We start from the raw sequence: 57,079 nt of genomic DNA, 5'->3' as shown, positions 1-57,079 counted from the left end.
TGGGTTGGTTGGCGGTGGCGGAAGGTCAGGTCCCATATTCATCAAGGTGCGTTCTATAGCATCCGCATCGGCCGGTTTTGGCAAATAATCAGTGGCGCCATGCTTAATGGCTGTGACGGCGGTGGCGATGTTCCCATAACCGGTTAAGACAATGACGCGGGCTTTATCGTTGGCGGCATGGATTTCATCAACCACTTCAAGACCGGATCCGTCCCCTAATTTCAAATCAACGATGGCGTAGTTGGGGACATTCCATTTTATGGAAGCGCGGGCCTGAGCGATGCTGTCTGCCGTGGACACAGTGAAGCCGCGTTTGGCCATTGTTTTGGCGAGGCGTTCGCGTAACGGCGCATCATCATCGATGATAAGAAGTGATTTTTCGAGGGTACAGTCGGTTTGAGACATGGTTTCATTCCTCTCTTGGATCTTTCAGGCCCCTTTCCAAAACAGGCCTTAAGTGGTTAAAAAAATCTAATTCTCTTAAACTGTTGCTATCCTAATCCTTCTTTTCAAAATTCACAACCCGGATACTTCCAGGCCACTTTATCAAACAGCGAGCACCGTCGTCATTTGAAAAATGTACTTCACCTTGTCGCTGCGACAATAAAGTCTTTGCAATATAGACGCCAAGACCCATATGGCCACCTTTTCGGCCTCCTTCGACCTTCGATTCTTTGTTGCCATGAGGCTTTGGTTCTCCAAGGCGGTGTAAAATCTCCTCCGGATATCCCCGACCATCGTCATGAACGGCGGCTTCAATGTGGTCCTTATCCCATTGTAAGGTAACACGCACCTTAGAGGTTGCAAATTGGAAAGCATTTTGAAGAACGTTGCCCAAACCATGGAGGATATCCGGTGTGACCGTGAAAAGTGGCTCTGGATCTGGTGTCTCTTTAGTAATGATCAGCTCAATGTGAGGCAGTTTATGAGGGCCAGCTGCAAGTTCAATAAGGGCGGATAGGGGCAGCACTTGTTGAGGCTCTTCAGGATCAGGATTCATGCTGCGGGAGAGGTCTTGCAGGATTGTACCACATCTCTCGCTTTGACTGACGATGAGTTGTGCATCTTCCCGCAGAGGGCTATCCGGAGAAAGGGTCGATAAAACGTCTTTAGCCGCTAAAGAAATTGTACTCAAAGGGGAGCCAAGTTCATGGGCAGCAGCAGCAGCAAGAGCGCCAAAAGTGGCCATCCTTTGTTCTTTTGCAAGGGCAAGTTGTGTGACGTTCAAAGCGAGGTTTAGCTGATTTACTTTTTGAGACATCTTCAAGGCGTAAGCTGCAAATGCGAGGAGGAAGATGATAAAGGCAGCAGCGACCATCACGAGGGGAGACAAAGGAACAACAACCGCAGTTTCTTGAGTGCCCATCCAGGGGAGGGGCAAATAAGCTGCAAAGGTTGTTGAAAATAATGAGATCAAATCGCCCCACTGCATGGATTGTTTAAGACGACTAGGGAAGGAATTGAAGATGCGACAAAATCACACATGTTCAGGTTCCTAAAGGGCTTGTTATCAAGAGTTAATTGCATTTTCTTTTTCTTTTCTTATTTGTTGCAAAAATGAGGAGTAGGTTTAAAAATTAAATGCGAGCACTAAAAAGTGAAACGCTAAGTCTTAAACTTGTTTGTATTTGCAATAAAAATTTAAAATACAACTTTCTTTTTATTTTCAGTATTTTAGGCCCTATAAGAACGCTTGTATTTGTTCGTCGTCTTTGGCGTTTTATAGGGGCGGGAAATTAAGCAACCTGCTTTTTTTGTTTTAATTTGTCAGGTTCTTAATTTAAGTGCGACACTAAGACGCATCCCGCTGCCTGTTATATAAACACTATCGAAATTAAAAATCAACACCTTCAGACAATAAAATTGTGGATAAAATTGATTTTTAAAAAATAAATATTTAATTTAAATTATTCAATTATTTATGATGGCAAAATGATCTGCAAATCCGGTATAACAAATATGCTAAAAAGTGTACTTTTTAACTTATTGCCGCATGGGAAATATGCCAAAATTATATAGGGGCATTGGTTGATTGGGTGTGCTAATACTGAATTAGGGAGGTTTGACATGAAAAAACAAAGACTTATCAGCTTGGCAGTGCTTTCTCTAAGTGTGGGCTTGGGGTGTTTTTGGTTGATATATCACCAGCTCAAAGACCAAGCGGTTGTCACCGTTCATGATCAGCCCGGTCAGGGGTTGCCGCAGATCGGGGGAGACTTTACCCTGACCGATCAGCACGGCGCAAGGCGATCCACCTCCGAATTCAGGGGAAAATACCTTCTCATTTATTTTGGGTATAGTTTTTGTCCCGACATTTGCCCGCTTGGACTTGAAAATATGTCGGGTGCTCTAAAAGCTTTGGGGCGGGATCTGGATGACGTGGTGCCAATATTTGTGACGATTGACCCGCAGCGCGACACGGTCGAGAGCCTTAAAATATATGCAACGAACTTTCACACTAAATTTATGATGCTCACAGGAACGTCTCCCGAAATAGATCAGGTCTTAAAAAGTTATAAGGTGTATGCCGCCAAAGCCAAGCCGGATGGAACGATGGCGGATTATTTGATGGATCATAGCACGTTGATTTACCTCATGGATCGTCAAGGACATTTTATGAAATCCTTTCCCCATACGACACCGCCGGACGAATTGGCAAAAGCTGTTTCCGTGATCTTGGCAGGGGAAAAGAAGATCAGATAGTCCTGGTTAGGGCGTTTTCACAGGTTGTGTAACCAAATTTATTCTGTATTGTCTTTCCAAAAATTGACAAATCTGCTGAGTTGTCCTACAATGAAAACAACTGAAACATATAAAAAGGCGTTCGAATGGTGCATCAAAAATCTGCGCAACTTAATGTATCAGAATCATCCATCTTAAGTCGGCGTAATTTTTTGAAAATGGCAAGCGGGGCTGGGATTTCCTTTGCTGTAGCACCAACTCTTTTGATCCCAAAATTATCAGGTGAGACACTGATTGCTCCTCACTCTTTGCTCCCAGTAAAAAAAGGACAAGACTTGTTTTTAAGCTTTTATAATCGTCACACGGGTGAGTCTATCAAGAAGTGTACCTTCTGGGTGGATGGGGATTATGACCTGGCAGCCTTAAAGGATATTAACAAGCTGTTTCGCGATCATCGCACCAACACAATCCATGAGATTGATCGCAACTTGCTGCACATCTTACACAAGGTTCAAAAGAAACTGGAAACGTCTGAAACGTTCCACTTGATTTCAGGATATCGGGATCCAAAAACGAATAAGATGTTGAATTCAAGGAGCCGTGGCGTTGCCAAAGTCAGTCAGCATATTTATGGAAAAGCGGCTGATGTTTATGTCCCCGGACGGACCTTAAAGCAGGTTCAAGGGGCGGCCAAATCTTTGCGCGCTGGCGGGGTTGGGCGTTATACCGAGTTCGTACATGTTGATACGGGACGTGTTCGATATTGGGGCGCTGCATAACAGTATTTTGTAAATCATCATAAATATAAATACAAAAAATCAATAAAACATGGTATAGTTCGCTTGTATAAATAAAGAAAAGGGAAAAAATTATGACTGGTGAAATGATAGCAGGTATTTTTGGATTATTGGCGATTTTGATTGTGGCACGCTCCGTGCGTACCGTCTCCCAAGGATACGAATATACGGTTGAGAGATTCGGCCGCTATACGCGCACACTGTCACCTGGTCTTCACTTGATTGTGCCCATCGTTGACCAAATTGGGGCAAAAATCAATATGATGGAAGCTGTCTTTGATGTGCCTTCCCAAGACGTCATCACGAAAGATAACGCCGCCGTCACGGTAGATGGCATCGTCTTTTATCAGGTGTTGGATGCTGCAAAAGCTGCTTATGAAGTGGCCAATCTCAGTAATGCGATTCTTAACTTAACCATGACAAATATTCGTACCGTGATGGGGTCGATGGATTTGGACGAGCTGCTTTCTCACCGTGAAAAGATAAATGCACGCCTCTTGACCGTTGTTGATGAAGCGACCTCACCTTGGGGAACGAAGGTGACGCGTATTGAGATTAAAGACATTAAGCCGCCTCGAGATTTGATTGATTCCATGGGCCGACAGATGAAGGCGGAGCGTGATAAGCGCGCGTTGATTCTGGAAGCCGAAGGTGAACGTCAAGCCTCAATTTTGGCCGCCGAAGGTGATCGTCAAGCCCGTATTCTAAAAGGGGAAGGGATGAAGCAATCTATGATTTTGGAAGCGGAAGGACGCCGTGAATCCGCCCAACGAGATGCGGAAGCGCGTGAGCGTTTGGCTCAAGCAGAAGCGAAAGCGACAACAGATGTTTCTGTTGCGATTAACAAAGGGTCCGTTCAAGCCATTAATTACTTCGTAGCGCAAAAATACGTCGAGGCATTGCATGCTTTTGCCAATTCACCCAACCAAAAGATGTTGTTGATGCCCATGGAAGTATCTTCCGTGATTGGCTCTATCGCTGGCATTGCGGAAGTTGCAAAGGAAGCATTTTCTTCGCAAAAGCAAGAAGCGACACCTTCAAGCAAAAAACCGAGAAGTAGCGTTCCTTCCTTAGGAGAATCCGCATGATGTTAGCGTATTGGCACTGGGTCGTTTTGGGTTTTGGCTTAATAGCCTTAGAAGTCATGGCTCCCGGCGCCTTCTTCCTTTGGGTGGGGATAACAGCTCTCATTCTTGGCGGGCTTACATTTTTATTCCCCCTCATTCCTGTCGCTGCGCAATTGGCGATGTTTGGCGCGTTGGCTCTTTTGGTTACAATATTGGGACGTAAGTTTGTTCGCTTTCAAGGAAGTTCTGAGACACCATCGACCCTTAATCGTCGAGGACAACAGTATGTGGGACAGACCATCGTGTTGGATGTTCCAATCGAAAATGGACAAGCGCATGTAAACGTTGCCGACTCAAAATGGCGCATTAAAGGACCAGATCTTCCCGCTGGATCCATCGTCAAAGTTGTGGGTGTTGAGGGCATTATGTTGGTTGTGGAAAAGAAGACAAAATCTTAGACCTATGATCTTGGCGGTTCCTTGATCAAGATTACTCGGCTGAGGCAGCCATATCAAAAATCAAGATCTCTGCCGTCTCATCTGCTACAAATTCAAGGGATGGTTCATTGACAATCTGAGCCCCATCTCCTTGAGTCAATTCATGTTCCCCTATGAAAACGGACCCTCGAGCCACTTGAATCCATAGCATTCTTCCATGGTTGGTCGGAAAAAAGAAGGATTTTCCCTGCCATAAATCAAGAACATAGAGTGTGACGTCTTGATGAATGATGAGGCTCTCCTCTTGTCCTGTCGGGGAGGCAAGCATGGTGAGATGATTGGGTGTACGTATGTTTGAAAAATTCTTTTGTTGATACGAGGGGGTCAGTCCTTCTTGGTCAGGTCGAACCCATATTTGTAAGAGATGTGTGGGGTGCTCTTGTGAGGGGTTGAATTCACTATGGGTAATGCCAGACCCTGCCCGCATCAATTGTACTTCTCCCGGCTTAATGACAGAACCTGTGCCTAAAGAATCTTTATGTTCTACGGCGCCTTCCAAAACGTAAGTAATGATCTCCATATCCTTGTGGGAATGCGCTCCAAAACCCTCTCCGGGGACAATCTTATCATCATTGATGACCCGCAAAGTTCCGAACCCCATATGTTCTGAATCATAATAGGCTCCAAAGCTAAAAGTATGTTTGCTGTCGAGCCACGGCGCTTTCGTGGAACCGCGCTCAGAACCTCTTCGAATCGTAATCATCGTGCCCCTCAATCCTCTTTTTTAGGATTCTACAAGATGATGTCTAAACTTCTGGTTAACGCAAAACCCCACGAATCATCTGGTTTAACGTCTCGGGCGTGTTTGCAACATCATCTGCCCCATGCGCGCGTAAAATCGCTTCATCATGGTAGCCCCAGGAAACGCCGATGGCTTTGACGCCCGCACTCTTTGCCATGGCCATATCCATCAACGTATCTCCGATCATAACAGCCTTTTCGGGCTGAGATTCCATCTCCTTCAAAACACAATTGAGCTTGTCAGGATGCGGTTTTCCTCGATAGCCTCGGTCAATGAGATCTTGATCAGATCGAATGGTTTGAAAGTAAGAATCTATCTTGTGGTGACGGATCAAAGACAAAATCGGCCTTAAGGACCGAGACGTCACTATCGACAAGACAAAATCCTTGTTCAAGTCCTTCAAAAGATCTTGAATTCCTTCATATAGCGGCATGCCTGAGGGGTCATCACAAATCAGGTCGTCGGTCATTCCATATATGGTGAGGAGATGTTTCTTGAAGCTTTCCCTATCTCCCCAACCGTCAAAAATTATTTGGGGGGACGGATTGCCAAAAACCGTGTCCATATCTTCGTGTGACGGAATCTTTAAGCCCTCTTGGGCGCTATGTAATTTTAGAGCTTTGTAATAGATATTCCGACTATCGGCAAGTGTTCCATCAAAATCGAAGGCGCAAAGCATTGTTAATCTCCCTTTTGTGTCTTTTGACGATTCTTATGGAGGAAGAGCCCGAAAATCAATAGGAAAATGGCCCACGGACCAAACCACAAAACGGAAGTGGACCAATCTTTGCGTGGGGTGATGATCACTTGAGGGCCATATTGAGCGCTTAAAGATTTCATGATTTGATCGTCCGATTGGCCTTGTTTTAAGGCGTCTCGAATATCCCGTCGCACCTGAATGGCTGCTTCAACGGGGGAGCCATCAACGAGTTGACCTTGACAAGTTGGGCATAAAATCACTTGACTCAAAGCCCGTGCGCGCTCTTCTAGATCGGGATTCGCGAGTTGCTCATGGGCGTCTATGCATATGGTTGGCTGCAAGAGAATCATCATCATAGGGAATACCCTTTTCAAGGTTCGGAATCTTTTGCGAGAAGCCAAGATCCCGCCAAATACCATAAGAAGAATCCCAATCCACAACAAATTGATGAAGGGTTTGTAATAGGCGTGGATGCTCCATTTTTTGCCTTCATATGCTTCACCAAGCGTTACATAAATATGGTGCAATCTCCCGAATCCAACGGAGCGAATCGCGGACTCTCCATGAATCACCCCTTGCGTCCAGTACAAGCGTTTCTCAGGCGTGAGAAGAGGACCATCTGGATTGATTTTAAGGATAGCGCGTTGCGCCTTGTAATTTGGACCATCCTTGTCGATGACGTTAAGAAGAGTGAGAGAGACTGGACCAACGGCAACTTTATCACCAACTTTAACAACGGTAATGAGCTCTTTTTCGCCTAAGCTCGATCCCACCATTCCCAGAATCGCTACCCCCATGCCAAGGTGGGCAAAAATAGTGCCTGAGAGTATTTTCTTTTTCTTAATGGCGTATGCCACTGTTGCCAAAATCGACCAGACGGCGCCCATGAATGCGGCAAGTCCGAGGACATGGCACACCCCAAAACCATAATACGCAACAAGAACACTGAGGAAGGTCAAACACACAATAGGCAGAAGCCATTTTGAGGAGGAGGGGCTAAGTCCTTGACCCGCCCAGCTATACCACAAGCCCAAGCCCAGAAGGACGAGCAAGGGCAACATCATGGGTACAAAAGTCGCATTGAAATAAGGAGCACCCACCGTAATTTTGAGACCAAATGTTTCTAAAATCAGCGGGTAAAGGGTGCCAAGCGCAATGGTTGCCGTACCTGTCACCAGAATCAAGGTCATCATGAGAATAAGACCTTGCCTTGAAGCGGGTGTTGTTGGGATGGGTGAACGCATCTCTTTCAAACGCCAGAGGAAGAGGCCAAGGGCTGGCAACATCAAGAAGGAGGACAGGATGAGAATGAACGCGCCGCGTTCCGGATCAACAGCAAAGTTATGTACGGAGGTCAGAAGGCCGGATCGCACCAAAAACGTGCCGAACAGACATAAAGCAAATGTTAAAATGCTCAAGAATAGGGTCCATAACCGAAGGGATTTTGTGACCGCTAAAGTACATACCGCATGCACCAAAGCGGTGGCTGTGAGAAAGGGCATGAGCGCGGCATTCTCCACAGGATCCCAGAACCACCAACCGCCCCATCCCAGCTCGTAGTAGGCCCAATAACTTCCAAGACCAACCCCAAGAGTAAGGAATGTCCAGGCAACCAGTACCCAGGGGCGCATGAGAGACGCGAAAGTCTCAGGCATTTTGCCATGAATTAACGTTGCCACAGAAAAAATGAACGGGACTGAAAAGCCTGCATAGCCGGCGTAAAGAATGGGGGGGTGAATCGCTAAGCTTGGGTCTTGAAGAAGGGGATTCAAATCCTGACCTTCCAACGGGATAGGGTCTGCAATCGCAAAGGGGTCGCAAGCCATCACCACAAAGAGAAGGAACCCAAAATTCATCAACCCCATGAGGGGTATCGCGAGGGAATAGGGAGCATCAATGCCTTTGACTTGTCGTGCAACAACCGCTCCATAGACGACAAGAATCAAAACCATGAGGAGCATCGACCCTTCGTGATTTCCCCAAACGCCGGAAATTTTGTACAGCAACGGTTTGGCGGTATGGGAATGCTGGACCACGGACAAAAGTGAGAATTGATCCGTCACGTGAGCATAAGTGAGCAGCATAAAGGCGCTGAACAGAAAGAGAGCTTGTCCATAGGCAAGGCGATGGGGGGCATCGAGGCGAGCGGGTCCAAAAGCTTGAAAGCCCGCCAACACCAAAGCAATCCCGAGGAGGGCTTGACCTGCATAGCCGAATATCATGAGCGATTCTCCGCTGGTCGCCAACGACCATTTTCTTTCAGCTTTTCGGCAATTTCTTTCGGCATATAATTTTCGTCATGTTTGGCCAACAGATGGGTGGCTTGAAACACCCCATTCACCCAAACGCCTTGTGCCACGACACCTTGTCCCTCTCGAAAAAGATCCGGCGCAATGCCTTTATAAGCAACCGGAATGGTGTGTTTATCGTCCGTGACCTTAAAAGTGATGAGAAGGTCCTGTCGGTTGAGACTGCCTGCTACAACCAATCCCCCTAAGCGAATGGTTGTCTTCGGGTTCTTCGCCACCACATCGGACGGCATCATAAAAAATAAGAGATGATCATTCAGCGATGTCAGCACCACAAGGGTGGCGCCTCCGAGAAACAAGGCAATGAGAGATAAATACCAAAAACGCCTATGCTTCGGCTTCATCAGACTTCCACTTTCCCAAGTCACTCATGGCTTTGCGGTCGGCCTGAAAACTCCATAACGTGAGAAGCATGAGAGTGATGAGCGTAACGGCAAAAGCCCCAAGGATATAAGGCATATGGGGAGAAGTCAAATCCATCACGCTGCTTCCTTTTTTTGGGGTCTCTTGGTTCTGCGAATTTGAAGCGCCTCGATTTTGCGACGGGTTAGCTCTGTTCGAAAGCGAAGGATCGCAATCGCCAATCCATAAGACGCAAAGGCGACGGCCATGCACAAGAGAGGGGCAAGCATCGACCAATGAATGGCCGGCTTTGCGAAGCGTAACAAACTTGCCGGTTGATGAAGGGTGTACCACCAATCGACAGACCATTTTATGATGGGTACATTAACCCACCCCACAAGCGCGATGACAGCTCCTGCGGATAATCCCTTCTCCTCATCTTCGAACATATGAACCAGCACCCAATATCCGAAATACAAAAAGAGGAGGAACAGCATGGATGTTAGACGCGCATCCCATACCCACCAAGCCCCCCAGGTCGGCTTTCCCCAGATGGAACCTGTTGCGAGGCTAATCATCGTAAATGCCATGCCAACCGGGGCAATCGCCTTTGTCATGATATGGCATATCGGGGCTCGCGTCACAAAACCCCAGCCACTCAAAATGGCCATGACCGTATAAGCACATAAGGCTCCCCAGGAAGCGGGCACATGAACATACATGATACGTACGCTTTCTCCTTGTTGATAATCAGCCGGAGAAAAGACTAGGGCCAGAAGAAGACCAGAGAGGCCAAAAATGGCCGCTGTGCCTGTGGCCCAAGGGAGAAGGGCTTGTGCCCTCATCAGAAGAGAAGTGGGATGCGAAAAGTGTTGTGTCATACCCCATCTATGCCAAAATTTTAAGGGAATTGCTAGAGCTTTCCGTTAGCGAGAAAATGAATTTAAAATTCTAAAAATTGACCTAACCCCATATTTTCGATACCGTAAACTTGATTTTTAAATCATAGGAGGTCACGATTTCAAATTCATTGCAAATCTGTTTTGGGGAAAGCGCCATGGGGTCTATGATCCAGGCCGGATATGCGCCGGTCATCGCTTTTGCTCAAGGGTTTCATGGGCCTCTCCATGATTTAGATAGCTATGAGGGCTATGAAAAAGCCTTTCAGGGTTTTCTGGAAGGGATGCATCATTACATAGGGAGAGAGGACATTACTCATTGGATAGAGGCTTTAGGTTCTATACCTTTATTTAGTTATCGGGATGGGACGAGCCCCTCAACACCTCTTCCAAGTTCGGAATTTATCCGTCTTATGAATGTTCATGATAAAGTGATTGTCTGGGTATCTTTGGGATTTCATGAGAACCTCCTCCTTGCTTTTTTGATCCGTCTTTTCACTTTGTATTCTTTGCCGATTGAAAAAATAATGGTGAAAAGAAGTGAGACCCAAATCATCAACGGGAAGGCCGAGGATGTTATAAGTTGGGGGGTTATTTCACCGCAAGGAATGAAAGAATCCCCTCTTCCAAAAACGCTCGATCATGACGAAATAGAGTTGCTCATCAAGGGATGGGAAGCCATAACATCCACGAACCCTGCAAGTATTGAAGCATATCTTGCTATCCCACACACGACGCAGTTTCAAAGAGGGTTTCGGGATTTTCAAAAACGACGCCCTTCTTCAAATTCGGGGTTAACGCGTTGCCAGACCGAATTGCTGGAAGCCTATCCTCTGGAGACCCCTTCTGTGAAGGCAAACTTTCTTATCGGCACTGTCATGGGGAACCAAAAACACCTGGATAGGATGAATGATTTAGATTTATATTGGAATTTAGCATCGCTTACAGATCTTCATGCCCAAAGGCCCGCTTTTATCAGTACGGACGCCGATACAAGAGAACATCGGGTCGCTCTCACGGAATACGGGCGGCTTTTACGCGATGGCAAAGCCAATTGGCAAGAGGATAACCCTGTGGATTATTATGTTGGGGGTCTTCACATTCATTCCACACCGACATCATCGCAAGGTTAAACGTAAAGCAAACGGGCAGGCGATCAAGGATAAGGCAACACTCATAAATGAGAGACCGCACTGGATCGCAAAGTAAGAAGTCATGCCAGCGGTTGGATCCGCCACGGCTGCCATGCTCACGATCATCATGGGGATCCCAAGGGGGAGGGTTAGGAGGGGCAATAGAATTGAACAACTGCTCTTACAGTTGAGACACAACGCACTTGCGATGGCCCCGAGGAAGGTTAGAGACAAGGTTGTCATCCCCACCCCTAAAACAAGCGGAAGGGATCCAAAGCTGGTGATGAGGCCGACGATCATCGTGAGGGGGAGCCCAAGGCGAATCCAATGGGCAAGGATTTTGACAAACACATAACCTTCTAAATAGGTATTCTGACTCATCCGCCATTCAAGGGTGCCATCCTCCCAGTCTTCGCGAAAGAGTTGGTCAAGGCTCAAGCTGATGACACCGTAGCTCAACCCCATTAAGAGCGTGGGCAAAAAGGTTTGCCACATACTTGGATGGTTGGAGGACAAAACGCCAAAGGCGACGATCAGACTCAAGAATACCAGCAAAACGTGGGCAACCGCTTGAGGGGTCAGCTTCAGCTCTTCATATATTTGTCGCCCGATATTATTCATCAAGAGTCACCACGGTTGCTTCAGGTAAAGGAACAGAGGTATGAGATGTTAAGACACAAGCGCCGCCTGCGGTGAGATGCGCCTCAAGGGTAGACCAGAATTGCGCGGTTGCGGCCGCATCAAGGTGGGTAGTTGGCTCATCTACTAACCAGAGTTTAGCACCCGATAAAGGCAGCCGTGCCAGGGCAATTTGACGTCTTTGTCCGACAGATAAGGTGCGCACTTCCCGATCCTGTAGTGGCAACAAATCCCTGGTCCGTAAGGTTGTTGTCACTTGATCAAGAGTAGCGCTGGTTTGCTGGAGAAGATTTTGGTAAACAGTGAGACGTGGTTTCAAAGCATTTAAATGCCCCACATAGCTTGTGGTTATGTCAGGTGATTTGATGATTCCCGGATAGGCATCCGGAATCCCAGCCAAACAGCGAAGGAGCGTCGTCTTGCCGGATCCATTAGGGCCCTTTATAACAACCAGTTGGCCAGCCATTACTTCAAATGACAAATTCTCAAATAAATGTCTTCCGCCTTTTATTTGGGTAAAGTTTGCAACGGCCAGGAGGGGAAGTTCAGTCATGGAATTCAGTATATCCAACTTCCCCGATGGCGTAAACCTGGGGAGTCAGAACAAGTCAATCTTAACTTTCTTAACCCTAGTCATCATCGATGGCGAAAATCTCCTTAAAGGCGCTGACAACATAATCCTGAAGGACTTCAGGCTTAATATTAGAGGCCATGTCTTGAACCGCGAGTTTTCGGTCAGATACGTCAACTAATTTGGCACGATGACCTCTATTATTGATGATAAGACGCGCCCAAGATATCAAGTGCTTTTCTGAGGGTGCCATGAGGTCAAAGTTTTTAAAATACTTCGCATTTTCTGGCTTCTTGGGAATATCCCTCACGACAGGATCTTGCAGCAAGCCGCCCAAATTTCCGCCCACGATATCTTTCACAGTCTCCTTATTACCAGCATTACGTGTCACATAAGCGATGGCTAGTTTATTGAATCGTTCGAGGTTACTGAGGCCAGCTCCTTTGTAAACTACGAATGGGACTTCCTGCGTTCTTTGAATGATGATGTCTGCATACTCAGTATTTTCTATAGCTTCCAATATGCCAGCATAAATATGGACATCATTTTTCGCTCTCCCCCACATGTATAGATCGCAGATAAACTTTTTCTCTTTTGCTCGTACAGCAGTTGAAGTGAGAAGTTTATATATTTCGCCAAGATAACGGTCAGACTCTTTACCATCAACCTCTTGCCATTCTTTCAGAAGTCTCCAAATCTCTTTAAGGCCTTCCGTCTCTAAAGGGTGTTTCAAATGGAGGATTGCTAACGCATAGTTCCCTCGAAATTCGGGATCCTTTTCTGTCGGATTCAAATCAAATATACGAAACCATTTTAGGCATTCAGGGTTCTTTAAGTCGGAAAGACAAAATGCAAGAGCGCTACATGCATAGGGATTCTTCTCAGAGGCAATTTTTCGCAGTTCCTTTACTTGCTCCTCCAAGGACAAATGTTTGCATCGATGCCAAACATTATGGGCAGCAGAGGCATCTCCTTCCTTTGCAAGGTTAAGGAGTTTTTCACGAAATTTAACTTCTGGTAAGGTTCTTAAATTGGGGTCGACACAAAATTCCTTAAATTTCTGAGAAGCATTCGGAAGTTGAATGAGGACACGTTTTTCAGTTGAATCCATTCCACTAATGCTGGAAGACAATATAAAAAGCATGGAGAAAGAAAGGCAGACCAGTACGTTGAAAAGTCTCCGATTGATGTGGGGTATATGGTTCATTTTAGCAACCTCCAGAAGAAATTTTTGGAATTTATTTACCTTTGAAAATATATAAAAATGCTAAAATGTCAAGAAAAGATCCATTTTCTCAAGGAAATTTGCTCAAGTTGATTTAATAAATTCAATATTTGGATTCTCCTTGACCCTTATCCTCCGCTTGACTAGGTTAAAAGGAAGTACAACAGCTACTCGAACTCGAGGTTTAAGATGGCATCAAAGCCGAAGTCATTTCAGCAAATAATCCTGGATTTACAACAGTATTGGGCCAATTGGGGATGTGCGATTTTGCAACCTTACGATGTTGAAGTGGGGGCGGGGACCTTTCACCCAGCCACGACGTTGCGGGCGCTTGGACCTGAGACTTGGAATGCTGCTTACGTGCAACCCTCCCGCCGCCCCACCGATGGGCGCTATGGGGAAAATCCAAATCGCACCCAGTATTATTACCAATTTCAAGTCATCATGAAACCTGGTCCCAGCGACTGCCAACAACTCTATTTAGATAGTTTGAAATATCTTGGGATCGATATTGAAAATCATGATATTCGATTTGTGGAAGATGACTGGGAGAGTCCAACCTTGGGTGCTGCTGGCTTGGGGTGGGAAGTCTGGTGTGACGGTATGGAAATCAGTCAGTTTACGTACTTTCAACAAGTGGGCGGCATTGAGTGCGCCGTCGTGCCTGTTGAAATTACTTATGGTTTAGAACGCGTTGCCCTAAATGTTCAAAATGTGGATGACTTCTTTTTATTGGATTGGAACGGTGCGGATGGGGACAAAAAGCTCACCTACAAGGATGTCTCTCGGCGCGGCGAGATCGAGTTTTCTGCTTATAACTTTGTCCATGCTGATACGACCCTTTTGCTCCAGCATTTTAAAGACGCTGAACAAGAATGCACCGCGTTATTGAAGCTGAACCTGGCTTTGCCAGCTTATGATCAATGTATCAAGGCCAGCCATTTGTTTAACCTTCTGGATGCTCGGGGTGTGATTAGTGTAACCGAACGCGCAAGCTATATCGGGCGTGTGCGAACATTAGCCAAGGGTTGTTGTGACATATGGGTCAACACGACCCAGGAGGGCGCGTAACCATGGCTGAATTTTTCCTTGAAATCTTTTCCGAAGAAATTCCAGCGCGCATGCAACTTCGGGCAAGTGATGATTTAAAGAAAATATTGGAAGATGAACTTAAAGCCCGTGGCCTCACCTTTTCTGGAATAGAGACTTTTGTTACGCCACGGCGATTGGTGGGCGTTGTAAGAGACTTAATAGAAGCAACGAAAGGCACCATAGAAGATCGTAGGGGCCCCAAAGTTGGGGCACCAGAAGGCGCGATTCAAGGGTTTCTAAAAGCAGCTGGGACAACCTTAGAGGCTTGCGAACAACGGGACGGCTATTACTATGCCCGCATTGAAACGCAATCCCAGCAGACTCAAGATGTTTTGCCAGAAATCGTTCAAGCTGTATTTTCAAAAATTGTTTGGCCGAAGTCCATGTTTTGGGCGTTGGAAGGGGGGGCCAAATCCCAATTCTGGGTCCGCGCTGTGCGCTCTGTGATCACCCTATTTGGGGGTAAAGTTTTGTCTTTTGAATTGCCGACCATGGGGCTTGTTACGGGTAATACAACCCAAGGTCATCGGTTCTTGAAGCCAGACGTGTTTGAGGTTTCATCGTTTGCCGATTATCAAGCAAAATTGGAAAAGGCCTTTGTGATTTTAGACCATCAAGTTCGCCAAACCCTTATTTGGGAAGGCCTGGAAGCCTCGGCCCATCAAAAGGGGCTTCATGTTCAGCCGGATCAAGGTCTACTTCAAGAGGTGGCCGGATTGGTGGAGTATCCTGTTCCGCTTTTGGGGAAAATCGAGTCCCAGTTCATGAGTCTGCCGCCGGCGGTTTTATCCACGTCCATGCGGGTCCATCAAAAATATTTTACCGTCATGGATAAGGACGGCAAGATTGCCCCTTACTTTGGCGTCATTGCCAATACAAAAGGGGCTGATGGTGGAACGAAAATGATTGCGGGCTATGAGCGGGTATTGCGGGCGCGCTTAAGTGATGCGGCATTCTTCTTTGATCATGATGTAAAAATACCGTTGGAAGAGTTTTCAAGGCGTCTCAACACCATCGTCTTCCAAGCGAAACTTGGAACTCTTGACCAGAAATGCGCCCGCCTAAAAATACTGATGACCGCTCAAGGAGCTCCAGACGCAGAGACGCGTGCCGCTACCTTGGCAAAGGCAGATTTGCTCACTTCCATGGTTGGTGAATTTCCGGAACTTCAAGGGGTAATGGGGGAGATATATGCAACCGCCCAAGGCGAATTTCCTGATGTCGCGGCAGCTATACGTGAACATTATCAGCCTCAAGGGCCCAATGATTCTTGTCCCAGTGCCCCCTTGAGCATCGCCTTGGGGTTGGCGGATAAGCTGGATTCTTTGATCGGGTTCTTTGGCATTGGTGAAGAACCGACTGGATCCAAGGATCCATTTGCTTTGCGTCGTGCGGCCTTGGGAATCATACGGTTGATCCGTGAGAATGACTTGGAAAAGCTTCAACTAGAACCTTTATGTGATGCGGCGGTTCTTGGCTATACGAATCAAGGCATTTCTTTGAAGGCTGATTTGACGAAAACTGTTCTCGATTTTATTATCGACCGCTTGAAAGTGGCTTTACGCGCTGAGGGCATTCGCCATGATTATGTCACAGCCGTGACTGAGGGCAGCCGGGAAGACTATAGCCATGATAACATCTGGGTCATTACAAATCGCGCAAAAGCCTTACAAGATCTTGTTGAAACGAAGGATGGTCAAGCATTGCTCGCTGGGTTCCGACGTGCCAATGGGATCCTGCAGGAGGAACAGAAAAGAGATAGCATACAATATACAGGTGGCCAGTATAATGATACTTTACCTTCTCAACCTCAGGAATTAAATCTTTACAAGAGGTTAGAGAAAATTCACATAACTCGAGCAGAAGCTTTAAAGACCCATGATTATGTTAAACTCATGAGAGAGTTAGCCGCCTTGAGGCCAGAAGTTGATGCCTTCTTTGAGCTGAAGATCAATGATGAAGATCCTAAAGTGCGTCAGAATCGCTTGCAACTTTTAGGTAAATTTGTAACGGAAACATCACTGGTTGCAGATTTTTCTAAGATCGAGGGGTAGGAGACGCCGGGTGTCGCTGACGAGGCTAGGGGATCGTTGGTAAAGGTTAGATAAGAGCTGTTATTCAACAAAGCGCAAGGGAAGTGAAGATCGGTACTCACTATTCTGTGCTACCTATTTGAATGACTCTTCATAACTTCATTACGAATGTAATATTCCCTATAAATTATTATATTGTGATCTAATAGCCACAATAGTAATAAAAGGTTCTTTCTCAATAAATGAGTGTTTCAGCTAATGTTCTGGTGAAGTACGATCATTTCTTCTAATCACTAACCCTCTTTACAAAGGGTATAATCATTCTTAAGCTAATTATAGAAACTTTTAGTATAATTTTAGTTTATTGATGGGGGTCCTTATGAATCGTAAATTATCACTTATTGTAGCAGCCTTGTGTGGATATGGAATGGTGGAGACTGCGCAAGCCACCCCTTGCCCAAAACTTGTGGAATTTTATGCAGGCGTGTCAGGGGGTATTGAACAGCTTAGTGGATTTCACAGTGATAGCTTTGCCGTCAATGCTGCGCCAGAAGAAAATAGAGTGTTTGCCGATAAATCTTCATTTCCTTCATCGAATAAGGGGACAGTTATCACTGGGATGACAGGTATTCTTTGGAACATTCCAACTCTACCTTTTTATTTAGCCCCTGAAATCTATATTGGGAAAGGCGATAGAGAATCTACATTTAGAGTTAATTATGTGGATAACTTTCCAGTTCCAGCCGATAACAGAACCTATAGCTCATTATTGCAAAGAAAGTCATTTTATGGAGCTTTGTTGAAAGCAGGCTATAAATTTTACCAAACTTACACGGTCTATATATCTGCGGGTCTTGATGTTGGTAATTTCTCCATAACACGGTCAATGACAAAAGATGTGGGTATCCCCGACACGAATACATCTACGGTTCGAACAAACAAGAGTTTCACAGGGTTGTTGTGGGGGATTGGCTTTGAAAAGCAGATGGGATCTTTCAAAGTAAGCTTGGATTTCAAAGGCGTAAATTATGGAAGAAAGAATTTTGTTGATGCCATTACAACAACCAATGGAACGCCGGGGCTAACGACACTCGGTTATACAGCCAAACCAAAAATTTATGCCGGATCAATTGGATTTGCTTATTTGTTCTAGCCTTTAGGAGGAGGAAAGAGCCTGGAATGGCTCTTTTCTTAAACTTAAATTCAAAAAACTTTGTTTTACAGTTATGTTAATAAATTGCTAATCATTCACTGTTATGCTGACAGTAGGTCGATGAACCCAATGGAGTAGAGATAAGATGAATAAATTTAAGATTTCAATGTTGGTTGCAACAAGTCTTGTGACTTTAATATTAAGTGAAAATCCTTCCTATTCTATGCAAAGGGGCGGGCGAACTCCAGTATCCATACCAGGTGCTACTCGGCCAGAGTCAAATAGGGCCTTTCACGAATTAGAAGCAAGAGCGGCTAGTGGTGATCAAGAAGCAAAGCAAATTATAAGAAAATGGCCAAGAGATTACAGAGATGCACCAGAAGCGGTCCAAGAATACAATGATCTCATCACTGGCGGTGGTAAAAGGGGTCAAGGACAGAAAGTGTCCCAAGGAGGAAGAGATAAGGGTAAAGGGGAAGCCACCATGGGCTCCCCCCGGGCTCATGATGCGCTCGCTCATTTAGAAGCACACCTACATGAGTTGCAAGGATTTCACCGGAGAAAGGTGAATCAAGAGGGCAGAGCCTTGTCTGCTGAACAACTCCAAGGGTTGGAAGCAGAAATTGAACACGTTGAAGGAGAGATTCAAAGAGCGCGCGGAGCCCAAGGAGCGACAGGAAAATTGTCTCTTGCTGGCGGTCATGGTGGGATGGGTGCAGCTGAAAAGGAAGCCTTTGAAGGTAAAATTCAGGATCTTGAAGCAAGGCTCGCGAATGCCAAGACAGGTGGTGAAGGCGGTAAGCCATTAAGTGCGGATGAAAAAGATGCCATCATTAATGAACTTCGTAGGGAGATTGCTCTTCTTAAGGCTGGAGGCGCTGCTGCACCCGCATCATCTGCGGCGGTTGAGAAGGCTCTGGGTGACATTAAGGCTGTCTTAGAAACTCCCAAGATTGACCCTAAACGTCTTAAAGATGGCTTAGAAGAGTTCTTATTTGAGAGGCCAGGGGATGAAGATATTTCAAAATTAATTGATCTTTATTCAGTAGAATTGGCAAATTCTGAGAATGGTTCTGTCCGTCAGGAACAATTAATAAAACTTTTTGGGGACCTTCAAGAGCAGGGAAGATTAAAAGAATACTTTGTGAAGATGAACAATAGAAGAATTGCTCATAATGAGACTACAATTATAATTCCTAGAGGTGAAGCCGCTCTGGCAAAATTGGGAAAAGTGCCAGACGAAGCATTTCTTCAGGAACATCCCATTTTGGTTCTTGTCTATACAGCTAAAGACAAATTAAGAGATCCGACGTGGTCGAAGAACAATGCTCCAACATTTGCGGGTTATCTTAAGTATGCGACTTTAGATGATTTAGCAGCCCTATACGTAGATATTACTAGAAAGCGTAGACTTCAAAAATATGATCCAACCCAAGTCACAGGACTTCTCAATGAAGTCCTCCATACGGCTTATGATAAAGTGGTAGATGGGAAAGAGGTGAAAGTCGCAATTCCTGGACGTGTTAAAGCAGAAGCTGCAGGCTTTATTGCTACAAGACTCAAAGATGATAAGGAAATAGATTATCATGAGCTTGAAGAGGAAATACTGCGTACATACCATGCACAGCAAAACCGCTTTGATCATTATCTAAAACCCCCAGCAAAGGAGAAGGATCCAAAGGGCTTTGATGAACAAAAAGCACAAACAAGTCCATTTTTGCTTCTTCTAACATTTGATTATGATAATTATAAAAAATTAGAATTGACTGGCGGGGATTTTGGCAAAGTGAACAGTTACTATGTTAACATACCTTTGGATGAATTGGAGGCCATAGTCTATCACTTGGCTTCAATACATATTGCAACGAAGGGTGACTTGCCAGATCAGATCTTTTTCAAGAATCTTGTTGATAGACTTCGTGCACTTCAGGCTAACCCCCATTTGTACACTCCTCTTCTTCCGGCTAACAGACATATCATTATAAAGATGTTTACCCCTCGCAAAGAAGAAGTTGAGCATGTTAAAGTGGCGCCTGCTGGTGGAAGAAAATTTGGTAAAGTGTTTAAAGCTCACCCCAAAGAAGTAGAGGAAGGTGATGGTGCTCATCCCCCACGTGATGGTGCTCCTCCTCCACCTCCTCCCCCTCCGCCAGGTGGTGATGGTGCTCCCGGGGCTGCCGCGAACGATGCGCCAATTAGGCCGCCTGCAGCACTCTTTGGTGATATTCAAAAAGGCAAACAACTTAGGAAGGTCGTGCCACCTAAGTGATGACTCGCGAACAAAACTAAAAAGAGTATGAATTTTTACATCCCTCAGATCATGAGATCTGGGGGATTTTTTAAACCACTTTATTTGCACAGATCATAAATAGATTCACAAAGGTGCCCAAGCGAAGTTAAGGTATTCTCAAAAGTACGCACTTTTCTGAGTTTAAACACTTCACAGGTTCGCTCCATTCCAAAGAACATAAAGTTAGAGGTGTGCAGTCGGGTTTCGAATGAAAAGTCCGCAATATCACGTGGGTCAACATTGCTGATGGTCGACGTTATGCCTGCAAGAGTAATGGTATCACCGTTTATCGTATACCAGGCGGAACCACTGCTGTACAAACAGGTTTGAGGTGGGGAACCAGGTTTTCCAAGATCGAAGCATCTCTTTTCGGGTATATCTTTTGTGGATATTTGGACTGCGCGATCAGCTTCAAATCGTTGAACGAAAGTGTTCTTAGAAAACTGAAATTGACTTTCAACGCAGAACGGTGTTTTGCGCTTTGTATTCCAAACAGTGTAGGTATTGGGATCGAAGTACCATCCATAACTTAATGTTGATAAAGTTGTCAACTTTGAGGTTTCCGGTGATATGACAACAGACGGATTGCAGTCAATGAAATCATAAAGCCGGAATACCCCAACATCTTTTTTCTCATCAATAATGGGCCCTCTCGACAGAGGAGAAACCGTTTCAATTGAATGAAGTTTCCCCGTATGATCTTGAAACCAAAAGACGCATTGAGGGTCTTTTTCTCTGGACTCATTGATCACATGAGCACAACTCAGAACAGTTCTTGTTCGGGTTTCCCCAGGCTGGCCCAGAACGATTGCGGATGCATAGTCAATACAAGTTTTTCCGTCATGACTATCGACCAAAATCTTACCTGGGAAAATTTTAGTTTTTAGGGCTTCTGCTTTATCGGCATAAAGGCTAAAATCTTCCATGCCGACGGTTTGAGGGGTAATCAGAGAAAGAAGAAAGGTTAAGCACAAGAAAAATTGTGACATATAGTGGCTCATCGCAAACCTCCTTAACTTCCAAAATTTCAATTACTCACCATCAGTATTTAAAGATAAGTTTTATAAAGTTCAATGAAGATTTTGGCATTTATGAAAAAATTATCATAAAATAACAGAGATTTTCCTCGACACTTCAATCTCATTAACGCTAACGGAGCACAGGTAGGCATAAGCCTCAACGCCCTTTGAGAGAGCTTGTTCCGCGGTTTTTGCATAAACAGGATCAATGTCGGCGGCAAACTGGAAATCAGTGCAGTCATTTCTTTGAATAATATACAGCATCACGGCTCGTGAGCCTTGGGCAGCTATGGTTTCTAATTCCCGTAAATGCTTGGCTCCTCGTGTGGTAACAGAGTCAGGAAATGCGGCTGATTGACCCCGTTTCAGGTGAACATTCTTGACTTCAACATAGCAGGGGGGCTTGTTTGGACTTGTAAGCAGCATATCAATCCGCGAATTGGTCCCGTATTTAACCTCTCGTTTGAGAAAATCGTATCCGCACAGTTCTGCGATATCGCCATTCAAAATCGCTTCTTCGGCTAACGGATTGGGTAGGCTTGTATTCACGCCTACGAGTGTATCCTCCATCTCGACGAGTTGCCAGGAATAGCTTAGTTTGCGGGTTGGTGATGGATTGTGAGACACCCACACGCGCAAACCGGGTGTGGTTCCCCCTAAGAGGGCCCCCGGATTCGCACAATGGGCGGTGATGGTCTCGCCTGAGTCCAAAGTAATATCAGCTAGGAAACGTTTATATCGCTTAACAAGGTGACCGGGAAGGAGGGGGGGAGAAAAGCGCATGAGGGTTGTCCTTTAGGGTTCAAGCATGTTATGTCCATAACAAATTCACATCTCAAGGACAAGAGACGATGACACAAACAGCAGCAATATTAATTATTGGAAATGAGATTCTGTCTGGCAGAACGCAAGACGCAAATATTCAATATTTGGCAAAACACTTAGGGGATGCTGGCATTCGCCTGGATCAAGCGCGGGTCATTCCAGATGACGTCGAGGTGATTGTTAAGAACGTTCGTGAGCTGGCCTCGGGCCATACATATGTGTTTACGACAGGCGGCATTGGGTTCACCCATGATGACCGCACAGCCTTTGCGATGGGGCAAGCCTTTGGAGTTGAGATTGAGGAAAATGCGGAAGCATTGCGTCTTCTCCAGGACTATTATGGAGACGCTTTGAATGAAGCACGCCGACGCATGGCGTTGATGCCTGAAGGAGTTACCTTAATTGACAACCCCATCAGTAAGGCACCTGCATTTCAAATTCAGAATGTCTTTGTGCTGGCGGGTGTCCCGAGCGTGATGCAAGGGATGTTTGATGGGGTGATTGGACGGTTGGTGGGAGGTGCTCCTATTTTATTTTCCGCGGTTAGTTGTGGATTGCCCGAAGGGGTAATTGCTGATGAGTTGGCCCTCCTTCAAGATCGTCATCCAGAGGTTGATATCGGCAGTTATCCTTATTTTAAGTTGGGTATTTTGGGGGTAAGCCTCGTGATGCGTGGCATTGATGCCGACTCTATTGCGAGCGCAACGAAAGATGTTAAGGAGATGATTGAAGGCTTAGGTGGCGTCCCCGTGATGGAGTAGAAGGACAGATGCACAGAAAAAAGTTATCCACTTTTTCACTTTGGCTCCCAAGCCACGTAATCCTTCTCAGGCTCAATGCCCCTCAAACCCTTCGGTTGATGAGCATATTTTGTCCCAGTCAAATTGGGTAAATGCGCTTTTTCCCAAGGGTAAGGGTGCCGCGATTCTGGCGGCTCATCGTTTGTATAATGCAACCATCCATGCCATTCAGCAGGAACCTTGGAGGCTTCTACCCGTCCTTTGTAAATAACCCAACGGCGCAGCTTGCCATAACGCATCATTTTCTTGCCTTCAAAATATTTATTTCCTTGTATATCTTCGCCAACGAAGCGTCCGCGCCACCACGTTCTAAAATAAATAGAAAGACTCATTCAATTCTCCTCAGTTGCTCCCTATTTTAGCGACTTTTGTTTCCTTTGGCGAGAGGGGATGAGAGTCAATCTGCCTCGGATGAAGAACCGCAATTTAATATGAAATATTTTAGCGTCAATTTTCCCAAAAAAAACCCAAAGAAATCCATGAAATCACACAAATTCCCATTGACTCCCATGCCATCCCATGGTATCCCATAAGAGGGGGGGTATGCGACCGAATGGCTTTGTTTTTATCAACATTTGTAAACAAGATCGACAAGAAAGGACGGGTTTCGGTACCGGCCTCTTTCCGCACATCCCTGTCTTCCAGCCAATCTTCCCCCATAAATGAACCCTCATTTTCAGGCATTGTTGTCTTTCGATCGTTGAAACATCCCGCCTTAGAAGGCTGCAGTGTGGACCGCATGCAGCGCTTGAGTAACAGCATTGATCGCCTTGACATGTTTTCAGAAGCGCAGGATGATCTGGTCTCCGCTATTTTTGCCGACTCCCACCTCCTGTCCTTTGATAGCGAAGGCCGCGTGAGCATCCCTGAAGAATTCTTGAAATTTGCTGGCCTTAAGGATCAAGTTGCCTTTGTGGGACGCGGCGCGACGTTCCAATTATGGTCGCCTGAAGTCTTTGATAGAGTTCAAAAGGACGCAAGAGATCGCCTCAAAAGAGAAGGGCCTGGCGTCCGCTTGAGCTTAGAGGAGAAGGCATCATGAGCCATATCCCTGTTCTCTTGACTGAGATGCTTTGTGCGCTTGCACCAAAAGATGGTGAAACTTATGTGGATGCAACTTTCGGCGGCGGTGGTTACAGTCGAGCTATACTTGAAGCGGCCAATTGTCAGGTTGTTGCCTTTGATCGAGATCCTGAGGCCGTTGACCGTGCTCGTGCCTTGGTAAAAGATTATCCGACAAGGTTTCAAATTAAACAGGGGCGATTTAGCCAGTTAAAGGAGCTCCTTGAAGGGTTAGGACTTTCCAAAGTGCATGGGTTCGTTTTTGATTTGGGGGTATCTTCCGACCAGATTGACTCGCCAGAACGCGGTTTTTCTTTTCGCTTTGAGGGCCCTCTTGATATGCGCATGTCCTCAGAAGGATTAAGTGCAGCCGATGTTGTGAACACCTACTCGGAGCAGGAACTGGCCGATATTATCTATCGTTATGGGGAAGAAAAAAGATCCCGGGCGATAGCGCGAAAAATTGTCGCAACCCGAAAAGAAGAGCCCCTTCAAACCACAAACCAATTAGCAAATTTGGTGAAGTCTGTTGTCAAGGGGACAAAAGATGGGCAAAATCCCGCAACATTAACATTTCAGGCCTTGCGTATCTATGTGAATAATGAGTTAATTGAAGTAGATAGTGGTTTAAAGATTGCTGAAGAATGCTTATTGCCTGGTGGCCGTCTGGTCGTAGTAACATTTCATTCTCTCGAAGACCGCTTGGTCAAGCAATTTTTGAAGGCTCGACAAGGAAATCGACAGGGGTCAAGTCAGTCAATCTCCCGCTATTTACCGGAACAATCGGGGGCAGTAAAGGCCCCAACGTTTGCTCGCAACAAGGGGGCAGGTGTCAGCCTAAAAGGAAACACGCCGAGTCTAGCCGAGTTAAAGGGCAACCCGCGGGCGCGGTCTGCGCGCCTTCGGACAGCCGTTCGGTTATCTTCTTTAAATCAACCTCTCACGGTGAACGGGAGAGGGAACTGATGCGGCGACCAACGGGATTATTTATATTTATTACAGCAGGGGTTGGATTGGGGCTGTTTCAGTTAAAATATCAAGTTATGAATCTTGAGCAACATCATCATCGTGTTCGCTGCACCATACGCGAAACCAATGAATCCCTCCATGTGTTAAAGGCAGAATGGGCCCATTTGAATGATCCAAGAAGGCTGCAGAGCTTGTGTGAGCGCTATATGGCAGTTGCCCCGATAAAAGGATCGCAACTTGTTTCTATGGAGCGTGTCGCAGGTGGAGAAACCGGTGGAGCGCCAAGCTATGATCGGGGAGCCATGGATCAATTAGTTGCAGACTTGGTCTCCGATACAACGCAAGCTGCGTTGGATGAATAGGGGGGGCGCATGAAACATTTCATGGCGGAACCTTTAAAAGCCCTCTCAAAACATTTAGGTCTATGGCATCAAGTTATGCGCGATCGTAATGTCTTGGAAATGGCCAAGAATCGATCACTCGTTGCAGGCGCTGCCTTTTCTGTTGCTTTTTTGTTGGTTGTTGTGCGTCTCGCTGATGTCATGGTGGTTCGCTCTCTTATGGATAATTCGGATCCATGCGTACCTCAATTAAGTGTTGCTTCAAAGGCAAAAGGAGCACGTGCAAATATTTATGATCGCCACGGAGAACTTCTTGCGACGCACTTGGTGACAGGATCTGTTTATGCCAACCCAAAGGTTATTATTAATGCAGAAGAAGCTGCAGCAAAGTTATCTGGGCTTATTCCTGAGTTGGATTATAAAAGTCTCTTAAAGAAGCTTACTTCCGATAAAAAGGGTTTCGTTTGGTTGGTTCGTCACATTTCTCCAAAACTTCAACAGGCCGTCAATCACCTTGGCATTCCAGGAATTTATCTGCAACGAGATGAGAAGCGTGTTTATCCCTATGGGGCCTTAGTGTCCCATGTTCTAGGGTATTGCGGCATTGATAATAATGGTCTAGCAGGCGTTGAGAAGTATTTTGATGTCCAGTTAAATCAGAATAAAGACCCTTTGTACCTGTCTATTGATATGCGTGTGCAACATATTGTTCACGATGAACTTTCCAACGCTGTGGCGGAATTTCAAGCTGAGGGTGGAAATGCCATCGTTATGGCCGTAAAGACGGGTGAAGTCATCGCAATGGTTTCTTTGCCAGATTATAATCCAAACTTGCCAAATCAAAACGTGGTCAGCGCCACTTTCAATCGCAATACTTTGGCAATGAATGAGTCAGGATCAACTTTTAAAGTTTTTAACACCTCAATTGCCTTAGAGACTGGAATTGCTTCTTTGAGTAGTCGATTTGATAACAGTTCGCCTATATCTGTTGGGCGTTTCAAAATCACTGACTATAGACCTCCCAAAAAGGGCATGCTTGATGTTCAGGAGGTATTCATTCACTCTTCGAACATTGGGTCAGCCAAAATGGCCTTGCAATTCGGGGGGGCTGTTCAAAAGCAATATTTAAATAAATTTGGTCTGCTTAAAGCCCCAACTCTGGAAATTCCAGAAATCGGATCCCCCCTCGTGCCAAAGGATTGGCGACCTGTAACCACAATGACTGTGGCCTATGGTTATGGCATCGCGGTTAGTCCTTTGCAGTTATTGAATGCTGTCAATGGCATTATAAATGATGGGTGGCTTCGCCCTGCAACCCTTGTAAAGCGCGATCCGGAAAATTTACCGGAACCCGTTCGAATTATTTCTTCAAAAACCTCTGCGATCATGCGCAATCTGATGAGATTGGTTGTCACGGAAGGAACGGCAAAACAGGCCAATGTTCCAGGATATGAGGTTTTTGGTAAGACAGGATCGGCTCATAAACTGGCAGGAAAGGGTTATGCCGATAAAGCAAAATTGACTTCTTTTATTGGGGCCTTCCCAAAAAGCAATCCACAGTATATTGTTCTATTGTTTTTGGATAATCCAAAACCAACGAAAAAGACACATGGTTTTGCTACAGGGGGTTGGACAGCGGCACCAACGGGCGGTCGAATTATTGAACGAATGGCCCCTTTATTGGGTGTTGTCCCTGTACCTGACGAAGAAGCGGGAGAAACAATGGAATCAGATACAAAATTAATTCCAGTCAATCATGTTGAGGAAGAGCTTCATGACGCTGACTGACCTTGAGCATTATTTGAGGCAGGGGATAAGTCAGCAAGGAACTCTCGATCAAAACGGATCTCTTCCCTTTCTTGGCGTATCACAAGATACACGTAAAGTGATGGCAGGGGATGTTTTTGTCGTGATTCCATGCGATCAAGCAGAGACCCATGCACGAGCAGCAGCAAAAGCAGGGGCTGTGGCCATCATTGCTGAACCTGATTTTGCTGAAGCCATGCACGGGAAACTGGATGTGCCGATATTAGTAGTGCCTAGTGCAAGACGCGCTGTATCGCAATGTTCAGTCCTGCTTTACCCGGCTCAACCCGACACAATTGTTGCCGTAACAGGGACGAACGGAAAGAGCTCTGTTGTGACGGCAGTTCGTCAAATATGGCAAAATCTTGGTTTTGCGGCTGCAAGTCTGGGAACCCTCGGGGTTGATCTCTCCTACCAAGTCAAATTGTTGGGTGATCTTCCAACAACAAAACTGACCTCACCGGATGCGTTATCTTTTCATCAGATTCTAAATGCTTTAGAACAGTCTCATGTTTCCCATTGTGCTTTTGAAGCCTCGAGTCATGGTTTGGATCAGTTCCGCCTCCATGGGGCGGACCTTACGGCTGCGGGCTTTACGAATTTGAGTCAAGATCACTTAGATTACCACCCAACAATGGACGACTATTTTGAAGCTAAGTCAAAGCTATTCATGGAAGTTCTTCCCGCAGATAAAACTGCCGTTTTGAATGTTGCTTCTGCTTATTTTCCAGCCTTAAAAGCCATGTGTTCTGGGCGTGGGCAAACCGTTATATCCTATGGGGTTGACCAACAAGCTGATTTAATGGCAGAAAACGTCCGTCTTTCATCGGATCAAATTCGATTTGACCTGAACTTTAAAGGCGAAAAATGGTCTAATATTCCCTTGAACATGGTGGGAGCTTTTCAGGTGGAAAACGTATTGTGCGCAATGGGTTTGGTTCATGCGGCAGGCGTCCCTGTATCAAAGATTGTTGAGGCCTTACCGAGTTTATGTAGTGCCCCGGGGCGCATGGAACTTGTTGGTAAAACCCCCCAGGGAAATGCTATATTTATTGATTATGCTCACACACCGGATGCACTAAGTCGTGCTTTATGTGCTTTGCGCAAGCATGTGACAGGAAAAGGTCGTTTGAGAGTTGTGTTTGGGTGTGGTGGGAATCGAGATGCGGGTAAACGCTCTCAAATGGGTGAAGTGGCAGATACGCTAGCGGATGATGTCTATATCACAGACGACAATCCTCGAGATGAAGACCCAGCCTTTATACGAGCCCAGATTATGGTGGCCTGCCCAAAAGCACATGAGATCGGGGATCGTTCCCAGGCAATTCGAACGGCGATTCACAATTTAAGCCCCAATGATGTTCTTCTCATTGCTGGAAAAGGCCATGAACACGGTCAAATTATTGGAGATCGCGTCGTGCCATTTGATGATCGGACTGAAGCACAAGCAATTTTAAAGGAAGGAGTAGCAGCATAATGGGTAGCAGCGAAATGGGTCTTTGGACAAATCAAGAAATCGCAGCAGCACTGGCTCTGCCAGAAGAACCCCTCCATTGGAATGCGATTGGTGTTTCGATTGACACAAGAACCATAAAGCCAGGGGATTTGTATATTGCCATTCGGGGGGATACCCATGATGGCCATGCCTTTGTAGCCGATGCCTTTAAGAAAGGGGCGGTGGCGGCGATTGTTGATCATCCTGTTGATGTGAGCTCAGATTGCAAACAAATCCTTGTTAAAGATACTTTAAGTGCCCTCACCAAATTGGGGGCTTTCGCAAGGCAGCGCACAAAGGCAACGATTATTGCTGTGACGGGCAGTGTTGGTAAAACAAGTACGAAAGAAATGTTAAGGCACGTTTTGAGTGCGTTCGGAAACACGTTTGCCTCACCTGCAAGTTTTAACAATCATTGGGGTGTTCCTCTGAGTTTAGCAACCATGCCCCGGGATACGGTTTATAGTATCTTTGAAGTGGGCATGAACCATCCGGGGGAAATCGCCCCGCTTGCTTCGCTTGCACGCCCGCATATTGGGGTGATTACAGCCATTGCGGATGCCCATATTGGGTTTATGGAGTCTCGTCAAGCCATTGTTGAAGAAAAGATAGAGATCTTTTCAAGCTCACCTGTTCCCACCCTTGCGATAATTAATCAAGATTGCCCGGAATTTGAGTTCATGAAGAATCGTGTGGCAGCATTTGGTGTTTCTAAAATCCTTGGTTTTGGAAAAATCAAAAATGCCCAAGTTCGTCTTCTAGATTACCTTCCGGATAAGACCGGCACAAAGGGTGTCGTCGAGGCCTCCATTTCGGGTCAAAAGGTGACATATATACTTCCTCAACTTGGGGAGCATGTGGCCATAAACACGCTCATTGCTTTGGCGATTGGGGAAGCTTTAGGGCTCGATCAGGGCCGTTTGATTGAGCAATTGGAAGTATTGCCCGCGGTTGATGGGCGTGGAAAGCAACATCGCATCCCAGTTGTAGGTGGCGAGATCTTGCTGATTGATGATGCTTACAATGCAAATTTAAGCTCAATGAAAGCGGGCTTGTCTGTCCTTGGAGCGATGCCAGTTTCTTCAAAAGGACGGCGCCTCGTTGTCCTTGGCGAAATGTTAGAACTTGGGAACCATGCCGAGCCACACCATCAACAATTGATGGCTAGTGTTCTTTCTCACCCAATTGATTTGGTCTTTGCAGCAGGGGGTCCTGTCGTAGAGTCGGTATTTAAAGATATTCCGAAAGAAAAGTCTGGCGGGTATGCAAGCCACGTGGATGACCTTCTGCCAAAAGTTCTGAATGCTCTATGCCCGGGGGATGTTATCCTTGTTAAAGGATCAAAAGGCAGTAAGGTGAGCAAAATCGTCGACACGTTGATCGCCAAGAAAGTTTGAAAGGGTTAGAGGGTCCATAAAATATGCTGTATTATTTTTTAGTCCCCTATGCAGGGGAAATTGGGTTCTTTAATCTTTTCAGGTATCTAACGTTTCGCACGGGCGGAGCAATTTTAACAGCTCTTATCTTGAGTTTTTTGCTTGGCCAGCCCATCATCGATTGGCTAAAAAGCAAACAAGGTCGGGGGCAGCCCATTCGGGAAGATGGCCCGGAGTCCCATTTGTTGACAAAGAAGGGAACTCCCACAATGGGGGGAAGTTTAATCCTTCTTGCCTTGACTTTTAGCACACTTCTTTGGGCTGATTTATCTAATGCCTACATATGGATTGTTCTCATCGTGACGCTTGGTTTTGGGGCTCTTGGGGCCAGGGACGATTATTTAAAGCTCACCCGACGCAGCAGCAAAGGGCTATCCGCTCAGCGAAAGTTTTTAGGACAACTTCTTATTTCTGGCATTGCCACTTACTTTATTTTAGATTTGTCGACAGAAAGTTTAAAAGGAGCCGTTGCGGTACCTATATTCAAGGATTATCTGATTCACTTAGGTCTCTTTTTTTATGTATTTGCCATCTGCGTTATGGTGGGCGCCTCGAACGCGGTGAATTTAACAGATGGGTTAGATGGGCTAGCCATTGTACCTGTGATGATCGCCATGAGCTGTTTTGCCTTAATATCATACCTTGTCGGTAATGCTGTGTTTTCCAATTATCTACAGCTCCATCATGTGCCCCAGGTTGGGGAGTTAGCCGTATTTGGGGGTGGACTAATTGGGGCAGGGCTTGGGTTCTTGTGGTTTAATGCTCCCCCTGCAAAAGTTTTTATGGGGGATACAGGATCTTTGGCGGCCGGAGGGGCGTTGGGGGTGATCAGTATCATCACCAAACACGAACTTGTTCTCTTTATTATTGGGGGATTGTTTGTGCTCGAGGCGGTCTCCGTTATCTTGCAAGTGGGCTATTACAAATTAACAAAGAAGCGGATTTTCTTGATGGCACCCATTCATCACCACTTCGAGAAGAAGGGCTGGCCAGAACCAACAATCGTTGTTCGCTTCTGGATTATTGCCAGTATTTTAGCACTGATCGGTCTTTCGACGCTGAAGCTGCGGTAATGAGAAAAGCTGAATATTCTGATTAATCACATCTGGATCTCCGTCAAAAGGTGATATAGCTTTCTCGCATTAAAGCGAAATTTCAAAAAGTATATGTTTCATATAACACTGGAGACTTGTTATGGGCAAAAAGTTAATCGGAATTCTGATGGGGTTTGGTTTAGCTAAGGGTAGCTTTGGCATGGATGATGGACGTAGAACGCCATTTGATGACATTGCAAGAGTGCTTCCCCAAGAACTGACCGCCTCTCAGACGCTGAATGCATTACTGACGAATTCAGCCGCTGTGTCGGAGGAGGAGCCTGAAACTTCCTCAAGAATGATTCGCAGGACATCAGCAGTTTTAGTTCTTGTAGGAAATAAACTAGATAATAAGGTTAATTCAAAATCGAGCTTTCCCATTGATAAAGAACTGCTTTTGAATCGCAGAGCAAAATTACTATATGATTTATATTTTTCAACACCCGAAGGCCCTGAGTGTTTTGAGAGCAAAATTGAACGCAAGGGAGATGTAGAAAAATATATTTTAACCTATAAAAAGGATACCGGTCTCAATTTTCATGGTTTCATGTCATTTGACTCGAAAAAAGAATTTCTATTTTGTTTAGAGGTCCTCGCCGAAAAGGCAAAATCATCAAGTCATATAGATAAAGTCAATGTTCTTCTGGTGGAATTAAGAAAAGGCTAAAAGCCAAGTTTGTTAAAGGAGTCTTAAAATTATGGCTTTTGGTAAAAATCATCATTTTTGTCATATCCCTTCATAGTAATAACGAGGTGGGAAGTAAAACTGTAATTTCTATGGCCTTTTATGAAATAAGAATGGTATGTTAGGTTATTTTATATAGAATATTGGCTACGAACGTCTTTCAGGACTTATAACAAGATGATGCGTCCTTGGTTCCCGGTTTGTGGAAAAACATATGTGGTTTTGGGCCTCGCCCGATCTGGTTTCTCAACTCTGAAATGGTTGTTGGCGAGGGGTGCATCTGTGATCGCCGTTGACGATAATTCCTCGAAAGTATCTGAAGCAGAAAAAGTAGGGGCAATTGTTGTCCCTGAAATTCCTTGGGGTCAAGTGGCAGCGCTCATTCAAAGTCCCGGCATTCCTTTGGGATTGCCAGCACCTCACTCGTTGACACAAGAAGCCCGTCAAAGGCAGATTCCCATTATTGGGGATGGTGATTTGTTGAGAGCTGCTCATCCAGACGCCCGGTTTGTGGGCATTACAGGAACAAACGGAAAATCCACAACAACCGCCCTTGTGGGGCATATTCTAAAAAGCTGTGGTGTGGATGCTCAAGTAGGTGGAAACATTGGCACGCCGATGCTCGATTTGCCAGATGCTGGGACCTATGTTCTCGAGCTTTCCTCTTATCAGTTAGAACTTTTTGGTCCGTTGGATTTGGATGTGGCTGCTTGGATGAACATTTCGCCGGATCATTTGGATCGCCATGGTTCTTTGGAAAATTATGTGGCTGCGAAGAAACGAATTTTCCAAACGATCCACCAGAAGCAGACAGCCGTGATTGGGGTAGATGACGCTTTTTCTGATTCCGTTTGGCAGGAAATTTCAAAAATACAATCCACCGTACCTGTCTCCGTGACACGGCCCCTTGACGAGGGAATTTATGGTCAAGAGGGGTGGTTGTTGGATGGATTCGGTCGCGTCCTTGAGCTCTCTTCCTTGCCCACCTTAAAAGGGACTCATAATTTCCAAAATGCAGCTATTGCCTATGGTGTTTGTCGCGCTTTAGGACTTGCGAAAGACGATATTGTGGATGCCATGAAAACCTTTCCGGGATTGGCCCATCGCCAGGAATGGGTACGGAATTTAAGCGGCATTACCTTTATCAATGACAGTAAGGGAACAAATGCGGATGCAACGGCCAAGGCTCTTGCCACTTTTGACAAAATTTATTGGATTGCAGGCGGAAAAGCAAAGAGTGATGGTATTGATTCCCTGGCTTCCTATTTTCCCAAAATTGTGCATACTTTCTTGATAGGTGACGCACAAGATCAATTCGCTGCAACCTTGGAGGAAAAAGTGCCATATACAAAGTCGGGAACAATGGAAAATGCGGTGAAGGATTCCTTTCGTCAGGCTTTAGCGGATGGGGCGAATAATCCCGTCATTCTCTTGTCGCCCGCTTGCGCAAGTTTTGACCAATTTCAAGACTTTGAACACCGGGGCGAAGTCTTCTGCCAACTTGTTCAGTCTTTGGAGGCATAAATGTTAAAAGGTGCTTTTTCAGACAAACGCTGGTCCCGTCGTGAACCAACCTTGAAGCCGTTGATTGAGCCGGCTGAGCTCACAGATATCCCTCTTCTTGCCCAAGCATCATCTGTAAAGCCGAAGAACTATACTTTTTCCCGCCGCGATACCAGTATTTTAGGTCGCTGGTGGTGGACCGTTGATCGATGGAGTTTGGGTGCCATCACTATTTTAATGGGCATTGGTATTCTGTTAAGTTTTGCGGCAATCCCTCCAGTTGCTGACCGCTTAAATTTGGGCGGGTTTTACTTTGTGAAGCGCCATCTCATTATGATGATTCCGACGCTCTTTATTTTGGTTGCAACATCTCTCATGACCCCGCGCCAAACGCGAAGACTGGCAACACTCGTCTATATTTTGGGTCTTTGTTTGCTCGCCTTGACGATCACAAATGGTATGGAAATAAAAGGTGCCAGGCGATGGTTAAGCATTGGGAGTTTCTCTATGCAAGCTTCAGAGTTTGTCAAACCTGCATTTGCTGTTTTAGTGGCTTGGATGCTGGCAGAGCGCTATCGTAACCCCCGTTTCCCAGGTATGGTGATATCTTGCGCTTTGCTCGGATTTTTTGCTCTCTTGTTGATGATGCAACCAGATTTAGGAATGACGGTGGTCACGACCGCTGCGTGGATTGGGCAGTTGTTTATAGCCGGTATGCCCCTGTTTTGGATGGGGCTCGTGGCGGGTATGGGGATCTTTGGATTGGTCAGTTCCTATTTTTTCTTTCCCCACGTGGCTAGACGTATTGATCAATTCCTGGACCCCTCAACAGGGGATCCCAAACACGACCTCTATCAGGTTCACCAATCTCTAGAAGCCTTTATGAATGGGGGTTTGCTCGGGCGGGGTCCTGGAGAAGGGACGGTAAAGAAATATATTCCCGACGCCCACGCTGACTTTGTTTTTGCTGTGGCAGGTGAGGAGTTTGGGCTTGTGTTATGCACTGTCGTCGTTGGTTTATTTGCCTTTATCGTTGTGCGATCTTTCTTGCGGGTTATGCATGAAAGTAGCCTGTTTGTGATCTTGGCGGTATGTGGGCTGATCATTCAATTTGGCAGTCAAGCGTTGGTCAATATGTCGTCCACCTTGCACATTATCCCAACCAAAGGGATGACCATGCCGTTTATCAGCTATGGAGGGTCTTCCCTTTTGGCGCTGGCCATGTCTATGGGCATGGTTCTTGCGCTTACTCGCCGTCGCCATGGAGCGGCAGAGATTCTGTGATATGGAAGAATTCGATCTCAAATTATGTCTTACTGAAGAGGACTTGCTTCCTGTTCATGAGATTCGGGAAGCCATCTTGTTTAAGGGCCTTCCTTATGACCGTGCTCATAAGGGCGATCGGAATCCCCACCATTTCAATTTTGTGTATTTGAAAGACGGAAAGACTGTTGGAGTGGTTCGTTTAGATTTGCTTCAAGAAAACGAAGCAGCTGTTCGACTCGTTACGATTTTACCTGCGTATCAAAATAAGGGGATTGGTTCCAAAATGCTCGCGGCAGTAGAAGTCTTTGCCAGGGATAAAAACATCAAAAGGCTTCTTACAAACGCAGGAGCAGAAGCGCAAGGGTTCTATCAGAAATTAGGGTATCTCCTTGGAAGTTGGACAGATCCAGGGCAAGGGCTTGGACGTCCAATCGTGCAGATGATAAAGGAAATAAGGTAGGGCTCTCGCCCCACCTCTTCTTATACTGTCCTATTTCTTAATATTTTTCTTCTTTTCGCTTTTTCCCCCAAACATGCCTTGGAGGCCAGCTTTCATATCCTCCTCAAATTTATTCGATAAAGGTGGTGTGGAAACGGCATCTTCCTTGGTTGAAGGAGGAGGGGGCGTTGTCGTTGGTGTGGGAGCAGGCGTTTGGGTTGTATTTGTGCCTCTGCCCATGTAATGTCCTGCTAATCCTTTAGCAAATTCTTGGGCTCCCTTCGTTTGTTCGCCATTAAGATCCATCGCCATGGTGAGGCCGACACAGTCCGCATCCTTTATAGCCGTGAGATTCGTATGCATTGGAAACGTCCTTTCCATCTCCCCCTTAGCAATTAGGGCATTCATTTTCGCCCATTCAATTTTAAGGACTTCATCCAATACAGGTACGTAGAGTTTTTTAAGGGCAGCTTCCGTAACATCTCCTTTTTCAGCTAATATCCTTAAAGCTTCGATGACTTTTTGGGCGCGATTGGGACCGTGGTTCATATTATATCCGTACCCACCAAAGGAATCTTCTCCAAAAGCGATGGGCATTTTTCGTCCCATAAAGTAACTTCCGGTTGACTTGCTTGAGAATTGTCTTGCCTCTTCTTGCGTTGGCAGCGGGAAGGTTGCTGTTGGCATATAGGCTCGGGCAATCTCTGCATTCCCTGTTCCGGAAGCGTTGACCCAAAGGGCTTGAACAACATGTTCTCTCTTGAGCCCAGTGATGCTGATTTTGTCTGAGTCTGGAACATCTATTGGTTCTTCCATTGCCATTAAAGGGCTGGCCAATAGAAAAGTATAAGAGAAAATATGGGCGATATGTTTGTTCATTTTGTATACTTTCTGTTTTTTCGTGAATTAGGAAATCTATAAGAGTTATTTGAGGGTGCGTCAAGTTTTTTCACGTCAAATAGGTCAGATCGTGGCCTGTTCCTTGACGCCGGAAAGGGGGGTTACTACAATGAGCCATCGAAACCACGAGATAGGAATTCTTTATGACAAAGACCATCATCCTCTCCTCCGGCGGCACAGGAGGCCATGTTTTTCCGGCGTTGAGCTTGGCACAAACGTTACATGAGCGCGGGTATAAGGTCGTGATCATGACGGACCATCGGGGGCAAGTTTTTCAACAAGCTGCCGGTGTTTCCAAAGTTATAGCTCTGCCTGCTTGGAAGGGGCGGGGACTCTTGGCGCCGCTTGTTCTTGGGGCTGGCTTAGCTCTCAGCTTTTTCTTGGCTATAGTTCATATGATTCGGTTGCGCCCTTCAGCTGTATTAGGGTTTGGGGGATATCCATCGCTCCCTGCAGTTTTGGCAGGATATGTGATGCGTCTTCCAACAGCATTGCATGAACAGAATGCGGTTCTTGGGCGAGCCAATCGTTTGGTGGCACGCTTTGTCAAGCGCATCGGCGTTGCTTTTGTACACGTAAAGTTCGCGGATGCTTTTCAGGACAAACTCGTTTACACGGGCAATCCGGTTCGTCAATCCATTCAGGCGATTCGAGATCATGCTTACGAACCATCGAATGGGCAGGAGCCGTTTCGGTTGCTCATCATTGGGGGCAGTCAAGGAGCACGCATTTTTTCTGATGTGATTCCAAAAGCTTTGTGCGATTTATCTCCGAATCTTCGCGGGCGCTTAGTTATTTGGCAGCAGTGTCGTCCTGAATTTTTAGAAATGACGAAGGCGGCCTATGAAAAATCAGAGATATCCGTAGAATTGAAGCCGTTTTTTGAGGACGTTGACCAACGAATGCGCGCAGCGCACCTCATCATTGCCCGTGCAGGTGCATCTACTATGGCTGAGTTGGGGGTATCCGGGCGCCCTGCATTGCTTGTTCCTTATCCGTATGCCATGGACAATCATCAGCAAGCCAATGCAATGAGCTTGAGTGATAGTGGAGCCGCTTGGGTTGTATTAGAAAAAGGGTTTACGTCACAAAAACTGCAAGAGCTTTTGGTGAGTGCCATGACAGACCCCAAAGGATTAAAGGTTATGGCAGACAAAATGCATCACTTCGGGCAACCCGATGCTGCCCTAAAGCTCGCCCAAATGGTCGAGGGGTTGTTCTAATACATTCAAAACTCAACAAATAAAGTAAAATTTGAAGTATATTTGTTTGCTGTAATGCTTGCGCAAATAGGGTAAAGTTTGCTACCAAATAGATAGGTCAATTATATTCCAAAAAAGGTTTCAGAAGCTTATGCGCATTCCTCCCCATACCGTTAAAATCATTCACTTTATTGGCATTGGTGGCATTGGAATGAGCGGCATTGCTGAAGTTCTTCATAACTTAGGCTATGAGGTGCGGGGCAGTGATATTGCAGAAAATGCGAATATTCAGCGATTACGCCAAATGGGCATTGTGATTACCATTGGGCATGAGGCGAACAATATTCAAGGCGCCCAAGTCATTGTTGTTTCTTCTGGTGTGAAATCGTCCAATATCGAACTTCAAACAGCCCGTGATCAAAGAATTCCAGTGATTCGTCGAGCAGAGATGCTGGCCGAATTGATGCGCTTTAAGCTCTCCGTTGCCATTTCTGGAACCCATGGAAAGACAACGACGACATCGTTGATGGCGGCATTGTTTGATGCGGCTGATCTCGATGCAACGGTTGTGAATGGGGGCATCATCAATGCTTATGGAACCAATGCCCGCCTTGGTAAGGGGGAATGGATCATTGTTGAAGCCGATGAGTCGGATGGCAGTTTTACACGCCTGCCAGCAACGATTGCAGTTGTCACTAACATCGATCCAGAGCACATGGATTTTTATGATAGTTTTGACCATTTGAAGCGAGCTTTTGTTGATTTTGTTGAGCGTATTCCCTTCTATGGTTTGGGCATTATGTGTCTTGACCATGATGAAGTCCGGGCGCTTCTCCCCAAATTGTCGGATCGGCGTATTATGACTTATGGGTTTACGGATGATGCGAATGTTCGGGCTGTAAATCTACGTCAAAGCCCAGAAGGAACGACTTTCGATATTGAAATTGCAACGCCAGCAGCACTGGCACATCGCGCTTTAGCCAAGGGATCCATTTCCGTCCTTCCTCGAAAAATTAAGGATATATTCTTACCCATGATGGGGCAACATAACGTTCAAAATGCGTTAGCTGTGGTTGCACTTGCTCAAGAATTGTGCTTCGAGGATGATGTTATTCGCCGGGCATTTGCCGGATTTGCAGGCGTTAAGCGGCGCTTTACAAAAACAGGTGTTGGCGCTGGCATCACCGTGATTGATGATTATGCCCATCATCCCGTTGAAATCAAAACAGTCTTGGCCGCTGCCCGTCAAGCGACAACGGGTCGGATTCTGGCTGTTGTCCAGCCCCATCGATATACCCGCCTGCATCATTTCTTCGCGGACTACGTCACCTGTTTTGAGGGTGTGGATGCTCTTCTTGTAGCACCCGTATACGAGGCAGGGGAATCTCCCATTGAGGGTGCAACATCTGGCCATTTGGTGGATGCGATCAAAGCTTCTTCTGGGCTTCAGGTGCAAGAATTGACGGATCCCCAAAATCTTGCGGCTTTATCTTATTCTTCATTTCCAGGGGGCCCTCGGGAAGGCGATATGATCTTGTGTTTAGGAGCGGGGAACATCACCCAGTGGGCGGCAACGTTGCCGGATCAATTGGAAGCCCTCAAAAGCCCGCTCAAGGCGGCGAACTGAATGGAGCAGTGGCAGGATCAACTCCCCGCTATTCGGGGCCGTTATGCCCCTGAGGCACGGTTGGCTGAGCAAACTTGGTTTCGCGTCGGTGGTCCGGCAGATGTTCTGTTTCGCCCGGCAGATGAAGAGGATTTGGCCAATTTTTTATCCCATAAGCCTCAAGAAATTCCAGTGACAATCATTGGGGCGGGGTCAAATCTTTTGGTTCGAGATGGGGGTGTATCAGGTGTTGTTATTCGGTTGGGCAGAGGATTTTCAGATATACGGATCGAAGACGATCTTATTTTTGTAGGGGCTGGGTGCCTTGATCGAACCGTTTCCTTAACTTGCCGAGATGCAGGCGTCGGTGGCCTCGAGTTTTTGGTGGGAATCCCTGGAACAATTGGCGGGGCCGTGCGCATGAATGCAGGCGCCTACGACAACGAAACCAAAGATATTTTGGTTTATGCAGATGTTCTAGATCCTAAGGGGAAGCATCATCGCTTAACGCCTCAAGAATTGGAAATGACCTATCGTCACACAAATATGAAAGACGGTTGGATTGTTACAAGAGCTGTTTTGAAAGGTATCCCCGGGCAGGATCCTCAAAAGATTGGCGATGCTATTGATGCCATATTACTTGAGCGCGAAAGAAGCCAACCCATCCGGGGGCGTACGGGAGGAAGTACATTTAAGAACCCAGATTCACAAAAAGCCTGGAAGTTAATTGATGCGGCTGGATGTCGAGGATTGCAAATAGGGGATGCTCAAGTCTCCGAAAAACATTGCAATTTCTTGTTAAATCTGGACCAAGCAACAGCAAATGATTTAGAATCCTTAGGAGAAGAGGTAAAACGCCGCGTCTTTGAGACCAGTGGTGTCGCGCTTGATTGGGAAATTGTAAGAGTGGGAAAAGAGTAAATATGACAAGCAAACGTGTGGCAATATTGATGGGTGGATGGTCAGCCGAAAGGGAAGTTTCCTTGGACTCAGGGAGACTGGTTGGGGTTGCCCTACAGGAGCTGGGACATCAGATAATCCCTGTTGATGTGACGCGTGATCTTTCACACTTGACCAAGGCTCTGACTCCGAAACCAGATGTTATTTTTAATGCGCTTCATGGTGTGGGGGGAGAGGATGGAACCGTTCAGGGAATTCTCGAAATTTTAGGAGTCCCTTATACCCATTCAGGAGTAGATGCTTCTGCTATTGCGATGAATAAAGTTCTTTCCAGGCGGGTATTTGAGCAGGAGGGAATTCCTGTTCCTCTTTGGAAAGTTGTCTCAAAGGATGATTTGGATCTTGCGCATCCCATGCCGATGCCTTATGTCATTAAGCCGATTAATGAAGGGTCCAGCAAAGGGGTTTATATCATTCGTTCGGAAGATGACTTTAAAGTCTTTCAAAAAGAGTGGGCTTTTGGGGATGTTATTCTCATCGAAAAATTCATTGATGGTCGAGAAATTCAAGTAGGGGTTATGGGGAATCGGGCGATTGGGGCGATCGAAATTCGCCCTCGAGAAGCTTTTTATGATTATACAGCAAAATACACCCCAGGAAGAGCCGAACATTTCATGCCAGCGCCTCTGTCGCCTGCGGCTTATCAAAAGGCTCTTGAGTTGGGTCTGAAAGCGCATCAGGTTCTTGGGTGCCGCAGTGTCTCGCGGTCTGATTTTATGTACGATGAAGCGCAAGACGCATTTTACTTGCTGGAACTAAACACTCAACCCGGAATGTCACCGTTGTCCTTGCTGCCTGAAATTGCAGCCCATGGCGGTATCAGTTTTAACCAGCTTATATCCTGGATGTTGGATCAAGCTAGATGTGATCACAAAGTATGCGCGCCCTAAAAGTAAAACCTTCAAAATCTCGAGCTCGAACCAGAGCAGCGATTCAAAAGCGCGGGTCTCCCTCCTGGCGTGTTGAGACGACGATGCGTCGCTTCTTGTCGAATCGTTTGATGAAATTGGTTTTGATTACGGGAATGTCTTTTGCGTTTCCTGCAGTGTTGTGGTGGGGGGGCTATCCACAAAGATTGGGTAATTATGTTAATCACTCTTTGGTTTTAGCTACGGGACGGTTGGGATTTTCCCTTACGGACGTGATGGTTGAAGGGCGTCACAATGCGCCCATAGAGAAGATACTTGAAGTGGTAAATGTTCGTCGGGGAGATCCGTTGCTGTCGTATGATCCCTATCAGATAAAGAAGCAGTTGGAAGATATTACTTGGATACGTCAGGCAACTGTCAAACGTCAATTACCGGGTATCATTTTTATTCAACTGAACGAACGACAACCCGTAGCTCTATGGCAGCATCAACAAAAACATTACCTTGTCGATGAGCAAGGGGTCATTATTAGTAGCGATAATCTTCAAGCCTTTGAGAAGTTACCGATCATCGTTGGTGGAGACGCACCCGTCCATGCACCGCAAATTTTGCACCTATTGGAAAAATTTCCTGATCTTCGAAAAAGATTGACAGCTTTGGTAAGAGTCGGTGGACGTCGCTGGGACTTGCATCTGGACCGCACGTTGCTTATTAAATTGCCTGAAACAAAGGTCGAAGGAGCGCTTGTTCGGTTAGATTTACTGATAAAACAAAATAAAGTGAAACCTGCAGAAGTTTCCGTTGTTGATTTGCGCGTTCAAAACCAAATGGTTATGCGTTTATCACCAGGCGCTGCAATGCGACTAAAGGGCAAGGGTAAAGAAACCTAATTCAACAAGACAAAGAAGAATAATTTCGATAAACTACGCATATGAATATTTTTACAAAAAAAACAATTAAAAGTCGTCAAGACATTTTTGCAGCTCTGGATATTGGGACCAGTAAGGTATGTTGTGCTATTGCCAAGGTGGAAAACCGCACCCATGAAAAGGGTGGAGAAGTTTTACGTCTCATTGGTGTCGGGCATCAGTCTTCAAAAGGGATAAAGGGTGCCCTCATTGTCGATCTTGAGGCTCTGGAAGACGCGATATTAAACGCTGTTCATTCTGCCGAACAAATGGCAGGGCAAACTATTTCGGGCGTTTGTGTCAATTTGCCCGCTTCGTGTGTGCGCTCACAAACTTTTGAATCGCACTTAAGTATCACCAACCAAACAGTTGATGAGACCCATATTAGACGACTTTTGAGCTTTGGTCGCAATGCACAAATCCCTGAAAGCCAACAAATTATTCATGCGCTACCCATTAGTTACTCTATTGATGGTACTCATGGCATCCACGATCCACGGGGTATGGTGGGGAGCCAATTGAGTGTTACCATTCATCTTGTGACTGCTCCCAAAGCCTTAATTCTTAATTTTCAGAATTGTATAGGACGCTGTCATTTGGACGTGAGTGGCTTTGTCGTTACGCCTTATGCGTCAGGTTTGTCAACTTTGGTGGAGGATGAGCTCGCCTTGGGATCAACGGTTATTGACATGGGCGGGGGCACAACGACCATCGCTTCTTTTCTGGATGGGACGTTGATTCATGTAGATAGCATCCCTATAGGGGGTGCCCATGTGACGAGTGATATTGCCAGGGGTATTTCGACGCCCTTGGTTCAAGCCGAACGTCTCAAAACACTTTACGGAACGGTGATTTTGTCGTCATCAGATGAACGAGAAAATATTGTTGTTCCCCAATTGGGGGAAAGTCAGGGACCTCAAACCCATCAAATTCCCAAGTCTCAGCTGACTCATATTGTACGCGCACGGGTTGAAGAGACATTAGAATTGATTTGGAATCGCCTTGCAGCAACGGGGATGGATCGGCTTGTTTGTCAGCGTATTATTTTAACCGGTGGGGGAAGTCAACTCCCTGGTATTCGAGAGATGGCTGCCAACTTATGGGGCAGACAAGTGCGTCAAGGCCAGCCGATTGGGGTGATTGGGGCAAGCGACTTTGCCACAAACCCGATGTTTGCAACCTGTGCAGGGTTGCTCCAATACGGATGGCGTGACTACGCAGGGAGTCAAAACGCCCTTAAAATCGAGTCAACACCAACCCATTTCTGGCAACGAACCACCACGTGGATACGGGAAAATTTTTAGGAATTATCATTCATAATCAGAGACAAAAAGGGGGGGTAGGTTTTTTGAAACCTGTCCCCCTGTTCTTTTTTTGGCAAAGTCTGATAAGGGATATATCCCTTTAATTTTTATTTATGAGAACATGATTTGAAGATGCTTCTCAACAAGAACATTCCAATTTGTTGGGTATATTCCATACTTCAAGGTTTTACGAATGAGGTCTTGATTGATTTTATAATTAAATCTTTTAGCCTTTTCACTCGTAAAAGTATAATACTCCACTTTACTACGATTAACAGGTCCTTGGTGGCTTAAACGATTGAAATGATTGTGGACAAAACTTATCCTGCTCAAAAAGTCTACCTCAGAGTTAGACTCAAGAACAATTGAAGCGATCCTTTTTAAAAACTGTTTTTCTTGTTTAGCATTGTAATTGCGGTAGGTAGCTGTATCTTGAGAGGTTGATGAAAAGTACTCATAGCCACCAAGAATCGCGCACAAGTTTGTTAAGACGGGAGCTTTTTCTTTAGAGTGCATGTAGTCTTTTGGTAAGAATTTAAATGCGTGATGAATAATTGACATGTATAAGATTCTATTTTTACGGGTTAGAAACCGGATCTTCCCTTGAAAAAAATTCGTCTCTTCAGGAGTTAAATCATCTGTAGGAACGAATGAGTAAGTCACAGGCTGCTCTTCTGATGAACTATCAATCCGTTTCTTTACCTCATATGAGCTATAATGATCCTCTTCGCCTTCCCCGTCAGATATGGACATACATAAATTACTTATATCTTTATCCTCTTCCTCGTCAGTAAATAAACTGCTCTCGTCAATATCATCCTCATCACCTATGGCTTCGTTATCATCAATTTGACTATGCCAATAATGGGCCCGCTTTTTCGGGGGAGGTTGCAATGCAGATTCATCTTCTTGCACATCCTCCATGGCCATACTAGAGGATACGAATGAAGACGAAATTGCCATCAAGGTTAGGACTAAATAATAAATTTTACGCATGCTATATATCCTTTAAATAAGTGTTTTATGGTTTATATGGTAATTGAAAAGTAAAATTAAAAGTTTTTTGTAATTTTATTTGTAAATTATAGTCTTTTGTAATTGTTTTGAATCATCGAGTCTCTTTGGGCTAGTGTCAAACTCAGCTTCAAGAGCGATGCTTCCTATGGAGATCAAAATGGTAATGCAAAAAATAGTTATTTTAATATATAAAATTATGCATAATATGTAAAGCAAATTCAGATATATAACTTTATAAAAAATCGACAAATTAAACTCCACGCGCATAGCGACGTAGTGTCGCACAATGGACGTAATGAAGCCTTAAATCAAAGAGGTGGAAGTAATTCTTGGGAATGGCTTTAAAATTGTGGTGGATATTCTTCTGGATTCCCATTAACATTTTATTAAGAAATGGCCACAAAAAAAAGGAAATAAGCATGACCGTAGATAACTTAGAACTGAAGCCCCGAATTACAGTCATTGGTGTGGGAGGCGCAGGTGGCAACGCTGTGTGCAACATGATCCGCGCAAAATTGGAAGGCGTTGAATTTGTCGTTGCCAACACCGATGCTCAGGCCCTTGCGGGTTCTTTGGTTGAGCCTAAGGGCAAGATTCAGCTGGGACTAAATGTCACACAAGGACTCGGCGCAGGCTCAAAACCAGATGTTGGTCGAGCTTCTGCCGAAGAATCTCATGATGAAATTATTCAACATTTGCGGGGCAGCAATATGGTTTTCATCACAGCCGGTATGGGCGGTGGAACAGGAACAGGCGCAGCTCCCGTCATTGCCCGTGCAGCACGCGAAGAAGGTATTTTAACTGTTGGTGTTGTCACAAAGCCATTTCACTTTGAAGGAACCCATCGTTCTCGCACCGCTGAGCGGGGTATTGAGGAACTTCAACAATATGTGGATACGCTGATCATTATTCCAAATCAGAATTTATTCCGCATTGCTAATGAGCGGACAACCTTTGCCGATGCCTTTAAAATGGCAGATGACGTTTTGTACTCCGGTGTTCGGGGTGTGACCGATTTGATGATGATGCCCGGCTTGATTAACCTCGACTTTGCGGACATTCGGGCTGTGATGGCTGAGATGGGCAAAGCCATGATGGGAACGGGCGAAGCAGAAGGGGATCGACGTGCCCTTGATGCCGCAGAAGCTGCCATATCGAACCCACTTCTAGATGATGTTTCTATGAAAGGCGCTAAGGGCGTTTTGATCAATATCACCGGCGGTTATGACATGACCTTGTATGAGGTTGATGAAGCGGCAAACCGCATTCGTGATGAAGTTGACCCTGAGGCCAATATTATTTTTGGATCGACATTTGATGAAAAACTCAATGGGACCATTCGCGTTTCTGTTGTAGCGACGGGTATTGGGGGAGCGCAAGCTCAAGCTCAAACAACCCCTACCGCAACAACCGCAACAGGGATGCCGCGCCATATTCATATGGCTGCAGCTTCATTGGCTTCTCGGGAAACTCCGCCTCCGAATAGTGTTTATTATGGTCCAACAGCAGAAAAGGAAGCCACGCGTGAATCAGACCCATTTGACGCCACCACGGATATGACAAAGGATACGGAATATGGAGGTCTTGATTCTGAGATCCCTCAACATATCGAGCCAGAAACAGAAGACTTTGGTCAAGTTTCACCTGAATCAGAGGACAATGAAGCAAAAACACCTGGTCTCTTTGATGACTTAGAATTGACCCCAACCCCTAAAGATCCCGCAGGAAAGGGCTCTCTTGGCACATTATCAGATGGGGAGGTTGTTGCTTCTTTTGAAATCACACCAAGTCCTGAAGAGCGTCGTCGCCCAACATCCTTGTTTGAGAGATTCACAGGGGTATCGCGAACAAAGACCCTCCAACCACAGCCCGAGTTGACTAAAGTTTCGGACGCGAATGCAACGGAAGAGCTGGATATGCTTGAAATTCCTGCTTTCCTGCGTCGGGGGTCATAAGCTTCAGATAGCCAACTGAAAAGAATACAAGCCCCCTTTGACAGGGGGCTTTTCTTTTGTATTAAATTTCACATTAGACATATTGTAAAAATCAATTGACTGTGAAGATCCATTGCATTAAATATAAATATTTTATTGAAATTCAAAAAATAAATACTTACTTAAGCCATAAGGCAAGCCTTTAAGGCTTTGAAAAATTCTATTATATACTATTAAATGAGGAATTATTATTATGAAGATGGGCAAACTTTCCCTCTTTGTTGCAGTTTTGCTCGGAACAACCCATATCATCTCATCAGCGGAAAAAGCATCGCATCCTTCATTGATTCAAGATGGGGGCCTCAATCCAGCAACCCGGGTTCATCAATTGTTGCTCAATCGTGGCTTTCCGAACTACTTTGAATTTCTTGATGAAAAATCTCGAGAGCAAATACTCGGTCAATCGCTTAAATCGATTCTTGATCGCCTAGAGGTTCCTCATAAAGGGGATCACGAAGCTAAGGACCTTGAAACCAAACATTTCTTCAAGAATCTGAATAAATTTGTTCAAGACAGAGTGAGCGAAGCACAACCGGATTGCACGGCAAATGTATATGTGGCAGCAGGGATGGTTCGTAGTCTTTTGGGGTATGTGTATAAGAAACTCTATCATGCGCATATTAAGGCACTTGAGAAGACTCAAGGTTCTCCCTTGTCGGAAGAACAGCTTCGGGAAGTTGTTGTTGAAAGGCTTGATCAGATTATAAAGGATGGTAGATTTGTCAATTTTATCAAAGCGCTGGGTGTCAGCAGTGACTTTGACATTGTAATAGATTTTCCTGAACAAATGGACGAAGTACAAAAAGATAAAGTCATCAACGCAACGAGAGATTATATCAATGCAGCTGAACGGCATTTGGGACTTCAAAAGGATACATCTGTCATAAAAAAATCAGTTGTTCCTGTGGCAGACGTTAAAGAATATGCCAAGCAATTTGGATTAAGCGCTGAGAGAAGTGCCGTTGTTCAAGGGGGAGCGACCATTGATTGGCTCGCCTTTAAGCTAGGAGATGGGCAGCTGGGAGATGGAAGCACCTCACCCCGTATTCGCGCACCTAAAGGCTATGAGTACATCTTGACGGATTTGCTTAATGCTAAACTGACCTACCTGGAGTGTCCTCAAGGATTTGCCCCAGACAAACAAACAGTGCGCAGTTTACGTGGGTTCATGGAGTTGGTTTTCGCCTCGTTTGATGAGAAAAGCGAAACAATCTTAAATGAAGAGTTTGGTCGATTAGTCTCCAGTGGACAACAGCTCTCTTCTGATGCCCAAGATCAGTTTGTGAAAACAGCCCGTAACGGAAGACTTGAAGGTCGTCACAATGCGGTTACAATGCTTAAAGAATCTGTTGCAAATCATAAGCTCTTGTCCAATGTCAAAGAGCTTTCCGAGAGACATGGGAAGCCGATTCGTGAATTTTTGGAGAGGCATAAAATTAGTCTGCGCACTGAAGATAAAGGGGATCTGAGAGAGAGCGGTGTTCTTTTGAAAAAGGAAGACATCCTTGAAAAGCATACCGCCAATGGAACAGTCTACCATGGCACGCCTCATATTGAGGACGTGTTGTGTATGATGCACAATGGAATTGTGGTGAGTTCAAGAGAGCAAGGAACGGCTGCTTTTAATCGGGGCTTTTACACGGCAAAAGATGAAGGTACAGCTGCGGGTTATACACGAGGATCTGGGATCGTCATTCCTCTTACCTTAACTATCCATGATAATTTAAGGGTCATTGATTTGAACAGCGATGCTGGAAAGGAGCTTTTTAAGAAAATTGAAGCTGCTTACCCATATCGGGATCCACATGAAGTTCTTGCAAGAGAATATGATGTTGATGCCATTATTCCGGAGAAATGTGATTATGTTCTTGTTCAAAATGCGGATGCTGTAAAGTTCCCTAAGGACTTCATTAGTCTTCTAAAAGCTCAAGTGAAAGCGACAACAGAGATTATAAAGAGAGCGAACGTGTTGAATTCATCATTCAATTATAAAGATGCGAGCATTTGGATGAATCATGTTCACCCAAAAAGAGGGTACCAACAACTTCTCCAATGCTGGGGTGAAACCCCATCGCAAGATGGCTTTAAGGCCTTAAGTGCATATCTAGCCAGGTCTCTAGAGGTCTGTAATTTAGAAGCATCACAATTTATCATGTTTATGCATCTCAGTGAGATAGAATTAAGAGATGCCTATCGTTCTAAAGCCTCGGACATATTGAAAGCTTACTTGAAAAGCCTTCTTGAAAAAGAGCCGAGCGAGGCCTTTTTGGAACAATTGTGTCCTCTATTCCAGGAAGGCAATTTTAACATTAAAGACTTTGATGAGATTGTCCAAATCTTTAAACCTCTTAAAAACCAATTGCCTGTGATGGCATCGGTTTCAAAACTGATGACCGCTGGTCTTATCAAAACGACGCCGTGGTCTACAGGGATAAGGCCGGATTTGATTGAATACTTGGAACATTCAAACAACCAGGAAAATCTTATAAATGCACTTGTTTCTCTAACTTCTGTAACACATATCGATGACTATCAATTTGTGGACTACCTAATGTTCCTTGAGAAATATGAAAATCTTGAAACATTAATCCACCAGGTTGGCCAATTAAAGGTGAGAGTACGGGGACAATGGGAATTGAAAGAGATTTTCAACACTTTAAAAGATCTAAAACAAGCGGGTGCAATGATATCCTCGGCAAATAGGGTTCTCAGCGCCGAGTCTATGTCTTTACAAGATTGGTGTAAGAATTTAAGGCGTCTCGACAATGTTACCTATGGTGAAAAGGGAGTCAGCGCATTTTTATCATTACAATCCTTTCTTTGTATTGAATATGTTGATGAAAAGATGAAAGTTATCGAAGTACTTGGAAAATTTTCAAATTCTGAAGCCATAACTCCAGATTTATTAAGGCCCTTTCAGAAATATATCCAGTATTCAAGTGATTGGACTGAGCTTTTAAAAAGTTTTGGGGATCAAGGAGATCTCGTACAAAACATCATTGAGATGGGAGAGTTCGTTGCTCAATATGAAGTAGAACCAGTTTTTGCACACGATAAACTGGATCATTACGGATTGAAGAGCATTTTTGAAACTAAACTGACCAACATAGAATTTTTAAAAGAGGCAAAAGAGTGTGCGACCCTCCTGAACGTTAAAGATTTTACTCATTTGGCAAAAAATGTTGTTCAAGAGGGAGTTGCTGAAGGACTCAAAACAAAAGTTAAGCAAATCGCCAAAATTTTTGAGCAGATTCAAGATCTAGATTTTGTTAAAGAAGATGATGCTAAAATATATTTTATGACATATTTGTTATCCAATCCAGACAGCGTGACAAAACTTATTGGAGATCCAACGCTCATAATAAACGCTGAGGAGAAGGTGAAAAGTGTTGCTGAAGCGAAAGGTCTGGAAACTGCAAAACTGATTGGTGTAGAAACTGATCCAGTTCAAGTTAATAGTTGGATTGCCAGTTATAAGAGGTCGGAAAGAAAGAAAGTCTTTGAAGAATTCTTGAAGTGATAAATATAGCGGACAATGTGAATTTAGGGACGCGTGAATCTTACATTAAGATTGTTCGCGTCCCAAAAGACCCAATTTTCAGAATATATTGAGAGACCAGATATTTATGGTACTATAATACCATTGTCCAAAAAACCATGAAAACAAAGCATTTTACGCTTGACCTGACACCTTAAATGTCCTAAACCATAATCAATGTGTTAATAAAATGGACAGAAATTAAATGAAGACAATCTCCATAAAACCAGCAGATGTGAAGAAGAAGTGGCTTCTCATTGATGCGCAAGACCTCATTTTGGGTCGCCTCGCCGTGGTCGTTGCGAACATTTTGCGTGGGAAAAACAAGCCTACGTTTACGCCTCACGTAGATTGCGGCGACAATGTTGTGATCGTCAACGCAGAAAAAGTGAAGCTGACGGGCAATAAACTCAAAGACAAGAAGTTCTACTGGCACACAGGATATCCTGGAGGTATTAAAGAGCGCGCTGTTGGGACGATTCTTGAAGGAAAGCACCCAGAGCGCGTCATTGAAAAAGCCGTTGAGCGGATGATTCCTCGTGGCCCTCTCGGGCGTCAAATTATGGGAAATTTGAAAGTTTATGCAGGTGCAGCCCATCCTCACGCTGGTCAAAACCCTGAGAACTTAGATGTTGCGGCCCTGAATCCTAAGAATAAAAGGAGTATATAATCGTGGCACGTGAAAAAATTGCTTTAGAAGATTTGAAAACGGCTGTTAATGAAACACCGACAGCTGCGACTGCAAAGAGTGCAGACGCGAATCCAAGTGAACCAGTTCTCCCAAAGATTGATGCCCAAGGGCGCTCCTATGCAACGGGAAAGCGTAAAAACGCCATTGCCCGTGTTTGGATTAAACCAGGTAAAGGTCAAATTGTTGTGAATGGAAAAGGAAGTGCCCAATATTTTGCACGTCCTGTTTTACAGATGATGCTTGCTCAACCCATGCAGGTTGCCAATCGCAGCGGTCAGTTTGATGTTTGGTGTACGGTTGTTGGTGGTGGATTGTCCGGTCAAGCCGGTGCGGTTCGTCATGGCATCAGCAAGGCCTTAACATACTTTGAGCCGGATTTACGTCCTGTCTTGAAGCATGAAGGCTTCCTGACGCGTGACAGTCGTGTTGTTGAACGTAAGAAGTATGGTCAACGCAAAGCTCGTCGTCGCTTCCAGTTCTCTAAACGTTAAGATATTGTGGTGTGGATCCCAGATCCACACTTATTTAAAGGAGTATAAATTATGGCTAAAGCAGCAACGATCGCAATTAAGATGCTCAGCACAGCGGATACGGGATATTTTTATGTGGCTTCAAAAAATCCACGAAAGAAGCCTGAGAAGTTTGAGTTTCGCAAATATGATCCAGTGGTTCGTAAGCACGTCTTGTTTAAAGAGACGAAGATTAAATAAGACAGTAATATTTGTTTTAGAAGAAACCGGGGTTTTCCCCGGTTTTTTTGTGTCTTCAGACGCCTCTATTTCTCCCCCGATACGCCCAAATATTTCAAGACGTCTCGTTTGATTATTTCCTTGGCAGTGAGGCCAACGGATTTATGAACAGGCAGTCCCGTCAAATCAAGACCTGGGTCTGCTTTATCAAGGTATTGAGCAAAGACGAGCCGTTCTCCGTCCTTTTCAATCCATCCAATAAACCATCCATTGCCCCCGCTGCCACCACCTGTTTTACCGTATAGCTTCCAGCCATCCCAGGCCTCGTCGCGATCCATAATCTCTCTTGTCTTTTCCATGGCGTCCTTGGAGAACGGAAGCTCGTTAGCGAGAAGCTTTTCAAGGAACTCAACCTGCTCTATGGGAGAGATTTCGAGAGAAGTCCCGAGCCAACTGTTGAAGAGACCGTCGTCCTTTCCAGGTGTTCCCGAAACATTGCCATTTCCATAGTTGAGCCTTGAGACATAATCCTCGAACTTCTCTTTTCCCAGCTTTTGTGTAATGAGATGGGAATACCAAACAACTGAGTTTTTCATGAACGTTAGGGGAGTGTGGTCTTCACACCAATGATATTCCAACCCCTTTTCCCGAGTGTACCAGCTTTGGAAATTCTTCTCATATTCTTCCCGAAAGGCCCATTTTGGGGAATCTTTCGATTCTAAGATTTTTGCATCAAACCCCATAAGGGCTAGGGGAACTTTAAAGGTGGAAAAGGGGGCGTGACGCTCTTTAGTCTTTCCGATGTTCAGGATAATCTCATGGTTTCTTTTCACGACAAGGCCAGAATGCGGCTGCGTACCTTCAGCGCCGTGGGAGAAATTGAAAGCGGCTGCGATCAGTATCAAAACAAAGATGTTGTATAACTTATTTTTCATTTTATTTCCAAGTCCTTCACCATGATATGGGTTAATATGCCGGCAAATTCTCCCTCCTCAGGAGTAAAGGTGCCCACCTTTTGAAAACCCGCCTTTTCATACACATGAATCGCGCGCGGGTTGTTGCTCTGGGGATCAATAATAAAGCGGGTGCTTAAGGGATCATGCTGTTGTATGTATAAGCAAAACGCCTGCAATGTTTGGGGACCAAAGCCCTTGCTCAAATATGCCTCTTCCCCAATCATGAAATCAAGGGAGTGGATGTTGCGGTCTTTCGAGAGATAGGGGAGGTAAGGAAGGGGGGTATCTGGTTCTATGGTCTCATTGCATGTTAACAGGAGGCAGTAGGGTGCCCCGTCCATGAGCCCGATATAATAGTCATGGATGTGTTTGGTGCCTTCAAGATAGTTTTTCATGTTGGTGTATTGACGTTCACTATTGTCCCAAAATTCTCTCACATGAGGCTTTTGGAGCCAGGAATCGAGCAGGGGAAGATCGGGAAGAGTTGCTTTTCGAAAGGTAATCATTTTAAGAAATCCCCCAGGTTAAAAAATCAACCTGGGGGTTGAGTTTTAGAGTTTAATGGATTGTAGATGAAGCGGGTAGAACAGATACAAATGAGCGATCCTTTTGACCGCGCTTGAATTCAACTACACCTTCGATCAAGGCAAACAAGGTATGGTCTTTACCCATGCCAACATTCTTGCCAGGATGGAATTTTGTGCCCCGTTGGCGAACGATAATGTTGCCAGCCAAAACATGTTCTTGTCCAAATTTCTTAACGCCAAGGCGTCGACCTTCTGAGTCGCGTCCGTTGCTGGTACTACCACCACCCTTTTTTTGTGCCATTACTTATCTCCTATATCCTGTGGAGCAGACTATTACGCTGCTACAATTTTCTCAATCTTCAAAACAGTCAAATGTTGGCGATGTCCTTTTTTGCGACGATAGTTGTGGCGACGCTTCTTCTTAAAGATGATCACCTTTCGGTCACGCATTTGCTCAACGACTGTTGCTTTAATCTTAGCACCAGCAATCGTTGGTTTGCCAACGGTTACATTTTTACCATCGCCGATCATTAAAACGTCGGTTAAATCAATGGAAGTACCTGGTTCTGCTTCGAGCTTCTCAACCCAAAGAACATCATTTTCGTGGACGGTATATTGCTTACCACCGGTTTTAATCACTGCAAACATGGGGGTCACTTTCCCAAAAATAAAGGACAATATATATTTCTCATGATACGTTCATGAAAAGACACGTACCTATTTTGTCTAACGTTATTGGCAGCTTATGTCAAGAAATTAATTCGAAAAACTGCTAATTTTTCCACTTTATATTGCATCCCATGCTGGGTTTTTGCTCTGGGGAAATCGGATTGCTCGACAATAGACCATCGAGGGCCGAACGAAGGTCTTGACCGCTAAGCGGAACGCCGTTGTTGGGACGTGAATCGTCCAGTTGTCCCCGGTATACACATTTTAATGCGCCATCAAACACAAAGAAGTCGGGCGTGCACGTCGCTTCGTAGGCTTTGGCGACCTCTTGGGTGTCATCAAAGAGATATGGAAACGTGAAATTGAGGGATTTGGCAAGCTCGGCCATGTGGGATGGTCCATCTTGGGGATGGGAGACAGGATCGTTTGAACTGATGGCAATAAAGGAAACCCCTTGTTCACCGTAGTATTTTGTGAGCTTTAACAGCTCAGGAAGGACATGTATCACAAACGGGCAGTGATTACAAATGAACATGACGACGGTCCCTTTTGGGGATTTTAGATCCTGAAGAGAGTCAATTTTATTAGTAAGGGGGTTTAGGAGCTTAAAATCTGGCGCGACCGTTCCTAAGGGGATCATGAAAGAGGGGGTAAGAGCCATTTGGGCACTCCAAATTCAGTGTTCATCTAATGAATCATAGAGGACCTGTTGGCTTTTGTCGACAAACCAATCAACAGATTCCTCTTATGGTTTTGGCAGATTCACTTTCATCTCAACACTTGGGGTCGAGAAGATATCATCTAGGCGTTTCAAAATCATACGTAAAGTCGGATACCGGGCAAATATTGCGGTCTCGGTATTCCGATTCCGGTCAAACATCACGTCCACAAATGATTTGGGGGCAGGGAGTTGAAGAAGGGTAACGGGGGCATCAGCGGCAATCCCAGCCTCCTTCTTTGCAATATCAATCGCCATCATGAGCCCACCGATCGCATCAACAAGGCCATTTTCTTTGGCCTCGAGACCAGTCCAGATTTGTCCCTTGGCAATTTGGTGTACTTTCTCAGGGTCAAGGCCACGACCTTTGACGACCTGTTCTTGGAAAGTGGTGTAGACATGATCTAAATGTCGTTCAAATTTCTTCTTGCCCTCATCAGAAAAGACTGTACTTGTTGACCACATGGCTGCATTGGTTCCATAGCTTACATCACCCCAGTGCACTCCATAATGATCCCAAAATTCTTGGGTGACAAGTTTACCTGAAAAGACTCCAATGGACCCCGTAATTGTAGCAGGTTGGGCAACAATCTTTCGGGCATTGCTGGCAATATAATAACCACCAGAAGCAGCAGCGTCTGCCATAGAGGCGATCACAGGTTTTTTGGTTTTCAAGCGACTGACTTCCCGGTTAATTAAATCAGAGGCGATCGGATTACCTCCACCTGAGTCAATGCGTAAGATAATTGCTTTAATGTCTTTGTTTTCACCGGATTCACGTATGATTTTGGCAACTTCAACCGCATCAATCATTGCATCATCCATGAGAGGGTTTTGGACCGCTTTTCCACGCGCAATTGTTCCTTCGGCATACACAATGGCAATTTTCTCACCTTTTGAAAAATCAGGGATACCTTGGGCGTAGGCTTCAAAGTCATAGTAGATTGGTTTCTTGCCTGTTAATTTGGCGATGCTCTCTTTGACTTGGTCTTTATAGCCGATCTCATCGATCATTTTTGTCTTCAAAGCTTCTTTGAGGGTGTGGGGGGCTGTGTTGATAAGGCCTTTGACTTCCTCGATCTCTAATCCCCGATCAGCCGCCACATCTGCAATAATTTGGCCGGCAAGAGAATTTAGAATGCGCTGCATATTTTCTTTGTGAGGGCCCGTAAAGTCACTTTCTGTCAAAGATTCAATAAATCCCTTGTATTCCTCACGGCGACCAACTTGGGGACGAATTTTCAAGTCTTCCAAGGCCTTCTTGGCAAATGGGGCTTCAAAGAACAATCCATTGATGTTAAAGCTACCCATGGGCATCACCCAAATTTTTGAGGATATTGCTGCAAGATAGTAGCTTTTTGTGGCATTAGAGAGCTCACCAAATGTATCCGTATAGGTGTATATGAATTTTCCTGCCGCTTTAAAATTCTTGAGGGCCGCCCGAATTTCTTGAATGGTTGCGATTTGTAGACCATTCCCTTCAAGGGTTAGCAAAATCCCAGAAACATTCTTATCTTTGGTAGCTTGAATGATACCAGAAACCACTGTGTAAACGGAAAGGGGACGCCCCAGCACAAGCGAAGAAATCCCGAGATTACTGGGTTGTTCAGCGAGCCGATCGCCTAAGGATAGGTTCAAAACAATAGCTTCAGTAGGGGATGCGGATGGTATCGTGGGAGAAGAGGCAAGGTAGGCCGACCAACCAAAGGCTACTATAAAAATAAAGGTAAATGCCCCTAGAGTTGCAAAAATACCCGTAATAAAGCGACGCATTGACGACTCCCGATGTTAAAAAGCCAGGTTATAGGACAAAGATATCTTAATTCGCCTTACCATTTCCTTAACAAACGCGAGAGTCTAGGGATAGCTCTTTAGTTTACTTGGGCATGAGCCTAGACTGTGGCTATATCCGGGGCATCCACGGCTTTCATGCCAACGACATGGTAACCGCTATCCACATAATGAATTTCCCCTGTCACACCGCTGGAAAGGTTGCTTAAGAGATAAACACTTGCACCCCCGACATCATCAAGGGTGGTATTACGCTTGAGGGGGGAGTTGTATTGATTCCATTGCAAAATATAACGAAAGTCACCAATGCCTGATGCTGCCAGGGTTTTGACAGGACCGGCTGATATGGCGTTGACCCGAATGTTTTGACCCCCAAAATCGACCGCTAAATATTTCACGCTGGCCTCAAGGGCGGCTTTTGCAATGCCCATGACGTTATAATGGGGCATCACTCGTTGCGCACCGTGGTAGGTCAAGGTGATGATGTTGCCTCCATCTGGCATCAATTTGGCGGCCTCACGGCAGGTTTCTGTAAAGGAATAGCAAGAAATGTCGAGGGAATTCAGGAAGTTCTTGCGTGAGGTTTCCGCATATTTTCCTTTAAGCTCTTCCTTATCTGCGTAAGCAATGGCATGGACGACAAAGTCAATCGTGCCCCATTTTTCTTTAAGAGCAGCAAATGTGCGAGCGATGTCGCCTTCGGTGCCCACGTCACAAGGGAGGACAAAGTCGAATCCAAGAGATTGGGCAAGAGGGCGAACACGCTTTTCTAAGGCTTCAGATTGAAAAGTAAAAGCAATCTCGGCGCCTTGAGCCGCTAGTTGCCTTGATATTCCCCAGGCAAGCGAATGATCGTTTGCAAGTCCCATGACGATTCCACGCTTGCCAGCCATTAATCCAGTATTTGATGCTGTTTGTGTCATTTCTTTTCCTCTTTAATTGGTGAGTATTCTTGTAAGTTCATGGCCTATTTATGGCCTATAGAAGGCCTGTTGTTCAAGACAATCTTCAACAGGTATTGAAACTTAGTTAAAAAATCCTATCTTATGGAGTGAAGAGTTATGAATTTGGGAGATATGCCATGCTTTTAAGAAATATTTTTATTGTTGGGGCATTAGGGTTATTAACAATTGGCTCAGCAGATGCAACGGGGTATCAAACACCTGTTCATTCCTATAAAGATGGAGATATCTTGCTCATTCGGAATAGTTATGGGTATTGTCGCAACTATCCATGTTCCAAAGGATGTAAATGGTATCGACGGGCATATGGGGACCCTTGCCATAGATATTATCCACCCAAACAGTATCGATACCATCGACAGTATCGTTATAATCAACCCTATCAGTCTCCTTATCAGTATCCTCGGTGGTAACATGTAGGGGCTGAAAGATAATCTGGCTGTTCGGCTCGTTAGAATGTAAAAAAAGAGGCAGGAAAAATCCTGCCTCTTTGTCATTTCGTTTAAACTTCTAAAATTAGAAGCCGGAACGGCTGTATCCGCCACCGGAGGAACTGCGTCCACCAGGGCCGCCACGGCCACCACCATTTCCACCGCCGCCACCAAAACCGCGACTTTCACGTGGTTGTTGTGGACGAGCTTCAGAAACGCCAATCGCGCGTCCCAAAACTTCTGTACCGTTCAATTTTTCAATTGCATCGGCAGCTTCTGCGTCTGTTGACATCTCAACGAAACCGAAACCTTTGCTGCGTCCAGTATCACGATCCGTGATTACTTTTGCAGACACAACTTGACCGACGGATCCAAACAACTCTTCTAAAGTTGAATCGGACATGGCAAAAGCCAAATTGCTAACGTATAATTTTTT

General features: G+C 45.3%; 57 protein-coding genes (1 of these 57 cut by a window edge). 33 read left to right on the top strand and 24 right to left on the bottom strand.

Going from position 1 to position 57,079, the window contains the following annotated elements; all coding sequences use genetic code 11:
• On the bottom strand, positions 1–405 hold the 5' portion of the coding sequence (locus K2Y18_01450; GenBank protein MBX9804399.1) for an ActR/PrrA/RegA family redox response regulator transcription factor. The gene continues 144 nt to the left of window position 1, outside the view; only the first 405 of its 549 coding nucleotides appear in the window; it begins with the start codon at positions 403–405; the stop codon falls past the left edge of the window.
• Positions 406–496: 91 nt separating this feature from the next.
• The gene (locus tag K2Y18_01445; protein MBX9804398.1) at positions 497–1,417 is read right to left on the bottom strand and encodes a hypothetical protein; all 921 of its coding nucleotides are present in this window, start codon (positions 1,415–1,417) and stop codon (positions 497–499) included.
• A gap of 650 nt (positions 1,418–2,067) precedes the next feature.
• On the opposite strand from K2Y18_01445, the gene K2Y18_01440 reads away from it, so the two are divergent.
• From K2Y18_01440 to K2Y18_01425, 4 genes are all read left to right on the top strand, one after another.
• Positions 2,068–2,703: an SCO family protein gene (locus K2Y18_01440; protein ID MBX9804397.1), complete on the top strand. Its 636-nt coding sequence runs from the start codon at positions 2,068–2,070 to the stop codon at positions 2,701–2,703.
• A gap of 197 nt (positions 2,704–2,900) precedes the next feature.
• On the top strand, positions 2,901–3,461 hold the full coding sequence (locus K2Y18_01435) for a DUF882 domain-containing protein (protein MBX9804396.1): 561 nt from the start codon (positions 2,901–2,903) through the stop codon (positions 3,459–3,461).
• Positions 3,462–3,553: 92 nt separating this feature from the next.
• Positions 3,554–4,567 (top strand): SPFH/Band 7/PHB domain protein, encoded by a 1,014-nt coding sequence (locus K2Y18_01430; protein MBX9804395.1) that lies wholly within the window; start codon positions 3,554–3,556, stop codon positions 4,565–4,567.
• The gene (locus K2Y18_01425) at positions 4,564–5,004 is read left to right on the top strand and encodes an NfeD family protein (protein ID MBX9804394.1); all 441 of its coding nucleotides are present in this window, start codon (positions 4,564–4,566) and stop codon (positions 5,002–5,004) included. Before K2Y18_01430 ends, K2Y18_01425 begins: the two co-directional genes overlap by 4 nt.
• A gap of 31 nt (positions 5,005–5,035) precedes the next feature.
• Here K2Y18_01425 and K2Y18_01420 read toward each other — a convergent pair whose 3' ends face one another.
• From K2Y18_01420 to ccmC, 6 genes are read right to left on the bottom strand one after another with little or no spacing between them, the layout of a single operon-like run.
• Positions 5,036–5,746 carry a pirin family protein gene (locus K2Y18_01420; protein MBX9804393.1) on the bottom strand — a complete coding sequence of 237 codons (711 nt, stop codon included), beginning with the start codon at positions 5,744–5,746 and terminating at the stop codon, positions 5,036–5,038.
• Positions 5,747–5,801: 55 nt separating this feature from the next.
• Positions 5,802–6,464, bottom strand: coding sequence for an HAD family hydrolase (locus tag K2Y18_01415; protein MBX9804392.1), 663 nt, complete (start codon positions 6,462–6,464; stop codon positions 5,802–5,804).
• 2 nt (positions 6,465–6,466) lie between these two features.
• A complete protein-coding gene (ccsA, locus tag K2Y18_01410) occupies positions 6,467–8,707 on the bottom strand; it encodes a cytochrome c biogenesis protein CcsA (GenBank protein MBX9804391.1) in 2,241 nt (746 codons plus the stop codon).
• Complete coding sequence (gene ccmE / locus K2Y18_01405) at positions 8,704–9,138, bottom strand: cytochrome c maturation protein CcmE (GenBank protein ID MBX9804390.1); 435 nt, start codon at positions 9,136–9,138, stop codon at positions 8,704–8,706. The genes ccsA and ccmE overlap by 4 nt, the downstream gene beginning before the upstream one ends.
• Entirely contained in the window at positions 9,122–9,274 is a 153-nt protein-coding gene (gene ccmD / locus K2Y18_01400; GenBank protein ID MBX9804389.1) for a heme exporter protein CcmD, read from the bottom strand. Before ccmD ends, ccmE begins: the two co-directional genes overlap by 17 nt.
• Positions 9,274–10,017, bottom strand: a complete 744-nt coding sequence (gene ccmC / locus K2Y18_01395) for a heme ABC transporter permease CcmC (GenBank protein ID MBX9804388.1) — start codon at positions 10,015–10,017, stop codon at positions 9,274–9,276. The genes ccmD and ccmC overlap by 1 nt, the downstream gene beginning before the upstream one ends.
• A gap of 176 nt (positions 10,018–10,193) precedes the next feature.
• Here ccmC and K2Y18_01390 point away from each other — a divergent pair, with 176 nt between their 5' ends.
• Positions 10,194–11,168, top strand: coding sequence for a hypothetical protein (locus K2Y18_01390; protein ID MBX9804387.1), 975 nt, complete (start codon positions 10,194–10,196; stop codon positions 11,166–11,168).
• Here the strand turns inward: K2Y18_01390 and K2Y18_01385 are convergent.
• The 3 genes from K2Y18_01385 to K2Y18_01375 all read right to left on the bottom strand — a co-directional run bounded on the left by K2Y18_01385 (position 11,154) and on the right by K2Y18_01375 (position 13,489).
• Positions 11,154–11,789 (bottom strand): heme exporter protein CcmB, encoded by a 636-nt coding sequence (locus K2Y18_01385; GenBank protein ID MBX9804386.1) that lies wholly within the window; start codon positions 11,787–11,789, stop codon positions 11,154–11,156. The two genes, K2Y18_01390 and K2Y18_01385, sit on opposite strands and share 15 nt — an antisense overlap.
• Positions 11,782–12,360 carry a heme ABC exporter ATP-binding protein CcmA gene (gene ccmA, locus K2Y18_01380; protein ID MBX9804385.1) on the bottom strand — a complete coding sequence of 193 codons (579 nt, stop codon included), beginning with the start codon at positions 12,358–12,360 and terminating at the stop codon, positions 11,782–11,784. Before ccmA ends, K2Y18_01385 begins: the two co-directional genes overlap by 8 nt.
• Before the next feature lie 76 nt (positions 12,361–12,436).
• Positions 12,437–13,489: a hypothetical protein gene (locus K2Y18_01375; protein MBX9804384.1), complete on the bottom strand. Its 1,053-nt coding sequence runs from the start codon at positions 13,487–13,489 to the stop codon at positions 12,437–12,439.
• A gap of 303 nt (positions 13,490–13,792) precedes the next feature.
• Between K2Y18_01375 and K2Y18_01370 the strand changes: the two genes are divergently transcribed.
• The 4 genes from K2Y18_01370 (at position 13,793) to K2Y18_01355 (ending at position 20,150) form a co-directional block, all read left to right on the top strand.
• Complete coding sequence (locus K2Y18_01370; GenBank protein MBX9804383.1) at positions 13,793–14,674, top strand: glycine--tRNA ligase subunit alpha; 882 nt, start codon at positions 13,793–13,795, stop codon at positions 14,672–14,674.
• 2 nt (positions 14,675–14,676) lie between these two features.
• On the top strand, positions 14,677–16,749 hold the full coding sequence (glyS, locus tag K2Y18_01365) for a glycine--tRNA ligase subunit beta (GenBank protein MBX9804382.1): 2,073 nt from the start codon (positions 14,677–14,679) through the stop codon (positions 16,747–16,749).
• Positions 16,750–17,107: 358 nt separating this feature from the next.
• Positions 17,108–17,881 carry a hypothetical protein gene (locus K2Y18_01360; GenBank protein ID MBX9804381.1) on the top strand — a complete coding sequence of 258 codons (774 nt, stop codon included), beginning with the start codon at positions 17,108–17,110 and terminating at the stop codon, positions 17,879–17,881.
• Between the two features lie 145 nt (positions 17,882–18,026).
• Positions 18,027–20,150 (top strand): hypothetical protein, encoded by a 2,124-nt coding sequence (locus K2Y18_01355; GenBank protein ID MBX9804380.1) that lies wholly within the window; start codon positions 18,027–18,029, stop codon positions 20,148–20,150.
• An 80-nt stretch (positions 20,151–20,230) separates the two neighbouring features.
• Here the strand turns inward: K2Y18_01355 and K2Y18_01350 are convergent, their stop codons facing one another.
• Both K2Y18_01350 and sfsA read right to left on the bottom strand, forming a co-directional pair.
• Positions 20,231–21,172 carry a hypothetical protein gene (locus K2Y18_01350; protein MBX9804379.1) on the bottom strand — a complete coding sequence of 314 codons (942 nt, stop codon included), beginning with the start codon at positions 21,170–21,172 and terminating at the stop codon, positions 20,231–20,233.
• A 102-nt stretch (positions 21,173–21,274) separates the two neighbouring features.
• Positions 21,275–21,973, bottom strand: coding sequence for a DNA/RNA nuclease SfsA (sfsA, locus tag K2Y18_01345; protein ID MBX9804378.1), 699 nt, complete (start codon positions 21,971–21,973; stop codon positions 21,275–21,277).
• Between the two features lie 68 nt (positions 21,974–22,041).
• Between sfsA and K2Y18_01340 the strand changes: the two genes are divergently transcribed.
• Positions 22,042–22,776 (top strand): competence/damage-inducible protein A, encoded by a 735-nt coding sequence (locus K2Y18_01340; GenBank protein MBX9804377.1) that lies wholly within the window; start codon positions 22,042–22,044, stop codon positions 22,774–22,776.
• A gap of 35 nt (positions 22,777–22,811) precedes the next feature.
• On the opposite strand, the gene K2Y18_01335 is transcribed toward K2Y18_01340, so the two are convergent.
• Positions 22,812–23,147: an NADH:ubiquinone oxidoreductase subunit NDUFA12 gene (locus tag K2Y18_01335; protein MBX9804376.1), complete on the bottom strand. Its 336-nt coding sequence runs from the start codon at positions 23,145–23,147 to the stop codon at positions 22,812–22,814.
• A gap of 221 nt (positions 23,148–23,368) precedes the next feature.
• Between K2Y18_01335 and mraZ the strand changes: the two genes are divergently transcribed.
• From mraZ to K2Y18_01280, 11 genes are all read left to right on the top strand, one after another.
• On the top strand, positions 23,369–23,857 hold the full coding sequence (mraZ, locus tag K2Y18_01330) for a division/cell wall cluster transcriptional repressor MraZ (GenBank protein MBX9804375.1): 489 nt from the start codon (positions 23,369–23,371) through the stop codon (positions 23,855–23,857).
• The gene (rsmH, locus tag K2Y18_01325; GenBank protein ID MBX9804374.1) at positions 23,854–24,843 is read left to right on the top strand and encodes a 16S rRNA (cytosine(1402)-N(4))-methyltransferase RsmH; all 990 of its coding nucleotides are present in this window, start codon (positions 23,854–23,856) and stop codon (positions 24,841–24,843) included. Before mraZ ends, rsmH begins: the two co-directional genes overlap by 4 nt.
• Positions 24,843–25,208, top strand: coding sequence for a hypothetical protein (locus tag K2Y18_01320; protein MBX9804373.1), 366 nt, complete (start codon positions 24,843–24,845; stop codon positions 25,206–25,208). The genes rsmH and K2Y18_01320 overlap by 1 nt, the downstream gene beginning before the upstream one ends.
• 9 nt (positions 25,209–25,217) lie before the next feature.
• Complete coding sequence (locus K2Y18_01315) at positions 25,218–26,975, top strand: penicillin-binding protein 2 (GenBank protein ID MBX9804372.1); 1,758 nt, start codon at positions 25,218–25,220, stop codon at positions 26,973–26,975.
• Positions 26,962–28,470: a UDP-N-acetylmuramoyl-L-alanyl-D-glutamate--2,6-diaminopimelate ligase gene (locus K2Y18_01310; GenBank protein ID MBX9804371.1), complete on the top strand. Its 1,509-nt coding sequence runs from the start codon at positions 26,962–26,964 to the stop codon at positions 28,468–28,470. Before K2Y18_01315 ends, K2Y18_01310 begins: the two co-directional genes overlap by 14 nt.
• Entirely contained in the window at positions 28,470–29,885 is a 1,416-nt protein-coding gene (murF, locus tag K2Y18_01305; GenBank protein MBX9804370.1) for a UDP-N-acetylmuramoyl-tripeptide--D-alanyl-D-alanine ligase, read from the top strand. The genes K2Y18_01310 and murF overlap by 1 nt, the downstream gene beginning before the upstream one ends.
• A 23-nt stretch (positions 29,886–29,908) precedes the next feature.
• Positions 29,909–30,997, top strand: a complete 1,089-nt coding sequence (mraY, locus tag K2Y18_01300; GenBank protein MBX9804369.1) for a phospho-N-acetylmuramoyl-pentapeptide-transferase — start codon at positions 29,909–29,911, stop codon at positions 30,995–30,997.
• A 121-nt stretch (positions 30,998–31,118) separates the two neighbouring features.
• On the top strand, positions 31,119–31,685 hold the full coding sequence (locus tag K2Y18_01295) for a hypothetical protein (protein ID MBX9804368.1): 567 nt from the start codon (positions 31,119–31,121) through the stop codon (positions 31,683–31,685).
• Between the two features lie 198 nt (positions 31,686–31,883).
• Positions 31,884–33,227 (top strand): UDP-N-acetylmuramoyl-L-alanine--D-glutamate ligase, encoded by a 1,344-nt coding sequence (gene murD / locus K2Y18_01290; GenBank protein MBX9804367.1) that lies wholly within the window; start codon positions 31,884–31,886, stop codon positions 33,225–33,227.
• Positions 33,228–34,490 carry a putative lipid II flippase FtsW gene (locus K2Y18_01285; protein ID MBX9804366.1) on the top strand — a complete coding sequence of 421 codons (1,263 nt, stop codon included), beginning with the start codon at positions 33,228–33,230 and terminating at the stop codon, positions 34,488–34,490.
• The gene (locus K2Y18_01280) at positions 34,447–34,932 is read left to right on the top strand and encodes a GNAT family N-acetyltransferase (GenBank protein MBX9804365.1); all 486 of its coding nucleotides are present in this window, start codon (positions 34,447–34,449) and stop codon (positions 34,930–34,932) included. Before K2Y18_01285 ends, K2Y18_01280 begins: the two co-directional genes overlap by 44 nt.
• Before the next feature lie 30 nt (positions 34,933–34,962).
• On the opposite strand, the gene K2Y18_01275 is transcribed toward K2Y18_01280, so the two are convergent.
• Entirely contained in the window at positions 34,963–35,790 is an 828-nt protein-coding gene (locus K2Y18_01275; protein ID MBX9804364.1) for a hypothetical protein, read from the bottom strand.
• A gap of 164 nt (positions 35,791–35,954) precedes the next feature.
• On the opposite strand from K2Y18_01275, the gene murG reads away from it, so the two are divergent.
• The 6 genes from murG to ftsA all read left to right on the top strand — a co-directional run bounded on the left by murG (position 35,955) and on the right by ftsA (position 42,660).
• Positions 35,955–37,034, top strand: a complete 1,080-nt coding sequence (gene murG, locus K2Y18_01270) for an undecaprenyldiphospho-muramoylpentapeptide beta-N-acetylglucosaminyltransferase (GenBank protein MBX9804363.1) — start codon at positions 35,955–35,957, stop codon at positions 37,032–37,034.
• Positions 37,035–37,164: 130 nt separating this feature from the next.
• On the top strand, positions 37,165–38,640 hold the full coding sequence (gene murC / locus K2Y18_01265; GenBank protein MBX9804362.1) for a UDP-N-acetylmuramate--L-alanine ligase: 1,476 nt from the start codon (positions 37,165–37,167) through the stop codon (positions 38,638–38,640).
• Positions 38,641–39,540, top strand: a complete 900-nt coding sequence (murB, locus tag K2Y18_01260; GenBank protein ID MBX9804361.1) for a UDP-N-acetylmuramate dehydrogenase — start codon at positions 38,641–38,643, stop codon at positions 39,538–39,540. It abuts the gene before it with no gap.
• 2 nt (positions 39,541–39,542) lie between these two features.
• A complete protein-coding gene (locus K2Y18_01255; protein MBX9804360.1) occupies positions 39,543–40,469 on the top strand; it encodes a D-alanine--D-alanine ligase in 927 nt (308 codons plus the stop codon).
• Positions 40,457–41,338 carry a cell division protein FtsQ/DivIB gene (locus K2Y18_01250; protein ID MBX9804359.1) on the top strand — a complete coding sequence of 294 codons (882 nt, stop codon included), beginning with the start codon at positions 40,457–40,459 and terminating at the stop codon, positions 41,336–41,338. Before K2Y18_01255 ends, K2Y18_01250 begins: the two co-directional genes overlap by 13 nt.
• A 41-nt stretch (positions 41,339–41,379) precedes the next feature.
• Entirely contained in the window at positions 41,380–42,660 is a 1,281-nt protein-coding gene (gene ftsA, locus K2Y18_01245; protein MBX9804358.1) for a cell division protein FtsA, read from the top strand.
• Positions 42,661–42,771: 111 nt separating this feature from the next.
• On the opposite strand, the gene K2Y18_01240 is transcribed toward ftsA, so the two are convergent.
• Positions 42,772–43,656 carry a hypothetical protein gene (locus K2Y18_01240; protein MBX9804357.1) on the bottom strand — a complete coding sequence of 295 codons (885 nt, stop codon included), beginning with the start codon at positions 43,654–43,656 and terminating at the stop codon, positions 42,772–42,774.
• 440 nt (positions 43,657–44,096) lie between these two features.
• On the opposite strand from K2Y18_01240, the gene ftsZ reads away from it, so the two are divergent.
• The 5 genes from ftsZ to rpmG all read left to right on the top strand — a co-directional run bounded on the left by ftsZ (position 44,097) and on the right by rpmG (position 50,610).
• Entirely contained in the window at positions 44,097–45,632 is a 1,536-nt protein-coding gene (gene ftsZ, locus K2Y18_01235; GenBank protein ID MBX9804356.1) for a cell division protein FtsZ, read from the top strand.
• 232 nt (positions 45,633–45,864) lie between these two features.
• Entirely contained in the window at positions 45,865–49,191 is a 3,327-nt protein-coding gene (locus K2Y18_01230) for a hypothetical protein (protein MBX9804355.1), read from the top strand.
• Between the two features lie 223 nt (positions 49,192–49,414).
• Positions 49,415–49,879, top strand: coding sequence for a 50S ribosomal protein L13 (gene rplM, locus K2Y18_01225; GenBank protein MBX9804354.1), 465 nt, complete (start codon positions 49,415–49,417; stop codon positions 49,877–49,879).
• Positions 49,880–49,881: 2 nt separating this feature from the next.
• On the top strand, positions 49,882–50,391 hold the full coding sequence (gene rpsI / locus K2Y18_01220) for a 30S ribosomal protein S9 (GenBank protein MBX9804353.1): 510 nt from the start codon (positions 49,882–49,884) through the stop codon (positions 50,389–50,391).
• Positions 50,392–50,442: 51 nt separating this feature from the next.
• On the top strand, positions 50,443–50,610 hold the full coding sequence (rpmG, locus tag K2Y18_01215; protein ID MBX9804352.1) for a 50S ribosomal protein L33: 168 nt from the start codon (positions 50,443–50,445) through the stop codon (positions 50,608–50,610).
• A gap of 65 nt (positions 50,611–50,675) precedes the next feature.
• On the opposite strand, the gene K2Y18_01210 is transcribed toward rpmG, so the two are convergent.
• From K2Y18_01210 to fabI, 7 genes are all read right to left on the bottom strand, one after another.
• The gene (locus K2Y18_01210; GenBank protein ID MBX9804351.1) at positions 50,676–51,524 is read right to left on the bottom strand and encodes a class D beta-lactamase; all 849 of its coding nucleotides are present in this window, start codon (positions 51,522–51,524) and stop codon (positions 50,676–50,678) included.
• Positions 51,521–52,051 carry an acetyltransferase gene (locus tag K2Y18_01205; GenBank protein ID MBX9804350.1) on the bottom strand — a complete coding sequence of 177 codons (531 nt, stop codon included), beginning with the start codon at positions 52,049–52,051 and terminating at the stop codon, positions 51,521–51,523. Before K2Y18_01205 ends, K2Y18_01210 begins: the two co-directional genes overlap by 4 nt.
• Positions 52,052–52,103: 52 nt before the next feature.
• Positions 52,104–52,373, bottom strand: a complete 270-nt coding sequence (rpmA, locus tag K2Y18_01200) for a 50S ribosomal protein L27 (protein ID MBX9804349.1) — start codon at positions 52,371–52,373, stop codon at positions 52,104–52,106.
• A 32-nt stretch (positions 52,374–52,405) separates the two neighbouring features.
• Positions 52,406–52,720: a 50S ribosomal protein L21 gene (gene rplU, locus K2Y18_01195; GenBank protein ID MBX9804348.1), complete on the bottom strand. Its 315-nt coding sequence runs from the start codon at positions 52,718–52,720 to the stop codon at positions 52,406–52,408.
• A gap of 124 nt (positions 52,721–52,844) precedes the next feature.
• Positions 52,845–53,402, bottom strand: coding sequence for a thioredoxin family protein (locus tag K2Y18_01190; protein ID MBX9804347.1), 558 nt, complete (start codon positions 53,400–53,402; stop codon positions 52,845–52,847).
• Positions 53,403–53,486: 84 nt separating this feature from the next.
• A complete protein-coding gene (sppA, locus tag K2Y18_01185; protein MBX9804346.1) occupies positions 53,487–55,232 on the bottom strand; it encodes a signal peptide peptidase SppA in 1,746 nt (581 codons plus the stop codon).
• Between the two features lie 119 nt (positions 55,233–55,351).
• On the bottom strand, positions 55,352–56,173 hold the full coding sequence (fabI, locus tag K2Y18_01180; GenBank protein MBX9804345.1) for an enoyl-ACP reductase FabI: 822 nt from the start codon (positions 56,171–56,173) through the stop codon (positions 55,352–55,354).
• 158 nt (positions 56,174–56,331) lie between these two features.
• Between fabI and K2Y18_01175 the strand changes: the two genes are divergently transcribed.
• Complete coding sequence (locus K2Y18_01175) at positions 56,332–56,625, top strand: hypothetical protein (GenBank protein MBX9804344.1); 294 nt, start codon at positions 56,332–56,334, stop codon at positions 56,623–56,625.
• A gap of 103 nt (positions 56,626–56,728) precedes the next feature.
• On the opposite strand, the gene K2Y18_01170 is transcribed toward K2Y18_01175, so the two are convergent.
• Positions 56,729–57,079 (bottom strand): RNA-binding protein (locus K2Y18_01170; GenBank protein ID MBX9804343.1); only part of this gene is annotated, 351 nt, incomplete at its 5' end.

This window comes from Alphaproteobacteria bacterium, assembly GCA_019746225.1.
In the GTDB taxonomy this organism is placed as follows: Bacteria; Pseudomonadota; Alphaproteobacteria; order Paracaedibacterales; family VGCI01; genus VGCI01.
This window is presented reverse-complemented; position numbering and strand designations above follow the sequence as displayed.

What these genes read in the sequence shown, in the direction of transcription:
- K2Y18_01440 (MBX9804397.1), top strand. Translation starts at nt 2,068, where the DNA reads ATGAAAAAACAAAGACTTATCAGCTTGGCAGTGCTTTCTCTAAGTGTG.
- K2Y18_01435 (MBX9804396.1), top strand. Translation starts at nt 2,901, where the DNA reads ATGGCAAGCGGGGCTGGGATTTCCTTTGCTGTAGCACCAACTCTTTTG.
- K2Y18_01430 (MBX9804395.1), top strand. Translation starts at nt 3,554, where the DNA reads ATGACTGGTGAAATGATAGCAGGTATTTTTGGATTATTGGCGATTTTG.
- K2Y18_01425 (MBX9804394.1), top strand. Translation starts at nt 4,564, where the DNA reads ATGATGTTAGCGTATTGGCACTGGGTCGTTTTGGGTTTTGGCTTAATA.
- K2Y18_01420 (MBX9804393.1), bottom strand. Translation starts at nt 5,746, where the DNA reads ATGATTACGATTCGAAGAGGTTCTGAGCGCGGTTCCACGAAAGCGCCG.
- K2Y18_01415 (MBX9804392.1), bottom strand. Translation starts at nt 6,464, where the DNA reads ATGCTTTGCGCCTTCGATTTTGATGGAACACTTGCCGATAGTCGGAAT.
- ccsA (MBX9804391.1), bottom strand. Translation starts at nt 8,707, where the DNA reads ATGATATTCGGCTATGCAGGTCAAGCCCTCCTCGGGATTGCTTTGGTG.
- ccmE (MBX9804390.1), bottom strand. Translation starts at nt 9,138, where the DNA reads ATGAAGCCGAAGCATAGGCGTTTTTGGTATTTATCTCTCATTGCCTTG.
- ccmD (MBX9804389.1), bottom strand. Translation starts at nt 9,274, where the DNA reads ATGGATTTGACTTCTCCCCATATGCCTTATATCCTTGGGGCTTTTGCC.
- ccmC (MBX9804388.1), bottom strand. Translation starts at nt 10,017, where the DNA reads ATGACACAACACTTTTCGCATCCCACTTCTCTTCTGATGAGGGCACAA.
- K2Y18_01390 (MBX9804387.1), top strand. Translation starts at nt 10,194, where the DNA reads ATGGGGTCTATGATCCAGGCCGGATATGCGCCGGTCATCGCTTTTGCT.
- K2Y18_01385 (MBX9804386.1), bottom strand. Translation starts at nt 11,789, where the DNA reads ATGAATAATATCGGGCGACAAATATATGAAGAGCTGAAGCTGACCCCT.
- ccmA (MBX9804385.1), bottom strand. Translation starts at nt 12,360, where the DNA reads ATGACTGAACTTCCCCTCCTGGCCGTTGCAAACTTTACCCAAATAAAA.
- K2Y18_01375 (MBX9804384.1), bottom strand. Translation starts at nt 13,489, where the DNA reads ATGGATTCAACTGAAAAACGTGTCCTCATTCAACTTCCGAATGCTTCT.
- K2Y18_01370 (MBX9804383.1), top strand. Translation starts at nt 13,793, where the DNA reads ATGGCATCAAAGCCGAAGTCATTTCAGCAAATAATCCTGGATTTACAA.
- glyS (MBX9804382.1), top strand. Translation starts at nt 14,677, where the DNA reads ATGGCTGAATTTTTCCTTGAAATCTTTTCCGAAGAAATTCCAGCGCGC.
- K2Y18_01360 (MBX9804381.1), top strand. Translation starts at nt 17,108, where the DNA reads ATGAATCGTAAATTATCACTTATTGTAGCAGCCTTGTGTGGATATGGA.
- K2Y18_01355 (MBX9804380.1), top strand. Translation starts at nt 18,027, where the DNA reads ATGAATAAATTTAAGATTTCAATGTTGGTTGCAACAAGTCTTGTGACT.
- K2Y18_01350 (MBX9804379.1), bottom strand. Translation starts at nt 21,172, where the DNA reads ATGAGCCACTATATGTCACAATTTTTCTTGTGCTTAACCTTTCTTCTT.
- sfsA (MBX9804378.1), bottom strand. Translation starts at nt 21,973, where the DNA reads ATGCGCTTTTCTCCCCCCCTCCTTCCCGGTCACCTTGTTAAGCGATAT.
- K2Y18_01340 (MBX9804377.1), top strand. Translation starts at nt 22,042, where the DNA reads ATGACACAAACAGCAGCAATATTAATTATTGGAAATGAGATTCTGTCT.
- K2Y18_01335 (MBX9804376.1), bottom strand. Translation starts at nt 23,147, where the DNA reads ATGAGTCTTTCTATTTATTTTAGAACGTGGTGGCGCGGACGCTTCGTT.
- mraZ (MBX9804375.1), top strand. Translation starts at nt 23,369, where the DNA reads ATGGCTTTGTTTTTATCAACATTTGTAAACAAGATCGACAAGAAAGGA.
- rsmH (MBX9804374.1), top strand. Translation starts at nt 23,854, where the DNA reads ATGAGCCATATCCCTGTTCTCTTGACTGAGATGCTTTGTGCGCTTGCA.
- K2Y18_01320 (MBX9804373.1), top strand. Translation starts at nt 24,843, where the DNA reads ATGCGGCGACCAACGGGATTATTTATATTTATTACAGCAGGGGTTGGA.
- K2Y18_01315 (MBX9804372.1), top strand. Translation starts at nt 25,218, where the DNA reads ATGAAACATTTCATGGCGGAACCTTTAAAAGCCCTCTCAAAACATTTA.
- K2Y18_01310 (MBX9804371.1), top strand. Translation starts at nt 26,962, where the DNA reads ATGACGCTGACTGACCTTGAGCATTATTTGAGGCAGGGGATAAGTCAG.
- murF (MBX9804370.1), top strand. Translation starts at nt 28,470, where the DNA reads ATGGGTAGCAGCGAAATGGGTCTTTGGACAAATCAAGAAATCGCAGCA.
- mraY (MBX9804369.1), top strand. Translation starts at nt 29,909, where the DNA reads ATGCTGTATTATTTTTTAGTCCCCTATGCAGGGGAAATTGGGTTCTTT.
- K2Y18_01295 (MBX9804368.1), top strand. Translation starts at nt 31,119, where the DNA reads ATGGGCAAAAAGTTAATCGGAATTCTGATGGGGTTTGGTTTAGCTAAG.
- murD (MBX9804367.1), top strand. Translation starts at nt 31,884, where the DNA reads ATGCGTCCTTGGTTCCCGGTTTGTGGAAAAACATATGTGGTTTTGGGC.
- K2Y18_01285 (MBX9804366.1), top strand. Translation starts at nt 33,228, where the DNA reads ATGTTAAAAGGTGCTTTTTCAGACAAACGCTGGTCCCGTCGTGAACCA.
- K2Y18_01275 (MBX9804364.1), bottom strand. Translation starts at nt 35,790, where the DNA reads ATGAACAAACATATCGCCCATATTTTCTCTTATACTTTTCTATTGGCC.
- murG (MBX9804363.1), top strand. Translation starts at nt 35,955, where the DNA reads ATGACAAAGACCATCATCCTCTCCTCCGGCGGCACAGGAGGCCATGTT.
- murC (MBX9804362.1), top strand. Translation starts at nt 37,165, where the DNA reads ATGCGCATTCCTCCCCATACCGTTAAAATCATTCACTTTATTGGCATT.
- murB (MBX9804361.1), top strand. Translation starts at nt 38,641, where the DNA reads ATGGAGCAGTGGCAGGATCAACTCCCCGCTATTCGGGGCCGTTATGCC.
- K2Y18_01255 (MBX9804360.1), top strand. Translation starts at nt 39,543, where the DNA reads ATGACAAGCAAACGTGTGGCAATATTGATGGGTGGATGGTCAGCCGAA.
- K2Y18_01250 (MBX9804359.1), top strand. Translation starts at nt 40,457, where the DNA reads ATGCGCGCCCTAAAAGTAAAACCTTCAAAATCTCGAGCTCGAACCAGA.
- ftsA (MBX9804358.1), top strand. Translation starts at nt 41,380, where the DNA reads ATGAATATTTTTACAAAAAAAACAATTAAAAGTCGTCAAGACATTTTT.
- K2Y18_01240 (MBX9804357.1), bottom strand. Translation starts at nt 43,656, where the DNA reads ATGCGTAAAATTTATTATTTAGTCCTAACCTTGATGGCAATTTCGTCT.
- ftsZ (MBX9804356.1), top strand. Translation starts at nt 44,097, where the DNA reads ATGACCGTAGATAACTTAGAACTGAAGCCCCGAATTACAGTCATTGGT.
- K2Y18_01230 (MBX9804355.1), top strand. Translation starts at nt 45,865, where the DNA reads ATGAAGATGGGCAAACTTTCCCTCTTTGTTGCAGTTTTGCTCGGAACA.
- rplM (MBX9804354.1), top strand. Translation starts at nt 49,415, where the DNA reads ATGAAGACAATCTCCATAAAACCAGCAGATGTGAAGAAGAAGTGGCTT.
- rpmG (MBX9804352.1), top strand. Translation starts at nt 50,443, where the DNA reads ATGGCTAAAGCAGCAACGATCGCAATTAAGATGCTCAGCACAGCGGAT.
- K2Y18_01210 (MBX9804351.1), bottom strand. Translation starts at nt 51,524, where the DNA reads ATGAAAAATAAGTTATACAACATCTTTGTTTTGATACTGATCGCAGCC.
- K2Y18_01205 (MBX9804350.1), bottom strand. Translation starts at nt 52,051, where the DNA reads ATGATTACCTTTCGAAAAGCAACTCTTCCCGATCTTCCCCTGCTCGAT.
- rpmA (MBX9804349.1), bottom strand. Translation starts at nt 52,373, where the DNA reads ATGGCACAAAAAAAGGGTGGTGGTAGTACCAGCAACGGACGCGACTCA.
- rplU (MBX9804348.1), bottom strand. Translation starts at nt 52,720, where the DNA reads ATGTTTGCAGTGATTAAAACCGGTGGTAAGCAATATACCGTCCACGAA.
- K2Y18_01190 (MBX9804347.1), bottom strand. Translation starts at nt 53,402, where the DNA reads ATGGCTCTTACCCCCTCTTTCATGATCCCCTTAGGAACGGTCGCGCCA.
- sppA (MBX9804346.1), bottom strand. Translation starts at nt 55,232, where the DNA reads ATGCGTCGCTTTATTACGGGTATTTTTGCAACTCTAGGGGCATTTACC.
- fabI (MBX9804345.1), bottom strand. Translation starts at nt 56,173, where the DNA reads ATGACACAAACAGCATCAAATACTGGATTAATGGCTGGCAAGCGTGGA.
- K2Y18_01175 (MBX9804344.1), top strand. Translation starts at nt 56,332, where the DNA reads ATGCTTTTAAGAAATATTTTTATTGTTGGGGCATTAGGGTTATTAACA.